Origin of the sequence: Desertivibrio insolitus (genome assembly GCF_017355965.1) — a bacterium.
Classification (GTDB): domain Bacteria; phylum Actinomycetota; class Actinomycetes; order Actinomycetales; family Microbacteriaceae; genus JAFIQW01.
Genome location: NZ_JAFIQW010000003.1, coordinates 448,016 through 503,976, shown reverse-complemented (window position 1 = coordinate 503,976; position 55,961 = coordinate 448,016). Strand labels below are relative to the sequence as shown.

Genomic DNA, 55,961 nt, shown 5'->3' with positions numbered 1-55,961 from the left:
CGCCGAGGGCGGCAGCGCGTCCGACGGTGAGCCGGCCGGAGACGTCCTCGACGATCTTGACGTCGTGCCCGATGATCGAGGTCGACTCGACCGGGAAGCCGTTGTCGCTGAGGTAGTCGACCGCGGCCTGCGCGTCGAGGTAGTTGTCGAAACTGCGGACGGTGCGGCGGGGGCCCCGGTCGGGCGTGGCACCGGTCGGGAACGGGGTGGTCATTGCAGGTCCTTCCTGAGGATGGACTTCGACGCTATTGACCAGGGCTGAAGAATGACTTGCCGAACGCAGGGAGTGTGCAGAAATCCTTCAGCTATCGGCGGCCCTCGCACAAAGAAAAAGCCCGCCTCGAGGGGCGGGCTTTCAGAGCGGAGACGGTGGGATTTGAACCCACGGTACCCAATAAAGGGTACTCCACCTTAGCAGGGTGGTGCACTCGACCGGACTATGCGACGTCTCCTCGGTCCGCAGCCATCATAGCGGCACCTCGCGCCGCTTTCCGTCAGCACGGCAACCCGTGATGGGGGACCCGACGTGTCCCCCTGGTCCTCCTCGGGGTACACGTCGTGTCCTCACTTCGGGGCATCAACGAAATTTCCGGCGCGATTCCGAGGCCCTGCAGGAGATCACCTCCTACCGCCGCTTCCCAGTGATTCCGCGGAACTCCGATACTCGATCGGCTTGATCCCCACCTCAGCGGAAACGCGCCACCCCCCGAAGTGGGGAAGGGTACAACGCTTGTCCTCCGAAATGCCGACGTATAAATTCATTCATGTGCCGGGAGGCAAGAGGAACCCGAAACCTCGCGCTTCACCCGAACCGGTGCAGAACCCAACCCGAGACAAGGCTGCCCATGTCGACGCAATCGCGCCCTCGCCACCGATCCGACGAACGCTCTGACTTCCGAGTCTTCCTGCGAGCGCTTCGAACGGAGCGGGTCCCCCAGACCGCTTCGGTGGCGGGCGCGGTTGCGAGCCCTCCGGCTGTCGCCGGCGAGCAGCCCCGACGCCGCGGACGGCACGCAGCCGTTTCCGCCTAGAGACTCTCGGCTCACGCATTCCCCCGCGGTGAGCCGAGTATCACCGGAGCGAAGACCTCCCCGGCTCCCCGGTGATGGTGCCCGGAAGGATGTGGCCTTCCGGGCACCTCCTTTTTCCAGCCTGGGCCCCGCCCCGACCGGCGCTCCGTGCGCCCGACTAGTTCGGAACGGTGCAGGTGTAGTCCGCCGCCGTCTGGCCCTTCAGGCCGTCGATGACCGCGGGCTCGGACGGCGCCGCCGACGCGGACGGGTCGCTCGACGGCTCGGCCGACGGGGTCGCTTCGGGCGCCGCGGACTCGGTCCCGGTCTCGGTCGGCTGCTCGGTCGCCGGGGCGTTCGGGTCGGCCGTCGAGCCGTTGCCCGTCTCCCCCGCCGTGATGCCGAACGGCACGTCGTCGATCAGGTACTGCATCAGCTGGTCGGCGGCCTCGTCGTTCGGCACGAGCCGGTTGGCATCCGCCGCGCTCGCTCCCGCCGGGTACTGCACGAACTGGATGTTCTCGAGCGGGATGTCCTTGAGCGCGTACGCCAGCGAGACGAGGGTGTCGGCACTCGACGTCGTGAGGCTCATGTTCTGGGTCGCGGCGTAGGCCAGCTTGTAGAGCTCGGCGGGGTTGCTCAGCACGCCGCCCGCCATGATCTTGCGCATCATCGACGACAGGAACACCTGCTGCGAACTGATCCGGCTCTGGTCGCCGCCGTCGCCGACTCCGTAGCGGGTGCGCAGGAACTTCAACGCGTCGGCACCCTGCAGGGAGTGGGTTCCCGCGCTCAGGTAGAGCTCCGTGTGCTTGTCGCTGAGGTCCTCCGTGATGCAGACGTCGACGCCGCCGATCGCGTTCGACATCGCGATGACGCCGTCGAAGGTGATGAGGCCGGCGAACTGGATCTCGAGCCCGGTCAGCGCCTGAACGGTGAGCACGGTGCAGGGCATGCCGCCGTACTGCAGCGACGAGTTGATCTGCTGCGACGTCATTGCCGGGTAGTTGCCCGAGCCGTCCTCCTTCGGGCACGCCGGGATGGAGACGAGCAGGTCGCGCGGGATGCTGACCGCGGTCGCGCGCGTGTGGTCGCCGGAGACGTGGACGAGGATGTTGACGTCGTTGAGGTTCGAGCCCTCCGACTTGCCGTAGCTGCCGCTCTGGCCCTCCCGGATGTCCGACCCCACGAGCAGCACGTTGAAGCCGCCCTCGTAGTCGGCGACGTTGAACTCCTCACCCGGCTCCTGACCAGGAAGGGCGATGACCTGGATGCCGCTCTGCAGCTGCCACAGGGCGATCGAGCCGACCGAGACGATACTGACCAGCAGAACGGCTGTCGCGGCGGCGACGAAGCGGAAGAGGGAGCCGACGGGACCGCGGCGAGGGAGCCGACCGTGCCGCGCGATGCCCTTGATACGGGGCCCTCGGTCGCGGCGTCGTCGAAGCTCGTCGCTCACGCAGTCCCTTCCGGTCGTTGGCACGCGGGTGCGGCGCGCCAGAAGCTCTCGCGGAATGGTACGCGATGACCTCCTGACGCGCGCGCCCGACCGACCGGTGCGCGGAGGATCAGCGGAGCGTCAGCCCCACCAGACGAGCACGCATCCGCTGAGCGTCGAGGTGACGACGAGGGCGAGTCCGAGGGCGGTGATGGCACGTCTCATGCTTCGACACTTCCACCCGTCGGCTGGCCACCGCTGGGCATCCACTGAAAGATCCTCGATTTCGACCCGCGGTACGTAGCGTGGAAGAGACGAAAGATCACACAGGTGGGGGTGAGGGCCGGCGTCGCCGGTCAGGAGTGGTGGAGTACCGAGCGAGGATGACCGACCATGACCGCGGGTCGACCCTGAACGCCGACGCGGCGTCGGCGGTCGAGGAACTGCGGCTCGCCGACGCGCAATTGCGTCGTCGGCGGCAGGCCTCGAGCGGGCCGCGTGAGATCGACCGTCGCGCGTTCCGGCTGATCGCCGAAGCGCACGACGACGGCCGCCCGCTCACCGCGAAGGAGCTCGCCCGCAGCCTCGAGATCTCCACCGCGTCGACGACGATCCTGCTCGACCGGCTCACGGAGGCGGGCCTCGTGATGCGTCGCCCTCACCCGACCGACCGCCGCGCGATCACTATCCATCCCACGGGTCGCCCGCTGGACCTCGGCGACGAGCTCTCGCGCCGCATCGCGGAGGTCGCGAACGAGCTCGACCCGGAAGAGGCCGCCGTCGTCGCGCGGTTCCTGCGCCGCGTCACCGGGGTGCTCGACTCGGAATCGCGCTGAAAGCCGTCGGCTCACTCGAGGTAGAACTTCTCCAGCACGGGCGAGAGGTCGTGCGGTCGCACGTCGAGGGCTTCGGCCAGCCGCACCAGTTGCGCGACCTCGACGTCCGACGTCGGGTCGCCCTCGACCGCGGCCAGTCGCTCCGCCGTGATCGCGCCGCCGGTGAGCACGGCGAGCTGATCATGGCTCAGATCGTTGGCCGTCCTGGCGAGGAACAGTCGGCGGGCGAGGTTCGGCACGGCAGAACCATAAAGCTTCGGCCTAGAGGAGCGGGAATCGCCCCGGAAAGGGCTTGACAGCCAGGCCGATTCACGGCATTGGCGGAGCAGCGAATCAGCTGCGGGCGAGCGCTTCCGCGGTGCGGGCCTCGAGGTAGGCGGAGAGGCGCGCAACGGTCTGCAGTTCGTCCGTCAGGTTGAAGACGTCGGCGGTGAACATCCGCAGTTCCTCGTCACGGGCGCCGATGTGGAGGCACCACTGCGGCCGCTCGTGGCTCGGGCGCTCGAGGTACGCCTCGGCTGAGGTGAACTGGAATTCGATCAGCACGAGCCCGGCGTCGAGGTCGCGCGCATCGAGGTCGCGCTCGAGGGTGCGGATGCCCATCGGGATCCGGTGTCCGAGCTCGCGGAAGTCATCGAGCCATTCGTTGATGGTGTCGGCGGAGAAGAGGGCCACCGCTGAAGAATAGTCAGGTTCTGACCGATCGGTCGACCAGGGGCCAGGGCGCCCGATCGAACACAGCCCGCCGGCCTCACTCGCGGAAGGCATGGAATTCGAACCCAGCGCGCTGGAGCACAGAGCGGAGGGCGTGGGATTCGAACCCAGCGCGCTGGAGCACAAAGCGAAGGCCATCTCTGGCCTTCGCCGCGACGCCAGCGCCGCCGCCCGTCCCGGGCGACGGGAACACGCGCTCGCCGTGAGTGGCGGAGGGCGTGGGATTCGAACCCACGAGACATTTCTGCCCACTGGTTTTCAAGACCAGCTCCATCGGCCGCTCGGACAGCCCTCCGAGGGGCGAGTTTAGCCGGGGCTCTCCCCCGCGCGCGCCGTTCCGGATGACGCAATGCGGCGCGCCTCGAAGCGTCATCCGCGACACCGGCACGACGCCGCCAGACGCCGGCGGGGGGCTAGAGCGTCGCGAGCACCTGCGCGACGCCGTCCTCGTACTCCGAGCCGGTCTGCTCGTTGCCGGCCTCGACGACCTCGGGCGGGGCCGATCCCATGGCGACACCGCGTCCGCCCTCGGCCGCGGCCCACTGCAGCATCTCGATGTCGTTGCGGCCGTCGCCGATCGCGACGACCTGCGAGCGCGGGATCTCGAGCGCCTCGCGCACCCGCTCGAGCGCGAACGCCTTGGTGACGCCGTGCGGGGCGATGTCGAGCCAGTTGGTCCAGCCGATGTTGTAGGCCACCTTGTGCAGCCCCATCCGCTCGACGGTGTCGATGAACTCGTCCTCCTCCGTCTCGGGCGCGATGACCACGAGACGGGTGGCGCGGTGGCCGAAAAGCTCCTCGAACTCGACGCGCTCCCCCGCGGCGCCGAGCGACCCCTCCGGGAACTCGCCGGTGTAGCGGTAGAAGCCGTTCTCGTCCTCGACGGCGAAGTGCGCCGACTCGAGCCAGCGCGCGATCTTCTGCAGGGCGTCGGTCGGGTCGAAGGTCTCGACGTTCTCGCGGCGGTAGCCCGCCGGGGCATCCGCATCGCGCTTGAGCGTGATGGCGCCGTTCGCCGTCACCACGAACTCGCTCGTGAGGCCCAGCCGCTCGAGCACGGGCAGCGTCATGGCGACGCTGCGTCCGGTGGCGAGCATGACCTCGTGGCCGGCGTCGCGCACGCGGGCGACCTCGGCGAGCACGGCATCGGTGATCTCACCGTCCTCGGTGAGCACCGTCCCGTCGATGTCGAGCGCGATCAGCCAGCGATCGCTCATGCGACGGGCACGAACCGATCGAGTCCGCCGAGGTAGGGCTGCAGCCCCTCGGGCACGAGCACCGAGCCATCCGCCTGCTGGTGCGTCTCGAGGATCGCGACGATCCATCGGGTCGTGGCCAGCGTGCCGTTGAGGGTCGCGACCGGGGCGGTCTTGCCCGACTCGGTGCGGTAGCGGGTGTCGAGGCGGCGGGCCTGGAACGTCGTGCAGTTCGAGGTGCTGGTCAGCTCGCGGTAGGTGCCCTGCGTCGGCACCCAGGCCTCGATGTCGAACTTGCGGGCGGCGCTCTGCCCGAGGTCGCCCGCGGCGACGTCGATCACCCGGAAGGCGAGCCCGAGGTCGCGCAGCATGCCCTCCTGGTACGACAGCAGCGCCTCGTGCTCCTCCTCGGCGCGGTCGGGCCGGGTGTAGCTGAACATCTCGAGCTTGTTGAACTGGTGCACGCGCAGGATGCCGCGGTTGTCCTTGCCCGCGGCCCCGGCCTCGCGCCGGTAGCAGGTCGACCACCCGGCGTACCGGATGGGGCCGGCCTCGACGTCGATGATCTCGCCCGAGTGGTACCCGGCGAGCGCGACCTCGCTCGTGCCCGTGAGGTAGAGGTCGTCGGCGGGCAGGTAGTAGATCTCATCCGCGTGCTCGCCGAGGAACCCGGTGCCCTGCATCACCTCGGGGCGCACGAGCGTCGGCGTGATGAGCGGCGTGAAGCCCTGCTGCATCGCCCGGTCGAGCGCGAGGTTCATGAGCGCGAGCTCGAGGCGCGCGCCGACGCCGCGCAGGAAGTAAAAGCGGCTGCCGCTGACCTTGGTGCCGCGCGGGATGTCGATCGCACCGAGCAGCTCGCCGAGATCGGCGTGGTCGCGGGGTTCGAAGTCAAAGCTCGGCACCTCGCCGACCTCGCGCAGTGTCACGAAGTCCTCCTCGCCGCCGGCGGGGACGCCGTCGATGATCGGGTTCGCGAGCGCGCCGACGGTGCGGCCGAACTCCTCCTCGGCGGCGTTCGCATCGGCCTGCGCCTGCTTCACCTTCGCGGCGAGCTGCTGCGCCTGCGCGACGAGCTCCTTCTTCTGCTCCTTGGGCGCGGATGCCACGGTCTTGCCGAACGCGTTCTGCTCAGCGCGCAGCGACTCGAACGTCGCGAGGGTGGTGCGGCGGGCGGCATCCGCCTCGAGCGCCCTGTCGACGAGTTCGACGGAGGCGCCGCGGGCCTCCTGCGATCTGCGGATGGTGTCGGGATTCTCACGCAGAAGCTGGGGGTCGATCACAGCGTTCAGTCTGCCAGACCCCCGGTAACGTGAGGCTATGGCCGCATCCTCCGCCGAAAGCCAGAGCACGCGGCACGCTGCCGTCGTGTACAACCCCGTCAAGGTCGACTTCGAGGCACTCAAAGCCTCGGTCGACGAGCACGCCCGCGCCGCCGGCTGGGGTGAGTCGCGCTTCTACGAGACGAGCGTCGAGGACCCCGGTGGCGGGCAGACCAAGCAAGCCATCGAGGAGGGCGCGGCGGTCGTCATGGCCGCCGGCGGTGACGGCACCGTGCGTGCGGTCGCCGAAGCGCTGCGCGGCTCGAATGTGCCCATCGGGCTGCTGCCGAGCGGCACGGGCAACCTGCTCGCCCGCAACCTCAAGCTCACCCTCGACCGGCTCGACGAGTCCGTCGCGACCGCGTTCGAGGGCGTCGACCGCGCGATCGACCTCGGCGTCGCCACCGCCGAGCGCGAGGACGGCTCGCGCAGCGAGCACGCCTTCCTCGTCATGGCGGGCCTCGGGCTCGACGCCAAGATGCTCGCCAACACCAACGACGACCTCAAGGCGAAGGTCGGCTGGATCGCCTACGTCGACGCCATCGTGAAGGCCCTACGCGACAAGAACCGTCTGCGCATGCGCGTGAAGGTCGACAACTCCGCGCCGCGCGTGCTGCAGGCGCACACGATCCTCATCGGCAACTGCGGGCTCCTGCCCGCGAACGTGCTGCTGCTGCCGGATGCCGCGGTAGACGACGGCATCTTCGACGTGGTCGCCCTGCGCCCCGAGGGCCTCATGGGCTGGCTGCAGATCTGGACCAAGGTCATCTGGGAGAACGGGATCCTCCGACGCACCGAGGTCGGCCGCAAGATCATGGGCGACCGCAAGGAGGTGCGCACCCTCCGCTACATGAAGGGCAAGTCGATCACCCTGCGGCTGGAGCGAGCCCAGGAGTTCGAGCTCGACGGCGACGCGTTCGGACACGTGCGCGCGCTGCGTGCCGTGGTCGACCCGGGCGCGCTCAAGGTGAAGGTGCCCGCCGACTCGGTGTGAGGTGCGGCGCTGCCCTGCACGCGAACCCGCCATGAGGTTGCAACCCCGCCGCTTGTTGGTGGCGGGGTCGTGGGTTGGTGGCGGGGTCGTCGGTTGAAGGCGGGTTGCGGCTTGGCGGCGTGTTCGTGGCTTGGTGCCGGGCTTGCGCGGCAACCGGTGCGACTCGCACTCGTGAGACCGCCGCCTGCGTGAACCCGCCATGGAGAGGCAAACCCGCCGTCTCCTGAAGGCGGGTTCGTGGCTCAGCAGCGGGGGCGTGGCTTGGTGGCGGGCTCCGTGCGGGTTCGCTCGTTGGCGTGCGTGAACATGCACTCGATCGCCGCGGGCGCTGTTGATCGCATGCCGTTTTCGCGATCGAGTGCGTGTTCGGGACTGAAGGGTCACCACCGGGCGTCCCCGGCGGAGTGCGAGGGTCTCGATACGCGCCTGCGGCGTTACTCGACCGCCGGAGGTTGCCTACTCGCCCGCGCGGAGTCTGCCCACTCGGTCGCCGGAGGTTACCTACTGACCGCCGGAGGTTTCTTACTCGCCCGCCGGTGACGCGGGCTCGCCGCTCAGCAGGCCGCGCAGCCAGTCGCGGGCCTCGACGAACGCGTCGTTGTCGTACTGCGTGACCACCTCGACGCGCTGCTTGTCGGCACGGGGGTAGGACCCGAGGAAGACCACGTTCGGGCTGAACCGCTTGAGCCCGAGCAGCGCGTCGGCGACCCGCTCGTCGTGCACGTGCCCGTCGAGGTCGAGCACGAACCGGTACCGCCCGAGAGCGTCGCCGATCGGCCGCGACTGGATGAGGCTGAGGTTGATGCCTCGGGTCGCGAACTGCTCGAGCATCTCGAGCAGGCGGCCCGCCGTGTCATCCGGAAGCTCGGCGATCACGCTCGTCTTGTCGGCGCCCGTGCGGGCGGGCAGCTCCCGCGTCTTCGACACGAGCACGAAGCGGGTCACCGCGTTCGGGTTGTTCTCGACGCCGGTGGCGAGCACGTCGAGGTCATAGTGCTCGGTGATGTTCGGCGGGGCGAGCGCGGCATCCGCGACCTCGCTCGTCAGCAGCGACGCGGCCGCGGTCACGTTCGACGCGGCGGGCAGGTGGCCGTGGGCGGGCAGGTGCTTGTCGAGCCACTCGAGGCACTGGCCGTAGGCGACCGGATGCGCGTTGACGACCTTCACCTGCTCGAGCGTCGTGCCCTTGCGGGCGACGAGGACGAAGTTCACGCGCACGAGGTACTCGCCGACGATGCGTAGGCCCGGGATGGTCGCGAGGGCGTCCTGGGTGGCGCTCACCCCGCCCTCCACGCTGTTCTCGATCGCGATCATCGCGGCGATGCTCCGGCCCGTGACCACGTCGTCGAGCGCCTCGCCGACGTTGTTGACGCTGCGCCACGTCTTGCCCGCGGCCTCCGGCACCTGACGCAGAGCGGCCTCGGTGAACGTGCCCGCGGGACCCAGGTAGGAGTAGGTGTCGGCGGCGTCCGTTCGCATGAGGTGCAGCCTACCGACGCACCCGTCGGGCTCCGGATGCCTCCGCGCTGCGGCATCCGGGGCGCCGCTCGTCGTCGTGCGGAGCCTCGCCGGCCGCCGCAATACCGTGAGGCTGGAACATTCCTGGTCGCTTGCAGGGACCGCGATGCCAATATGGGCCTATGACTGATCGCGCAGGGAAGCCGGCCGAACCGCAGGACCTCATCGACGTCCAGGAGCTCGTCAAGGCGTATTACGACCGCACCCCGGATGTCAGCATCCCCGAGCAGCAGGTCGTCTTCGGCACGAGCGGTCACCGCGGGTCGAGCCTCGACACTGCGTTCAACGAGGCGCACATCGCCGCGACGACGCAGGCGATCGTCGAGTACCGGGCCGCGCAGGGCATCACCGGCCCCCTGTTCATCGGCAAGGACACGCACGCCCTCAGCCGCCCCGCCGAGACAACCGCGCTCGAGGTGCTCGAGGCCAACGGCGTGCACGCCCTGACCGACGCATACGACGACTGGGTGCCGACGCCGGCGCTCAGCCACGCCATCCTCAAGCACAACCGCGGCAAGGGCGGCCGCCAGGCCGACGGCATCATCATCACCCCGAGCCACAACCCGCCCCGCGACGGCGGCTTCAAGTACAACCCGCCGCACGGCGGTCCGGCCGACACGGATGCCACGAAGTGGATCGCCGCGCGCGCCAACGAGCTGCTCGCCGACGGCAACCGTGACGTGAAGCAGCAGGAGGCGAGCGCGGTCGACACGTACGACTTCCGCGGGGAGTACGTGCGTGACCTCGGGTCGATCATCGACATCGACGCCATCAAGAACTCCGGCATCCGCATCGGCGCCGACCCGCTGGGCGGCGCGAGCGTCAACTACTGGAAGCTCATCGCCGAGCACTACGGCCTCGACCTCACCGTCGTGAACCCCGAGGTCGACCCGCGCTGGGCCTTCATGACCCTCGACTGGGACGGCAAGATCCGCATGGACCCGTCGAGCCCCTCCGCGATGGCGTCGGTCGTCGCGCGCGCCGGGCAGTACGACATCCTCACGGGCAACGACGCCGACGCTGACCGGCACGGCATCGTGACCCCGGACGCCGGGCTGATGAACCCCAACCACTACCTCGCGGTCGCGATCCGGTACCTCTACACGCACCGCGACGGCTGGGCGAAGGACGCCGCGATCGGCAAGACCGTGGTGTCGAGCACGATGATCGACCTCGTCGCGAAGTCGCTCGGCCGGCGCCTGCTCGAGGTGCCCGTCGGCTTCAAGTGGTTCGTGCCCGGGCTGCTCGACGGCAGCGTCGCGTTCGGTGGCGAGGAGAGCGCCGGCGCGAGCTTCCTGCGCATGGACGGCACCCCGTGGTCGACCGACAAGGACGGCATCCTGCTCGCCCTGCTCGCCTCGGAGGTCCGCGCGGTCACCGGCAAGAGCCCGTCGGAGCTGTACGCGGAGCTGACCGAGGAGTTCGGCGCCCCCGTCTACGAGCGCGTCGACGCCGCGGCCAGCAAGGCGCAGAAGGCGGCGCTCGGCAAGCTGAACGGCGACGCGATCACGGCGACCGAGCTGGCGGGCGACCCGATCACCGAGAAGCTCAGCGAGGCGCCCGGCAACGGCGCCGCGATCGGCGGCGTGGTCGTGCGCACGGAGAAGTCGTGGTTCGCGGCCCGCCCGAGCGGCACCGAGGACGTCTACAAGATCTACGCGGAGTCATTCCACGGCGCCGACCACCTCAAGCAGGTGCAGTCGGAGGCGAAGGCCATCGTCGACGCGGCGCTCGGCGGCTGAGGCACCTCATCCGGGCTGTGCCCTAACAGAGGAGAATCCGCCCCTCCTGGTCCGATTCGGACCGGAAAGGGCGGATTCTCCTCCGTTGCGCCCCGCTCAGCAGCAGCGCGCGCCCGGGTTCGCGTCCTGCCGGTCGGTGCGGTCACGCCAGAACTGTTTCGCCGTCATCGGCGGCACTCCCGGATGCGTGGCGGTGTGGTGGGCGAGGTACTTGTCGTACGCGTCCTCGCCCATCACCCCCTTCACGAACCACGCGACGCCGCGGGCACCCCGCGCGAGCCCCTCGAGCACGGTCATCAGTGCCCGCTCCTGACACGCGAGTCATCCGGGACGTCGGCCCACTGCTGCTCGAGCTCGCGCTCCGCCTTCGTCGGCACGAGCCCCGCCGGGGCGTAGCGCCGGGAGGGCACGAACGCGTCCTCGCTGCTCTCGTCGCTGCCGCGGCGGTACGAGCGGATGACGCTGATCACCGCCGTCACGATCACGATGATCGCCAGGCTGACGAACAGGATCGACAGGATGCCCTGGATCATCGTGTTGCGCACGACCGCCTGCATCGCCTCGACGGATGCCGCGGTGCCGAAGCTCGTCTCGCCGGCCGCGAGCGCGTCGCGGAACGCCGCGTGCTGGGCGAAGTACCCGACCGCGGGTACCGGCGAAAAGATCTTCAGGAACGACGCGTAGATCGTGATGACCGCCGCGAACGCGAGCGGCAGCGCGATGATCCACAGCCAGCTGAACAGGCCGCGCTTGGCCGCGATCGCGAGGCAGACGGCGAGCGCGATCGCCGCGAGCAACTGGTTCGCGATGCCGAACAGCGGGAACAGCGTGTTGATGCCGCCGAGCGGATCGGTGACGCCCATCACGAGCACCGCGCCCCAGGCGCCGACCATGATCGCGGTCGCGATGTAGGAACCGGTGCGCCACGAGGTGTCGCGGAAGCGGGGCACGAAGTTGCTCACCGAGTCCTGCAGCATGAAGCGGGCGACGCGCGTGCCGGCATCCACGGCGGTGAGGATGAACAGCGCCTCGAACATGATCGCGAAGTGGTACCAGAACGACATCATGCCGGGACCGCCGACGAGACCCTGCATGATCTGCGCGAGGCCGACCGCGAGGGCGGGGGCACCGCCGGTGCGCGAGACGATCGACTCCTCGCCGACGTTCTCGGCGGTCTGCGCGAGCTGTTCGGGCGTGAGGTTCACGCCGGTGAGACCGAGCCCGTTGACGAAGGCCGCGGCCCCCTCGATGGTGCCGCCGGTCACCGCCGCGGAGGCGTTCATCGCGTAGTAGATGCCGCGATCGATCGACAGGGCGGCGACGAGCGCCATGATCGCGACGAACGACTCCATGAGCATGCCGCCGTAGCCGATGAAGCGGGTCTGGCGCTCCTTCTCGACGAGCTTCGGCGTCGTGCCGGAGGAGATCAGCGCGTGGAACCCGGAGAGGGCGCCGCACGCGATCGTGACGAAGAGGAACGGGAACAGCGTGCCCGCGACGACGGGTCCGGTGCCCTCGACGGCGAACTGGGTGACGGCGGGTCCGGCGATCTCGGGGCGCACGATGACTATCGCCACGGCGAGCATGACGATCGTGCCGATCTTCATGAACGTGGAGAGGTAGTCGCGCGGCGCGAGCAGCAGCCACACCGGCAGCACGGCAGCGATGAAGCCGTAGACGATGACGCCGATCGCGAGCGGCACCCGGTCGATCGTGAACAGGGCGACGCCCCACTCGGTCTCGGCGACGACGCCGCCGCCGATGATCGCGAGGATCAGCAGCACGAAGCCGATCACCGAGACCTCGGTGACCTTGCCGGGTCGGAGGAAGCGCAGGTACACGCCCATGAACAGCGCGATCGGGATGGTCATCGCGACGGAGAAGACGCCCCACGGACTCTCGGCGAGGGCGTTGACGACGACGAGCGCGAGGATCGCGACGATGATCACCATGATCGTGAGCGTCGCGATGACGGCGGCCCAGCCGCCCACCACGCCGAGCTCGTCGCGCGCCATCTGGCCGAGCGAGCGTCCCCCGCGGCGCATCGAGAAGAACAGCACCAGGTAGTCCTGCACGGCGCCGGCGAGCACGACGCCGACGACGATCCAGATCGTGCCGGGCAGATAGCCCATCTGTGCGGCGAGCACGGGGCCGACGAGCGGTCCGGCGCCGGCGATCGCCGCGAAGTGGTGCCCGTAGAGCACGCGGCGGTCGGTGACGGCGAAGTCCTTGCCGTCGGCCTTGTACTCGGCGGGGGTGGCGCGCCGGTCATCCGGCTTCACGAGCTTGCGCTCGATGAGCTTGGAGTAGAAGCGGTACGCGATGAGGTAGGTGCAGACCGCCGCGAAGACGAACCAGATCGCGTTGATCGTCTCGCCGCGCGACAGCGCGAGCACCGACCAGGCGACCCCGCCGAGCAGGGCGATGGCTGCCCATACGGCGATCTTGGTCGGGGGCCAGCGGCGTTCCTCGGCCTCGCGCACGTCGTCTGGGACGGCGGTCGGTGGGAGGTCGGGATCCTCGGTCAGCTCTGCTCGTGGCGTGCCGGACCTGTCTGACATGCGTCTCTCCTTCGAGGCTGCACGGATGTGGTGGTTCGCTCTTCAACGTAGCAAACCGGGGTACAGGCGGATGCCGCGGGGCCGGGGGTTGCGGGGAGGGTGCGAGGGTCTCGATGGGGCGGCTTCGCCGCCTACTCGACCCGGTGATGCGCGACTCGCTCCCTCCGCGGTCGAGTAGCCGCCGCGAGCGGCATATCGAGACCCGCGCGTGCCGTAACGAAGGAGAATCCGCCGCTCCTGGTCCAGTTCGGACCGAAGAGGGCGGATTCTCCTTCGTTGGGTACGGGCAGCCGTTACGGCACGCTCCAGAAGAACGCGTACCCGCCCGGGTGGTCGACCGTGATGGTCTCGTCGAGGTCGCGCCAGTTGGTGTCGAGGTTGTGGCCGATCATCTTGATCGACACGGTGCCGTCGGCGTTGTGGATGACGTCGGAGACGATCTGCGTGTGGTCGAGCGAGTCGTTGAGGTTCCAGTCGAACATCACGATGTCACCGACCTTCACCTGGTCGCGCTGCTCGAGCGAGAGCTCGGTGACGCCGAGGCGCTCCTGGTTCGCGCGCAGCCAGTTGTCGAACGTGGGCACGTGGATCCACGCCCCGGTCCAGTCGGCGCCCGCGTTGCGGTTGTACCAGTCATCCGTCATCTCCCAGCCGCGCTGCAGGAGGGTCTGGCTGACGAAGTTGACGCAGTCGCCGCCGATCGGGTTCATGGTGCCGAACTCGGCGAGGTTGTAGTTCTCACGCGCCCAGTGCTTGAACGCGTAGCTCAGCTGCCGGTCGACCGGGGTGAGCACCTGCCACTCGTAGCCGAGCGGGGCCGCGGATGACACCAGCTCCTCCCCCGCCCACACCTCGACCGTCGCGGCGGAGGGCTGGTACTCGGCGGCCCGCGGCACCTTCGCGGTGACCTCGGCGTCGCTCACGGCCACGACGTCGGTCGCGGCGATGCCGCCGATGGAGACCGCGGTGACATCCGTGAGCCCGGCTCCGGTGATCGTGATGGTGTCTCCGCCCGAGACGGAGCCCGCGGCGGGCGTCACCGCCTCGGCGACGGGCGCGGGCGCGGCCTCTGCGGAGGGCGACGCCGACGGGGCGGTCGACTCGGCGACGGGCGCCGGAGTGTTCGTGGAGGTGCAGCCCGCGAGCAGCACCGCGGCGAGCGCGGCGGCGACGACGGGCAGTCGGCGGAGTCGGGCGTCGCGTGTCACGCGCGCCAGCCTAGGCGAGACCTCCTCCGACGCGCGTGGGGAACCACCAGCGCGAGCGGGAAGAGATGCCGGACCCTTGCTGTTATATCGCTCGGTCTGTAAGTTTGCAGTCTACGCAACTTTGTCATCCGGATGTTCCGAAGTCCTTCCCCTCGTCGAAACAGGTCTCCTTTGTCAGCAGCTTCACCCGCAGCCCCCGCGCCGTCCGACGGCGCCGTCATGAGCCACCGCCAGATCCTCTACGTGATCTTCGGCCTCATGGCGGGCATGTTCCTCTCGTCCCTGAATCAGACGATCGTCGGCACCTCGATGCGCACCATTGCGGACGACCTCCAGGGCCTCAGCCTCCAGGCCTGGGTCACTACCGCGTTCCTGATCGTCTCGACGATCGCGACGCCCATCTACGGCAAGCTCAGCGACATCTTCGGTCGCCGGCCGCTCTTCATCCTCGCGATCACGATCTTCCTGGTGGGCTCCGTGCTCTCGGGTTTCGCGAACACGATGTACGAGCTCGCCGCCTACCGCGCGGTGCAGGGCCTCGGCGCCGGCGGCCTCATGGCGCTGCCGCTCACGATCATGGGCGACATCCTCGCGCCGCGTGAGCGAGCGAAGTACCAGGGCTACTTCCTCGCCGTCTTCGGCATCTCGAGCGTCATCGGCCCGCTGGTCGGCGGCCTGCTCTCGGGCATCGACGAGATCCTCTTCACCGACGGCTGGCGCTGGGTGTTCTTCATCAACGTGCCGATCGGCGCGGTCGCGCTGTTCATCGTGTGGAAGTTCCTGCACGTGCCGCACACCCGTCACGACGTGCGCATCGACTGGTGGGGCGCTGCCCTCGTCGCCGTCGCCGTCGTGCCACTGATCCTCGTCGCCGAGCAGGGCCGCGAGTGGGGCTGGGGCTCCCCGGGCGCGATCGCCTGCTACGTGATCGGTGCCCTCGGCATCGTCGCGTTCGTCGTCGTCGAGCGCGCCATGGGCGACGCCGCACTGATCCCGCTCAAGCTGTTCCGGTCGTCGACGTTCTCCATGGCGTCGGTGCTCGGCGTGATCGTCGGCTTCGGCATGTTCGGCGCGATGATGTCGCTGCCGCTCTACCTGCAGCTCGTCAACGGAGCGACCCCGACCGAGGCCGGTCTGCTGACCATCCCGATGATCATCGGCCTGATGACCTCGTCGATCGTCGCGGGGCAGCTCATCGCCCGCACCGGCAAGTACAAGATCTTCCCGATCCTGGGCTCCGCGCTGCTCGCCGGGGGCTTCCTCTTCCTGACGTTCCAGACCTACGACAAGCCGGTCTGGTTCACCATGATCGGGATGTTCATCATCGGACTCGGCCTCGGCCAGCTGATGCAGACCCTCACCCTCGCCAGCCAGAACTCGGTCGGTGTGCGGGACATGGGCGTCGCGACATCCGCGTCGACGTTCTTCCGCCAGATCGGTGGAACCCTCGGCACCGCCGTGATCTTCTCCGTGCTGTTCGCCCGCATCCCCGACACGATCGCCGCGGCGTTCGGCAAGTCGTCGATGCAGCAGGGCATCGCCGAGGCGCTCGCCGACCCCGACGTGCTCGCCGCCCCCGCGAACAAGGGCATCCTCGAGATCTACCAGCAGGCGCAGTCCGGCGGCTCGGTGGGCGACTCGCTGAGCGGCGACACCTCGTTCCTGACCGGCGCGGACCCGCGGCTCGCGGCCCCGTTCCTCGACGGCTTCGCGCAGGCATCCGTCACCGTGTTCTGGGTGGGGTTCTTCGTGATCCTCGTCGCGTTCCTGCTGAGCTTCTTCCTCAAGGCGACCCCGCTCCGCGCGAAGTCGGCTGTGCAGGAGGCGCACGAGGCGCAGGTCGCCATGCAGGCGCAGCAGGCCGGCAACCAGATGGGCGCGCTCGTCGAGCCGAACGTCGAGTCGGACCACGCCGACGCCGAGAAGGCCCAGCGCTCCTAGCGCTGGCACAACGAAGGGCCCGCCGGATGCCTCCCCGGCGGGCCCTTCTGCGTCTCGCGGCGCGCTGCCTCTCCAGCCGCGCGTTGTTGCAACCAGCCGCGAACGTTCGCGACGCGATGCGACTTTCCCCGGCGGGCCTTTCTGCGTCTTCCGGCGCGCTGCCCCTCCAGCCGGGCGTTGTTGCAACCAGCCGCGAACGTTCGCGACGCGATGCAACTTTCCCCGGCGGTGCCCTTCTGCGTTCGAGGCCCAGCCGCGGTTGTCACTCCCCAGCCGCGAACGTTCGCGGCTAGGAGTGACTTCCGCGGCTGCTCGCTCGACGTCTCGCTCAAGCTCCCGCGGCTGCGACGCCGCCCGCGGCGGGAGCAACCGTCTCGAAGACCGTGTCCTCGGGCAGGCGGCGGCGCATCACTTCGATCGCCTCCGCGCTGCGGTCGACGAGCACGAAGCGGCGGCCGAGCGCGGCGGCGACCGCGCCCGTGGTGCCGCTGCCGGCGAAGAAGTCGAGCACACGGTCATCCGGCCGGCTCGACGCCTGGATGATGCGGCGCAGGATGCCCTCGGGTTTCTGAGTCGGATAGCCCGTCTTCTCGCGGCCGGTCGGCGACACGATCGTGTGCCACCAGACATCCGTGGGCAGCTTGCCGCGCTCCGCCTGCTCGGGGGTCACGAGCCCCGGCGCCATGTACGGCTCGCGGTCGACGGCGGTGGAGTCGAAGTGGTACTTCGCCGGGTCCTTCACGTAGACGAGGATCGTGTCGTGCTTGGTGGGCCAGCGGTTCTTGCTCTTGGCCCCGTAGTCGTAGGCCCAGATGATCTCGTTGAGGAAGCACTCGCGGCCGAACAGCGCGTCGAGCAGCACCTTCGCGTAGTGCGCCTCGCGGTAGTCGAGGTGCAGGTAGAGGGTGCCGTCGTCGGCGAGCAGCCGCCACGCTTCCGCGAGGCGCGGCTCGAGGAAGCTCCAGTAGTCCTCGAACGCGTCGTCGTAGCTCAGGATGTCGCCGCGCACGCGCTCGTACGTGCGCCCCTTGAAGCCGCGCAGCCCGCCCGTCGTCGTCCGCGTGCTCGTGACCGCGCGGCGCACCTGGGCGCGCCCGGTGTTGAACGGCGGGTCGAGGTAGACGAGCGTGAACGAGGCATCCGGAAGCCCCGCCACCGCGTCGAGGTTGTCGCCGAAGAGCACGAGATTCTGCGTGGACGTCGGCTGCATGCCCACATCATCCCAAGGGTCGCCGCCGTAACGTGGACGGCATGACGACCGAGGTGCGCAACGAGTCCGGGAACAGCCGCTACGAACTGCACAAAGACGGCGAGCTCGCCGGGTTCGCGGAGTACGTGATCCGCGACGGCGAGATCATCTTCACGCACACGGAGATCGACCCGGAGAAGCGCGAGTCGGGCATGGGCTCGCAGCTCGTGCAGTCGGCGCTCGACGACGTGCGCGCGAACACCGACTACCGCGTGCGTCCGGCGTGCCCGTTCGTCGCGGCGTTCATCGACGAGCACCCCGAGTACTCGGAGCTCACCGAGCGCTGACGGCGCGGGTCAGCGGCAAGGACTCAGCGGCGGCGCGCAGAGGCGGCAGCTCGCTGCGAACCGCGTGGCTCGCAGGGACGAGCCCCCTCGACCACGGCGGCGAGATTCAGCGGCGGCGGACTCGCGGACGGGGCTGCGTGTCCTCGTCCTCGTCGCTCAGCTCGATGCGCACCGCGCCCTTGTAGACGCCGAGGTCACCGTCGCCGGGCGCCGGGGCCGGTGCGGGCAGCACGGTCTGCCGGTCGAGCTCGACCTGCGCCTCGTGCTTGGTCGGGTTGAAGACCTCGTCGCCGATCGACATGATGCCGCCGCCCCCGCTGCCGGTGCGACGCTTGTTGCTGAGGTCGATCCAGCCGAAATGCTGAGCCACGTAGCCGAGCGCGATGACGCCGACGACGATGAGAAGCCACAGCATGGGGTCCACCCTTCGAGGGTACGGGCCAGAATCTCGGCCGTCGCCTTCGGGTGTGCGAAATCAGCCTCCAGGAGGATACGCGATCCGCCCGACGGTGGACAGGGGGCCGTGAATCTCGGATCGATTCGGGAGGCGGTTCGCGGATGCCACGTCGGGAGTGGACGCGGGGAGGGCAGAACGCCTCCGTTGTCGATCCGGAGTGGGGCTAGCGGAGGAGAAATCGGCGTATCCGGTCGGTTCTCGACCGGGAGGCCGGGATTCTCCTTCGTTAGGCACCGGGAACGGTCGCGCGGGTCGCGTTACGCCCGCTGCGCGGGCTACTCGACCGCAGGCGAGAGGCGCGAGGGTCTCGATACGCGCTGCGCAAGCTACTCGACCGACGGGAGGACGCCGGCCGCGCGCGTCACGGGACCCGCTGCAGCCACTCCTCCGTGCCGAACTTCTCCTTGACGAGCTGCTCCGCCTTCGCCCACTCCTCCGGGGTGATCGCCCCGTCGGTGCCGCCGTTCAGCTGCCGGAACGTGCCGATCAGGTGGTCGATGATCTCGGACCGGGGCTTGCCCGTCTGGCTGCGCAGCGGATCGACGCGCTTGGCGGCGCTCGTGATGCCCTTGTCGCTGATCTTCTCGCGGCCGATGCGCAGCACCTGCACCATCTTCTGGCCGTCCATGTCGTAGCTCATGGTCACGTGGTGCACGAGGGCGCCCGCGCCGAGGCGCTTCTGCGCGGCTCCGCCGATCTTGCCGGTAGGCGACGTGATGTCGTTCAGCGGCTTGTATTGGGCGTCGATGCCGAGGCCCTGCAGGCCCTTGATCACCCAGTCGTCGAGGTAGGCGTAGCTTTCGGCGAAGCTCATGCCCTGCACGAGGTCGGTGGGGGCGTAGATGGAGTAGGTGACAACGCTGCCGGCCTCCATGAACATCGCTCCGCCGCCCGAGATGCGGCGCACGACGGTGAAGCCGAACCGGTCGGCGTTCTCGAGGTCCACCTCGTTGCGCAGCGACTGGAAGCTGCCGATGACGACGGCGGGGCGCTCCCACTCCCAGAAGCGCAGCGTCGGCTTGCGGCGACCGGCGGCGACCTCCTCGGTGAGTACCTGGTCGAGCGCCATCTGGATCTGCGGGTCGACGGCGGGCCCGCGCACGATCTCCCACTCGTAGTCGCGCCAGTCGGTCGCCTTGGCGAGCGCGCGGCGGATGGTCGTGGTCACGGCCTCCGGCGAGAACCCGAGCAGCACGGCATCCTTCGGCAGGGCGTTGGTGATCGCCGAGGTGATGCGCGTCGCCTCCGCGTCGGCGGGCAGCCCGTTGACGGCGCGGTTGATCGCGTCGAGCGCCGTGTCGGGCTCGAGGAAGAAGTCGCCTGCGAGACGGAAGTCGCGGATGACGCCGCCCTCGACCTCGAGGTCGACGACCACGAGCTTGCCGCCGGGCACCTTGTATTCGCCGTGCATGCGCCGAGGCTATCGCGGCGCGGGAGCGAGACGCTGATCGAGCCAGGCGACGAGGTCGGCGAAGACCTCCCGCCGGTTGGTCTCGTTGAAGATCTCGTGCCGGGCGCCGGGATAGATCTGCAGCGAGACATCCGTCAGCCCCGACCGCACCGTGTAGTCGCGGGCGAGGCGCTCGACGCTCAGCACCCCGCCGAAGCTGTCGTCGTCGCCGACCATCAGGTAGAGCGGGATGTCGCGGCCGAGCCGCTTCGACGGGCGACCGAGCACCCGCACCGTGTTGACCGCGCCCCACACCTTCGCGGCGCGCGTGCCGAAGCAGAGCGGGTCGGCGGCGAAGCGTTCGGCGACCTTCGGGTCGCGGCTCAGCCACTCGTAGCCAGTCTTGCCGAGGTGATGGTGCTGCTTGTTGAGGTCTCCGCCGTTCATGCCCGTGATGGAGCGGTGGGCCGAGCCCGACAGCACGACGGCGTCCCAGAGCTCCGGATGCCGGTTGAGCGTGATCTGCGCGAGCAGCGACCCCCAGCTGTGGCCGATCAGCGCGAGCGGTAGATCCGGGTGCTCCCTCCGCAGCAGCTCCGCGAGGTCGGCGAGCGACTGGGCCGCGGCGTGCATGCCGCCCGGGCCGAGCCGGCCGAGCTTGGCGTGGTCACCGCCGTGCTGCTCGAGGCCCGTGCGGCCGTGCCCGTGGTGGTCGTCGGCGTAGACCGTGTAGCCGGCCTCGGCGAGCGCGAGCGCGAGCTCCTCGTAGCGCCCCGAGTGCTCCCCCAGCCCGTGCGCGACCTGCACGACTCCGCGGGGCTCCGGCACGCGCCAGGACGTGTAGTGCACGTGGATGCCCGACGAGTCGGTGAACGTGTGCTCGCTGCGCTGCGGAGTCATGCAGCGACGGTAGCGCTCCTGCGCGGCGGGCACAGCGCTCTCCAGGCATCCGGCCAGGTACTTAGCAAGGCTAATTTGCTAAGCTAAACAACCGTGAGTTTCGAGCCCCCCACCATCACCAGCGCCCTCAAGCGGGTGCAGACGAACGACCTCAGTGCCGAGCTCCGCGTCGGCGTCGGCCGGCTCTCGCGCCGGCTGCGTGCGGAGAAGGCCGACAGCGACCTCAGCGACGGCCAGGTCAGCGTGCTCGCCATCCTCTTCCGCGACGGCGCGCACACCCTCAGCCAGCTCAGCGACCTCGAGCGGGTCACCCCGCCGTCGATGAGCCGCACCGTGAACGCGCTCGAGCAGGCCGGCTACCTACAGCGCACCGAGTCGCCCGACGACGGCCGGAAGGTGCTGCTCTCGATCACCGACGCCGGGCGCGACGTCGTGCGCGAGACCCGTCGCCGCCGCGACGCGTGGCTGTTCCAGCGACTCAAGGAGCTCTCGCCCGAGCAGCGTCGGGTGCTGAGCGAGGCCGCCGCGATCATGAAGGAGCTCGCCGGCAAGTGAGTCCGATGTTCCGGTCCCTCGGCTTCTTCAACTACCGCGTCTGGTTCGCGGGTGCCCTCGTCAGCAACATCGGCACCTGGATGCAGCGCACCGCCCAGGACTGGGTCGTCCTCACCGAGCTCACCGACCAGGATGCCGCCGCGGTCGGCGTGACCATGGCGCTGCAGTTCGGGCCGCAGCTGCTGCTCGTGCCGATCTCGGGCACGATCGCCGACCGCTTCGACCGGCGCAAGCTGCTCGTGCTCACCCAGACGGTCATGGCGCTGCTGGGCTTCGGCCTCGGCGCCCTCGTGGTGACCGGCGTCGCCGAGCTCTGGCACGTCTACGCCTTCGCGCTCGGGCTCGGCATCGCCGCGGCGATCGACGCCCCCGCCCGGCAGACCTTCGTCGCCGAGCTCGTGCCCGAGAAGAACCTCTCGAACGCGGTCGCGCTCAACTCGGCGTCGTTCAACGGCGCGCGCCTGGCCGGGCCCGCGATCGCGGGACTGCTCACCGCGGCCGTCGGCGCCGGGTGGGTCTTCGTGATCAACGGGCTCACGTTCATCGCGACGATCGCCGCCGTCTACCTGCTGCGCACCTCCGAGCTGCGGCACGCGCCGCGCGCGAAGAAGGAGCGTGGCCAGTTCCGGCAGGGGCTCCGCTACGTGCGCACCCGGCCCGACATCATCGTCGTGCTGATCATGGTGTTCATCGTCGGCACCTTCGGCTTCAACTTCCCGATCTTCACCTCGACCATGGCCTCGACCGAGTTCGGCCTGGGGGCGGATGCCTACGGCGTCCTGTCGTCGGTGATGGCGATCGGGTCGGTCGCCGGGGCGCTGCAGGCCGCGCGGCGGGAGCGGCCCCGCATGCGCTGGCTCGTCGTGTCATCCGCCGCCTTCGGCGTCGCATGCGCGGTCGCGTCGTTCGCGCCAGGCCCCGTCACGTTCGGCGTCGTGCTCGTCGCCGTGGGGTTCTCGTCGCTCACGATGATGACGACGGCCAACGCGCTCGTGCAGACCACGACCGCGCCGCAGCTGCGCGGCCGCGTGATGGCGATCTACATGGCGATCTTCGTCGGCGGCACCCCGATCGGCGCACCCGTCGTCGGCTGGATCGGCAACATCGCCGGCCCCCGCGCGACGCTGTGGATCGCCGCGGTCTCGGGCCTGCTCGCCGCCGCGGTCGCCGTGTTCTGGATGGTGCGCTGGCATGAGCTGCGCGTGCGCCTCGACCGCCGCGCGAAGCGGCTCTACCTCGTCAGCGACGCGCTGCGGCCGGATGCCACGGGCAGTCGCGACGCCCTCGGCAGCGCGGAAGCGGCGGCGAACCGGGGGTAGCGCGCTCGCGGGGCGCGGGCTTTCGATCCGTCGCCTGCGGCGACTACCCGACCGGCGGGATGCGCGGAGGCGTCAGAGTCCCGCGGCGGTCTCGACGCGGCGGTGGAGCCACTCGCGGTACTGCTCCTTCGTCCAGCCGTGCAGCTCGACGAAGTGCAGGTACGCGGCCGGCGACATCTCGAAGACGAGCTCGGCGAGCACGGCGTCGGGATCCTCGACCCCGAGCTCCACGAGCGCGTCGCGCAGCGGCTCGTTGTTGCCGTTCATCATCGTCGTGAACGACTCCTTGACGAGCGGGTCGGAGTGCGTCGCCGCCTCGACCGCGCGCCACAGCTTGGCCGCACGCGAGTCGAACTCGACGCTGACCTCGACCGCCGCGCGCACCTTGTCGGCCGCGGTCTCGATGCGCAGCTGCTCCGGGAGCGCGGCGCTCTCGATCACGCGCTGATAGGCGGCGAGCAGGATCGACGCCTTCGGGCCGGCGAGGTGGACGGTCTGCAGCGAGACCCTCGCCCGGTCGGCGATCTCCTTCATCGTCGTGAGGGCGTAGCCCTGGTCGGCGAAGAGCTCGGCGGCGGCATCCAGGATCCGCGCCCGCGTGGCGGCGGCCTCGGCCTTGCGCAGCGGCGAGTTGTACTGGCGCGTCGACGTCGTGGTCATCTCGGTCCCCATCGGCTCGGAAGTTGCCCGCTATTCTGCCGTCCCCTCGCCGCCGGGGCGCCCTTTTCTCAACACTGTTGAGAGAATCGACAGCATCCGCTTATGCGCGGACAAGACGAAAGTCTCGGGTCAGCGGCCTACGGTCGCGAACAGCCGCCGCTCGAGCCATCCGCGGAACCGCTCGTGCGACCAGCCGTGCTGCTCGACGAAGTGCAGATAGGTCGTCGCCGCGAGCAGGAAGTGCACCTCGGCCATCGCGGCATCGACATCGTCGACGTCCAGCGCGGACACGACGTCGCGCACCGCACCGCTGTGCCCCTCGACCATCGCGCGGAAGGCTTCCTTGACGAGCGGATCAGAGTGCGAGGCCGCCTCGATCGCGTACCAGAGCTTCGCCGAGCGGGAGTTGACCGCGATGCTCGTGCCGGCGGCGACGCACAGCCGCTCGAGCGGCGCGTGCGCCGGGTCGCGACGCGGGAGGCCGCCCTGCTGGATCCGGCGGTCGTACGCCGCGAGGAGGATCGCCGCCTTGGGGCCGGCGAGGTGGACGGTCTGCAGCGAGACGCCGGCACGGTCGGCGATCTGCTTCATCGTCGTGAGCGCGTAGCCCTCCTCCTCGAAGAGCGCCGCCGCCGCGTCGAGGATGCGCGCTCGCGTCGCCGCCGCTTCCGCCTTGCGGAGCGGGGAGTTGTAGGGGCGCGTTGACGTCGTGGTGCTCATCTCGATCCTTCTGGGCTCGGAAGTCGAGGATCATTCTGCAACGAAACGCGCCGTTATCCCGGGTCGAACGTCCCGTGACCGGCGAAAACGGAGGACCTTGCGGAAAGTGGACAGCGTGCCGGTCATGCCTCCCGGGTGATGTCGACGCGCACGAAGAGGCTCGAGGAGTACGGGCCCGCGTAGACGCCGCGCAGCGGCGGCACGTCGTCGTAGTCGCGGCCACGACCGACCGTGACGTGCCGGTCGCCGATGTCGATGAGGTTCGTGGGGTCGAAGCCGCGCCACTCGCCGCAGTACCACTCGACCCACGCGTGGGACTCGCCGCTCACGGTCTCGCCGATCGCGGCATCCGGCTTGGGGTGCAGGTAGCCGCTGACGTAGCGGGCGGGGATCCCAACGGAGCGCAGCGCCCCGAGTGCGAGGTGCGTGATGTCCTGGCAGACGCCCTTGCCGGCCTCCCACGCATCGACGGCCGTGCTCGTGACGCTCGTCGCGCCCGGCATGTACTCGATGCGGCGGCCGATCTCGGTGCTGATGGCGAGCGCGGCCTCGCACGGACTCGCGGCCTGCGCGGCGAGGCGGCGAGCGATGTCGACGACCTCCTCGGGCGGATCGGTGCGGCGGCGTGAGGTCAGCTGCTCCACGAACGCGGTCGCGCTCTCGACCTCGCCCGCCAGCTCGTCCCAGCCGACGGCGTGGTCGGAGTGCTGCTGCTCGCGCACCTCGACGAGGCTCGTGGCCGTGAGCGAGAGCGCCTTGTGCGGCGTGAGGATCTCGAACGACGACACCCGGGTGCCCCAGTAGTCGACGTAGGTGTGGCTCGACGAGATCGGCCGGATCTCGAGGTTGGAGTGCAGCACGAACTGCCGGTCGGCGCTCGCGGGCAGCATCCGCGCCTCGTTGTACGACGCGCTGACCTCGCCCTGGTAGTTGAACCCGGTCTCGTGCCGGATGCGCAGACGCTTCACGACGACTCCCCCACCCAGCTCGGCGCCGCGTTGGTCGGGAAGTAGCGGTGGCGCACGGCCTCGCTCGCGGCGGTCATCGCGGACTGCACCTCGTCCATGTAGCGGGGCAGGTCGTCGAGGGTCTCGCTGACCGGCCGGTACTCGAGCTCGGAGCGGATCTGGCCGAGCAGGCGCAGGGCGCCGTCGCTCGTCGCCGACCGGTGGCTGCTGCGCGGCTCGAGCTCGCGCAGGCACTCCTCGGCCCGCATGACCGAGAACAGGATCGACCGCGGGAACAGCCGGTCGAGCAGCAGGAACTCCGCCGCGTTCCGAGCGCTCGGCACCCCGCGGTAGGTGCGGAGGTACGCCTCGTAGGCCCCGCAGGAGCGGAGGATCGTGGTCCAGGACGGGCCGGATGCCTCGGTGAGCGAGTGCGTGGCGAGCAGCCGCGCCGTCATGTCCGCGCGCTCCAGGCTGCGGCCGAGGGTGAAGAAGCTCCACGCCTCGTCGCGGCTCGTGGCCGACTCGATGATTCCGACGGCGAGCGCCGCGCGTTCGCGCACCCACGCGAAGAACTCGTGCACCTTGTCGGAGGCGACGCGGCGCGGCATCCGGGCCCTCGTCGTATTGAGCACCTCCCACAGTTCCGTCGACACGATCTCGCGCGCGCGGCGGGCGTTCTCGCGGGCGGCGCCGAGCGAGTAGGCGATGGATGCCGGGTGCTGGCGGTCGATGGCGAGGATCGCGAGCACGTCGGCGCGGGTGAGCTCCGTGTCATCCGGTGCCGCGCTGCCCATGACGCTGAGCAGGGCACGGCAGGCGGCGTCCTCCTCGATCCAGGGGTCCTCGAGCAGCAGCTGGAGGTGCACGTCGAGGATGCGCGCGGTGCCGTCGGAGCGCTCGATGTAGCGGCCGATCCAGAACAACGACTCGGCGATGCGGCTCAGCATCCGGCGTCACCTCCCCTCGGCGCCTCGGCGCTCTGCTGCTGTTGTTGCTGCTGATCCTGCTGGGGCGCGTCCTGCGGCGAATGGTCGGGGCTGTGCGACGCCGTGATGATCGGGATCGACGAGGTCGGCGTCGCCTGGTCGAACACGATCTCCTGCACGCTCTGCTCGCTCACCCGCAGCGGCTCGGTGCCGACGACCCAGGTGTCCTTCGACCCGCCGCCCTGGCTGGAGTTCACGACGAGCTGCCCCTCGGGCAGGGCGACGCGGGTGAGTCCACCGGGCAGCACCCAGACGTCCTTCCCGTCGTTGACGGCGAACGGGCGCAGGTCGGCGTGCCGCGGTCGCATCCCGTCGTCGACGAGGGTCGGGATGGTCGAGAGCTGAACGACGGGCTGGGCGATCCAGCCGCGCGGGTCGCGCTGCAGCCGCTTGCGCAGCTGGTCGAGCTCCGACGCGGATGCCGCGGGGCCGACGACGAGCCCCTTGCCGCCCGAGCCGTCGACGGGCTTCACGACGAGCTCGTCGAGCCGGTCGAGCACCTCGGCGAGGGACTCGGGCTCCTCGAGGCGCCAGGTGCGCACGTTGGGCAGGATCGCGTCCTCGCCGAGGTAGTAGCGGATGAGGTCGGGCAGGTAGGTGTAGACGAGCTTGTCGTCGGCGACGCCGTTGCCGACCGCGTTCGCGATCGTGACGTTGCCGAGGCGCGCGGCGAGCATGAGCCCGGGCGAGCCGAGCATCGAGTCGGCGCGGAAGGTCAGCGGGTCGAGGAACTCGTCGTCGACGCGGCGGTAGATGACGTCCACCCGGGTGGGGCCCGCGGTCGTGCGCATCCAGACGCGGCCGCCGGAGCAGAAGAGGTCGCGGCCCTCGACGAGCTCGACGCCCATCAGGCGGGCGAGCAGGGTGTGCTCGTAGTAGGCGGAGTTGTAGACGCCGGGCGTGAGCACGACGACGGTCGGATCGTCGACGCCCTCTGGCGCCGCGGCGCGAAGGGCGCGGAGCAGCTGGTGCGGGTAGTCGCCGACCGGGCGCACGCGCATCGAGACGAAGAGCTCCGGCAGCGTCTGCGCCATGACGCGGCGGTTGGAGATGACGTAGCTGACGCCGCTCGGCACGCGCACGTTGTCTTCGAGCACACGCCACTCGCCGGCCTCGTCGCGGATGAGGTCGATGCCGCTCACCTGGATGCGCACGCCGTTCGCCGGCCGCACCCCCGCCGCCTCGCGCAGGTAGTGCGTCGACGAGCTCAGCAGCCGGGCGGGGATCACCCCGTCGCGCACGGCGAGCTGCGGGCCGTAGACGTCGTCGAGGAACGCCTCGAGCGCCTTGACCCGCTGCTTGATGCCCGACTCGACCCGCACCCACTCGGCCTGGTCGATCACCCGCGGCACCGCGTCGAGCGGGAACGGCCGCTCCTCGCCGGCGAAGTCGAACGTGACGCCCTGGGCGAGGTAGGAGTCGGCGAGCGCGGCGGTCCGCCCGCGCAGCTCCGCCTGAGTCATCCGCCCGAGCGACGCATGGATGTCGCGGTACGAGTCGCGCGCGACGCCGGACGCGTCGAACATCTCGTCCCACGCGGGCACCGCCGGAGCCCGCCGCTTCTGCGCGGTGAGCCCGTAGCCCTCGAACAGGTCCGCCATGTTCCGACCATAGGTGGCGGATGTTGCGGGGGTGTTTCGCTTCCGCCCGCTTGTCGTACCGAGACGCACGCGCGGCGACGGGTCTCGATACCCCCGCTGCGCGGGCTACTCGACCGACGGGACGGTGAGTGGTGCGTTCATCGCCGAGTGACCAAGCGATGCGCTGGCCACTCAGCAAGCGGCTGGCCAGTCAGCGCGGCGGCACGCCGGCGCTCAGACCCCGGATGCCACCGCGTTGTGCAGCCGCGACGCGTCCCAGCCGTGCGAGCCGAGCGCCGGCCGGTTGGTGAGCAGCACGAACGTGAGCCCGAGCTCCGGATACATCCACCACTCGCAGCCCGCCCAGCCGCCGTGCCCGTAGAGGCCGCGCTCGAGCAGGGCGGGGTCGGAGTGCCGCACGTTCCAGGTGAGGCCCCAGTCCTGTCCGCGCTCGACCGGGTACGGCTCGAGCTTCGGCAGGCCCGCGGTCTGCGGGCGCAGCGACGCGGCGAGCGTGCCCGGATGCACGATGCGGCCGTCGCCCGCGAGCAGGCTCTGCCCGAGCGCCAGCAGGTCGGCCGCGCGCGTGTAGACCCCGGCGCCCGGATGCCGCAGGGCGGCGAACCGCGCCCAGTCGAGCCCGTTCTCGGCCGTCTCGACGATCGGCAGCGGGTCGACGTCCGCGTCGAAGGTGAAGCGCACCTCGGGCGAGACGAGGGTGCCGACCTCGGCGACGAGCTCCTCGAACCCGCGCCCGGTCGCGGCCTCGAGCATGACGCGCGCACCCTCGAACGCGACCGACGAGTAGCGGGAGACCGTGCCGGCGGCGAAGTCGCGGCCGGGAGCGAGCAGCGCGGCCGACAGCCCCTCCGGTGCGTCGAGCGCCGGCTCGACGATTCCCGCGGTGTGGGTGAGCAGATGCACCAGCCGCACGACGTCCTCGCGCCCACGGCCGAACTCGGGCAGCACGCCCTGCAGCGGGTCCTGCAACCCGAGCAGGCCGCGCTCGAGCGCGCGCAGCACGGCGAGGCCGACGAGCGGCTTCGTCACGCTGAACACGGGCACGAAGTCGCCGGTCGTGGCCGCGCGCCCGTCGACCGATCCGAACGCGTCGAGGGCGAGCACGCCCGAGGCATCCGCGACGCCGAGGATCGCGACCGGCATCCGGCCGCGCTCGACCTCGCCGCGGATGAGGTCGAAGGCGGCGCCGAAGCTCACGACTCCTCCTGCACGCTCACGAAGCGGTAGCCGTAGGCACCGAGCTCGACGCCGTCGACCGGCTCGCCGGTCAGCACGTCGACGCCGCGGATGGCGACGGATGCCGGGGCGCTGTCGTGGTTGACGACGGTGACGAGGTCGCCGCGGCGCGCTGCCTCGACGCGCTCGGGCAGGCCGGGCAGCACGGGGTCGAGAGCGAGCTCCGAGACGAGCCACTGGGCGAGGGCGTTCGTGCCCGCGGCATCCGGGATCGTCGCGAGGTAGTACCCGCGACCCTCGCCGACCGCGTTGCGGGTGAAGGCGGGCATGCCGGCGGTGCGGCCGTCGGTGAACTCGCCGAGCACCTCGGCGGTGGTGGGGTGGATCTCCTCGGCGAAGAACTCGCCGCGCAGGTCGCCGGCGGGGGTGCGCACCGTCGCGGACGACTGCCCCGGCCCGGCGGCGCCGACGGCGCTCGCGGTCTCGCCCGCCGAGGTCGCGCCGACGACGCGGGTGGGCGGCACGAGCGCGCCGGACTCCTCGAGCCACACGCCGAGCGCGCGGCGCAGCGACACGAGGAAGCCGCCCTCGCGGAACGCATCGTCGCCGTCGACCATGTCGGAGAACGCCGTGACGAACAGGGTGCCGCCGCGCTCTGCGAACGTCGTGAGGTTCGCCGCGCCCTCGTCGGTGATCAGGTACAGCTCGGGCGCGACGACGAGGTCGTACGCGGAGAGGTCGTCCGTCGGGCGGACGAGGTCGACCGGCACGTCGAGACGGTGGAACGCGGCATACCAGCGCTGCACGAGCTCGAGGTAGTCGATCGCCACCGGGTGGTCGGTGTTCGACACCGCCCACCAGTTGTGCCAGTCGAAGACGAGCGCGGCCCTGGCATCCTGCCCCTCGCGCGGCAGCTCGGGCAGACGCTTCAGCTGCGCGCCGAGCTCGGTGACCTCGCGCCAGGTGCGCGTCTCGAGGCCCGCCTGGGGAACCATCGCCGAGTGGAACTTCTCGCTGCCGCGGCGCGACTGGCGCCACTGGAAGAAGAGGATGCCGTCCGCCCCGCGCCCGATCGCCTGCGCACTCAGCGCGGCCATCTGCCCCGGCGCCTTCGGCGCGTTGGTCGGGCGCCAGTTGAGCGCGTTGGTGGACTGCTCCATCAGCATCCACGGCACACCGGGCTTCAGCGAGCGCATGAGGTCGCGCGCGAACGCCGAGGCGCGGAAGGACTCGGGGTCGTTCGGGTCGGGGTAGTTGTCGTCGGTGATGAGGTCGAGGTGCGGCGCCCACGAGAAGTAGTCGGCGGGGGCGAACGCGCCCATGAAGTTCGTCGTGATCGGCTGCGTGGCGCCGGCCGCCCGGATGATGTCGCGCTCCATGAGGTAGCACTCAAGTAGCGCGTCGGAGGTGAAGCGCTTGAAGTCGAGCATGCCGCCGGGGTTGAGGCTGTAGGGCGCCTTGCGCGGCGGCAGGATCTGCCGAAACGAGGTGTAGCGCTGCGACCAGAAGTCCGTGCCCCAGGCGCGATTGAGCGCGTCGATCGTGCCGTACTTCTTCTCCAGCCAGACGCGGAAGGCGTCGCGGGCGTTGTCGGAGTAGTCGTAGTTCAGGTGGCATCCGTACTCGTTGTTGACGTGCCACATCACGATGGCGGGGTGCGTCGCGTACCGCTCCGCGATGGCGGTGACGAGGGCGGATGCCAGGCGCCGGTAGTCCGGCGAGGTCGGCGCGTAGTGCTGGCGGCTGCCGGGGCCGAAGAGGGTGCCGTCGGCGTCGCGCGGCAGCATGTCGGGGTAGCTCTCGATGGCCCAGGCGGGCGGCGAGGCGGTCGCGGTCGCGAGGTCGACGGCGATGCCGCCCTCGTGCAGCAGGTCGATCACGGTGTCGAGCCATTCGAAGTCGAACTCGCCCTCGGCGGGCTGGATGCGCGACCAGGAGAAGATGCCGAGGCTGACCATCGTGACGCCCGCCCGCTGCATGAGCTCGACGTCCTCGCGCCACACCTCCTCTGGCCACTGCTCGGGGTTGTAGTCGCCGCCGTAGTGCATGGGTCCCCTCGTCGTTGAGAAAGCGTTTTCCGTCCGCCCGAGACTAGCGGGGCGTGCTGCCGCCGTCGAGCCGGCGGTTCAGGCCTGCGTCGAGCGGCGGGCCACGAGGGTGGGCTCGAACTCGATGCGCCGCGGCTCCTCGTCGCCGTCCGCGGCGCGCAGCAGCAGGTCGACGGCGGTGCGCCCGATCTCGCGGCTGGGCTGGCGCACGGATGACAGCGGCACGACGGCCGCCGACGCGAAGTCGATGTCGTCGTAACCGATGAGCGCGAGGTCCTCGGGCACGCGCAGGGTGCCCAGCATCACGACGCCCTGCAGCAGCCCGATCGCGAGCAGGTCGTTCGCGGCGAAGACGGCGTCTGGGCGCTCGTCCGCCGGGCGGGCGAGCAGCGCCGCGGCGACCTCGCGCCCCTGCTCGACCGTGAGCGCGGCGGTCTCGAGCAGCTCGATCGACGCGTCGGCGACGGATGCCACCGCGGCGCGCGCCCCCTGCCAGCGGTCGGCCACCTGCTGCAGGCCGAGCGGTCCGCCGACGAACGCGATGCGCCGCCGGCCCGTTTCGAGCAGGTGCTCGACGGCGATGCGGCCGCCCTGCACGTCGTCGACGAACACGGCGGAGAAGGCCAGATCGGCGCCGGAGCGGTCGACGAAGACGGCGGCGGTGCCGCTCGCGCGGAGCCGCCGCAGCCGCTCCCCCACGTCGCCCATCGGCGAGATGAGCACGCCGCGCACGCGCTGCTCCTCGAACAGGTCGAGGTAGGACTGCTCGCGCTCGGGGTCGTCCCCGCTGTCTCCGAGCAGCACGTTGAGACCCTCCTCGGCCGCGCGCTCCTGGGCGCCGCGGGCGAGGTCGGTGAAGAACGGGTTGCCTGCGTCGAGCACGACGAGACCGATCGTGTTGCTGCGGCCGGCGCGCAGGGTGCGGGCGACGTCGTTGCGCACGAAGCCGAGGTCGTCGATCGCGGCGCGCACGCGCTCGAGGGTGGCCGCCGACACCTTGTCGGGGCGGTTCAGCACGTTCGAGACGGTGCCGAGGGAGACGCCGGCGCGTTCCGCGACGTCACGAACGCTCACCGCCACGCGCGCCACCTCCCTCAGGCCGTATTCGCCGCAGTGTAGCCAGCGAGCGGATGCCTCGGCGCGGCCGTCTCCCGGAGGCGCCGCACCTCGGCAACGGCCGGCTCGGCGAGCGCCGGCCGACGCACGAGCAGCCCGCTACCCGGCATCCTTCACGGTCGACTGGCGCACGACGAGCTCGGGCAGGTACACCGTCTGGCGCGGGATGAGTTCGGGGTCGTTCGTCTCCTCCAGCAGGATGCGCAGCGCGGTCTGCCCGATGACGCGGCTGGGCTGGCGCATCGACGACAGCGGCACGGCCGCGGCGGCGGCGAAGGGGATGTCGTCGAAGCCGAGCAGGGCGATCTCGTCGGGGATGAGCACCTGGCGCGAGACGACGAGCGCCTGCAGCAGCCCGAGCGCGATGAGGTCGTTGGCCGCGAAGATCGCGTCGGGCCGGTCGCGCTTCGGCCGGTCGAGGATGCGGCGCCCGGCGACAACCCCCTCGTCGACCGTGAGCGCCTCGACGGGCAGCACCTCGATGTCGACGCGCTCGCCGCTGCTCTCGGCGGCGACGCGGGCGCCGGCCAGGCGGTCGGAGACCTGGCGCAGGTTGAACGGCCCGCCGACGAACGCGATGCGGCGGCGTCCGGTCTCGATCAGGTGCTCCACCGCCATCCGCCCACCGGCGACGTTGTCGACCGAGACGGAGCTGAACCGGCCGTTGCCGCTGAAGCGGTCGACGAGCACGGCGGCAATTCCCCGGGCCTTCAGGCGTTCGAGCCGCCGCACGATGTCGCCGTACGGCGAGATCAGCACGCCGCGCACGCGCTGCTCCTCGAACAGGTCGAGGTACATGCCCTCGCGCCCGGCATCCTCGTCGGTGTTGCCGTGCAGGATCGCGATGCCGTGCTTCGACGCCTCGTCCTCGGCGCCGCGCACCACCTCGTTGAAGAACGGGTTCTGCCCGTCGAGCACTACGAAGCCGACGCTCGAGCTCACGCCCGCGCGCAGCTGGCGGGCGGCGTCGTTCCGCACGTAGCCGAGCTGCTCGATCGCGTGGCTGACTCTCGTCAGCGCGTCCTGCGAGACGCCCTCGGGGCGGTTCAGGACGTTCGAGACCGTGCCCACGGACACGCCTGCGAGCTTCGCGACATCGCGGATGCTCGTCGGTGGCACAGGAGACTCCCTCGTCTTAGATGCTGCTGTGAACATACATGAATCGGTTCATCTACGGCGCTTGACCTTGCGTCGCCGTTGCCCCTAGGGTGACCGTGAACAGGCGCCTGAATCGTTTCAGGGCCGATTACCTCGACGGAGAGGAGCCGCCAGGTGACGTCTCAGCTGGACCGCGATGCGCGGGTCCCGGAGCTCACGCTCTCGAAGGTGGTGAAATCCTTCGGTCCGGTGGTCGCCCTGCGATCCGGTTCCCTCACCCTGCAGCCCGGCTCCATCCACGCGCTCGTGGGCGAGAACGGCGCCGGCAAGTCCACGCTCGTGAAGATCATCGCGGGGCTGTACCGCCGTGACGCCGGCGAGTTCACGCTCCGCGGCGAGAGCGTCGACTTCACCTCGACGGCCCAGGCCAAGGAGGCCGGGATCGCGGTCATCTACCAGGAGCCGACCCTCTTCCCCGACCTCTCGGTCACCGAGAACATCTTCATGGGCCGCCAGCCGACCGGCCGCTTCGGCCGGATCGACCGCCGGGCGATGCGCCGCGAGACGCAGGAGATCTTCGAGCGGCTCGGCGTGCGCCTCGACCCCGACCGCATCACCGAGGGTCTCTCGATCGCCGACCAGCAGATCATCGAGATCGCGAAGGCCATCTCGCTCGATGCCCGCGTGCTGATCATGGACGAGCCGACCGCCGCGCTCAGCGGCAACGAGGTCGAGCGCCTCTTCGCCGTCGCCCGCGGTCTGCGGGACGAAGGCCGCGCGATCCTCTTCATCTCGCACCGCTTCGACGAGGTCTTCGACCTGTGCGACACCGTCACCGTCATGCGCGACGGCGCCTACGTCTTCACCACGCCCATCGCCGAGACCAGCGTCGACGAGATCGTGCGCGCAATGGTCGGCCGCGACATCCAGGAGCTGTTCCCGAAGCAGGAGACGACGGTCGGCGAGGAGCTGCTGCGCGTCGAGGGCCTCGACTCCCCCGGCGTCTTTCACGACATCAGCTTCAGCGTGCGTGCCGGCGAGATCGTCGGGCTCGCGGGACTCGTGGGCGCCGGCCGCAGCGAGGTCGCCCGCGCCATCTTCGGCGTGGACGGCTACACGAGCGGCAGCGTCACCGTCGGTGGCAAGCCGCTGCCGAAGCGGCAGCCCCGCGCGGCGATGGCGGCCGGGATCGCCCTCGTGCCCGAGGACCGGCGCAAGCAGGGTCTCGTGCTCGAGTCATCCGTCGCCCGCAACACGACGCTCGCGATCCGTGACCGGCTGTCGAGGCTCGGCATCCTCACGACCGGACGCGAGAACACCGCGTCGCAGGTGTGGGCGAGCCGCCTCGAGGTGAAGACGAGCTTCCTCGACACCGAGGCGGGCACCCTGAGCGGCGGCAACCAGCAGAAGGTCGTGCTCGGCAAGTGGCTCGCCACCGACCCGAAGGTGCTCATCATCGACGAGCCGACCCGCGGCATCGACGTCGGCACGAAGAGCGAGGTGCACCGGCTGCTCTCCGAGCTTGCCGGCCGCGGCCTCGGCATCCTCATGATCTCGTCGGAGCTGCCCGAGGTGCTCGGCATGGCCGACCGCGTTCTCGTCATGCGCGAGGGCCGCATCACCGCCGAACTCACCCGCGACGAGGCCACCCCCGAGTCGGTCATGTTCGCCGCGACCCACGAGCAGGAGCCTGCCCGATGACCACCGCCGCCCCTCCCCGCCAGACGCCCCGCTTCGCGGCGCTCGGCCGCGGCCTGAAAGTCCGCGAGCTCGGCATCCTGCTCGCCCTCGTGCTCATCGTGCTGGCTGCGACGGTGCGCAACCCGAGCTTCCTCTTCAGCGCCGACGGCTACCGCGACCTGCTGCTGACCCCGTCGATCCTGCTGCTCGTCGCGGTGGGTCAGGCCATCGTCATCATCACGCGGAACGTCGATCTCTCGGTCGGCTCGACGCTCGGTCTCACGGCGTACCTCACCGGGCGGCTGTTCATCGACGTGCCCGGCATCCCCGTGATCGTGGTCTTCGCCGCCGGCATCCTGTTCGGGGCCGTCATCGGCTTCGTCAACGGCGCCCTCGTCGCCTACGCCGGAGTGCCCGCCCTCGTCATCACGCTCGGCACGCTCTACATCCTGCGCGGGCTCAACGTGGCCTGGGCCGGCAGCGACCGCATCAACGCCTCGGACCTGCCGCGCGACTTCCGCGGTCTCGGCACGGGCCAGATCGCGACGATCCCGATCCTCACGATCATCGCCGTGCTCGTGCTGATCGCCGCCGCGTTCTACCTGCGCAACACCCGCGGCGGCCGCGAGTTCTACGCCATCGGGTCGGACCCCAACGCCGCCCGCCTCTACGGCCTCCGCGTCAACCGCCGCATCATCACCGCGTTCGTCGTCGGCGGCGCGCTCGCCGGGCTCGCCGGCGTGCTCTACGCCGCCCGCTACGGCACGGTCAGCTCCGGCGCCGGCACCGGCTGGGAGCTGCAGGCGGTCGGCGCCGCGGTCATCGGCGGCGTCGCGATCTCCGGCGGCAGCGGCACGCTCTGGGGCGCCGCGATCGGCGCCTTCCTCCTGCTGACCATCAACCGCGCGCTCCCCATCCTCGGCATCGAGGACTTCTGGCAGCGCGCCGTCGTCGGCGTCCTCATCATCGGCGCGATCGTGCTGGATCGCCTCCTCGCCCTGCGCCAGTCCCGCAAGCTGCTCGAAGCGAGGGAGACGGAATGACCGACACCATCGCGGCCGCACCCGCCGCACGCTCCTACCAGCCGCATCAGCGGCCGCTCTGGCAGCGCATCCTGCTCACCCGCGAGAGCGCAGTCATCGCCGCGCTGCTGATCGTGATCGCCGTGTCGCTCGCGACCGTGCGCAACTTCGACAGCCCGCTCACGGTGACCTACCTCGTGCTCGACATCGCGCCGATCCTGCTGATCGCGCTGCCGATGGCCCTCATCATCGTCACCGAGGAGATCGACCTCTCGGTCGCGAGCATCGTGGGACTCGCGAGCGTCACGCTCGGTCTCGCCGTGCAGGCCGGGGTGCCGATGCCCGCCGCGATCCTGCTCACGCTCACCGTCGGCCTCGTCGCCGGAGCGCTCAACGGGTTCCTCATCACCGTCGTCGGGCTGCCGTCGCTCGCCGTCACGATCGGCACTCTCGCGCTGTTCCGCGGCATCGCCGTCGGCCTGCTCGGCACGACCGCGATCACGGACTTCCCCGAGTTCTGGACCGACCTCGCCCGCGACCGCATCGAGGGCACGCCGATCCCGCTCATCGCGATCCCGATCGTGCTGCTGTTCGTGATCTTCTCGCTCGTGCTGCACTTCACGCCCTTCGGCCGCGGCATCTACGCGATCGGCCTCAACAAGGAGGCGGCGCACTTCTCGGGCGTGCACGTCGGGCGCACCAAGTTCACGCTGTTCGTGCTCAGCGGCGTGGTCTCGGCCTTCGCCGGCATCTTCTTCACGCTCAACTACGGCAGCGCGCGCGGCGACAACGCGACCGGCCTCGAGCTCAGCGTCATCGCGGCGGTGCTGCTCGGCGGCGTCTCGATCTTCGGCGGCCGCGGCGCCCTGCACGGGGTCTTCGCCGGCGTGCTGCTCATCGGGGTGCTCGGCAGCGCACTGCGGCTGTCGAACGTGTCATCCGACATCATCAACGTCATCACCGGGGTGCTGCTCGTCCTCTCGGTGGTCGGCTCGAGCCTCCTCGCCCTGGCGCGCCGTGCGCGCATCGGCGCGAGGAAGAAGGACGCCACTCCGACCGCACCGTAGGGCCGGCGTCCGCAATCACCCATCAGAGAGGAAACAAGGATGTTCCAGCAGTTCCAGCGCCGGGGTCGCCTCGCGGCGATCGCGGCAGTGACCGTCACGGTCGCCCTCGCGGCGACCGGTTGCTCCAGCGCCGGTGGCGGAGGCGAAGGCGGCGGCGAGGGTGGCGGCGACACCACGATCACCTTCCTGCCGAAGAACCTCGGCAACCCGTACTTCGACACCTCCAACGCCGGCGGCCAGGAGGCCGTCGAGGAGTTCGGCGGCACCTTCGCCGAGGTCGGCCCCACCGAGGCGACCCCGACCTCGCAGGTGAGCTTCATCCAGACCGCGGCGCAGCAGGGCACCTCGGCGCTCGTCATCTCGGCGAACGACCCGACGGCCATCGGCGACGCCCTGCAGGAGGCGCGCGACGCCGGCACCAAGGTCGTCACCTTCGACTCCGACACCGACCCCGAGTTCCGCGACATCTTCATCAACCAGGCGAGCGCCGAGGGCATCGCCAAGGTGCAGGTCGACCTCATCGCCGAGCAGATCGGCGACCAGGGTCAGGTGGCGATCCTCTCGGCCTCCGCGAACGCGACCAACCAGAACGCCTGGATCGAGCTCATGCAGGAGGAGCTCGAGGCCAACCACCCGAACATCGAGCTCGTCGACGTCGTCTACGGCGACGACGACGACCAGACGTCGTTCGACCGCACCGCGGCGCTGCTGCAGACCTACCCCGACCTCGCCGGCATCATCTCGCCGACGACCGTCGGCATCGCCGCGGCCGCCCGCTACCTCTCCACCTCGGAGTTCAAGGGCCAGGTCGCGCTGACCGGCCTCGGCACCCCGAACCAGATGCGCGAGTACGTCGAGGACGGCACCGTCACCGCGTTCGCGCTGTGGAACCCGGCCGACCTCGGCTACCTCGCGGCCTACGCCGCGAAGGCCCTCGTCGACGGTGACATCACCGGCGAGGAAGGCGACACCTTCGAGGCGGGCAAGCTCGGCGAGTACGAGGTCGGCGCCGACGGCGTCGTGCTCCTCGGCGACCCGTTCGAGTTCAACGCCGACAACATCGGCGACTTCGACTTCTAAGTCGCCGTCCACACCGTGCACCCCGGCGCCCCGCTCGAGACTCTCGGGCGGGGCGCCGTTCTCACGCCACGCTCCCCCGAAAGGAACACCATGCAGCGCGTCTGCTTCACCCTCCGCGTCCACCCCGAAAAGCTCGACGAGTACCTCGAGCGCCACGACCCGGTCTGGCCGGAGATGCTGCGCGAGATCGCGGCATCCGGCCGTCGCAACTACTCCCTCTTCCACGCCGGCGAGGGGCAGCTGATCGGCTACTTCGAGACCGACGACCTCGAGGGCTCGCAGCGCTACCTCGCCGAGTCGGAGGTCGCGGCCCGCTGGGAGGCGGAGATGGTGCACTTCCTCGACACGGGTGGGGCGCGCGCCGACCAGGGCTTCGTCGCCTTCCCGGTGATCTTCAACCTCGAGGACCAGCTCGCCGCTGTTGAGGAAAACGAGTCGCGCTGATAGCCTCATTGAAACGTTTCACAACGCACAAGGATCAATGACGATGACAAGCTTCGCCGACATCACCGCCGAGCTCGAAAAGCAGGCGATCGAACTGCCCTCGTGGGCCTTCGGCAACTCCGGCACCCGCTTCAAGGTCTTCGCGACGCCGGGCACGCCCCGCACCGTCGAGGAGAAGATCGCGGATGCCGCGCAGGTGCACAAGCTCACCGGGCTCGCCCCCTCGGTGGCCCTGCACATCCCGTGGGACAAGAGCGACGACTACGACGCGCTCCGCCGCTTCGCGGAGGACCAGGGCGTCGCGCTCGGCACCATCAACTCCAACACGTTCCAGGACGACGACTACAAGTTCGGCGCCCTGACCCACCACGACGACCGCATCCGCCGCAAGGCCATCGACCACCACCTCGAGTGCATCGACATCATGGATGCCACCGGGTCGCGCGACCTCAAGATCTGGCTCGCCGAGGGCAGCAACTACCCCGGCCAGAACGACATGCGCGCCCGCCAGGACCGCCTGCAGGAGTCGCTGCAGGAGATCTACGCCCGCATCGGCGAGGAGCAGCGCCTCGTGCTCGAGTACAAGTTCTTCGAGCCGGCGTTCTACCACACGGATGTCCCGGACTGGGGCACGAGCTACGTGCAGGTGGCCGCCCTCGGCGAGCGCGCCATGGTCTGCCTCGACACCGGGCACCACGCGCCCGGCACCAACATCGAGTTCATCGTCATGCAGCTGCTGCGCCTCGGCAAGCTCGGCTCGTTCGACTTCAACTCGCGCTTCTACGCCGACGACGACCTCATCGTGGGCTCGGCCGACCCGTTCCAGCTGTTCCGCATCATCGTCGAGGTCGTCCGCGGCGGCGGCTACGGCAACCCGGATGTCGCGTTCATGCTCGACCAGTGCCACAACATCGAGAACAAGATCCTCGGCCAGACGCGCAGCGTGCTGAACGTGCAGGAGATGACCGCCCGCGCGCTGCTGCTCGACCACGAGGCGCTCGAGCAGGCACGCCAGGAGAACGACGTCCTCGCCGCGAACGCGGTCTTCATGGACGCCTTCTACACCGACGTCCGCCCGGCGCTCGCCGACTGGCGGGAGAGCCGCGGCCTGCCGCGCGACCCGATGGCCGCGTTCAAGGAGAGCGGATACCAGCAGAAGATCGAGGCCGAGCGCGTCGGTGGCGCGCAGGCCGGATGGGGAGCCTGAACCACGATGGCGACAGCAGCCGAAGAACTCATCGCGCGCAGCAACCGGCTGGGTGCTGACCCGAGGAACACCAACTACGCCGGCGGCAACACCTCCGCCAAGGGCACCGCGACCGACCCCGTCACGGGCGAGGACGTCGAGCTGCTCTGGGTGAAGGGCTCCGGCGGCGACCTCGGCACCCTCAAGGAGTCGGGCCTCGCGGTGCTCCGCCTCGACCGCCTCCGCGCGCTCGTCGACGTCTACCCGGGCGTCGAGCGCGAGGACGAGATGGTCGCGGCGTTCGACTACACGCTGCACGGCAAGGGCGGCGCCGCGCCGTCGATCGACACGGCCATGCACGGCCTCGTCGACGCCGCACACGTCGACCACCTGCACCCCGACTCCGGCATCGCGATCGCGACCGCCGCCGACGGCGAGCGCATCACGGCCGAAGCGTTCGGCGGCAAGGTCGTGTGGGTGCCGTGGCGCCGACCCGGCTTCCAGCTCGGGCTCGACATCGCCGAGATCAAGGCGCAGAACCCGGATGCCATCGGCTGCATCCTCGGCGGGCACGGCATCACCGCGTGGGGCGACACCTCCGACGAGGCCGAGCGCAACAGCCTCTGGATCATCGAGACCGCGGCGGGCTACATCGCCGAGCACGGCCGCGAGAACCCGTTCGGCGAGAGGCTCGACGGCTACGCCCCGCTCGCGCCGGAGGAGCGCCGCGCCCGCGCGGCCGCGCTCGCCCCGGTCATCCGTGGCATCGCCTCCACCGACCGCGCGCAGGTGGGTCACTTCACCGACGCCGACGTCGTGCTCGACTTCCTCGAGCACTCGGAGCACCCGCGTCTCGCCGCCCTCGGCACGAGCTGCCCCGACCACTTCCTGCGCACGAAGGTCAAGCCGCTCGTGCTCGACCTGCCGCCCACGGCATCCGTCGAGGAGTCGATCGAGCGCCTCACCGAGCTGCACGAGCAGTACCGCCAGGACTACGCCGCGTACTACGAGGCGTACGCCACCGAGGACTCACCCGCGATGCGCGGTGCTGACCCCGCGATCGTGCTGATCCCGGGCGTCGGCATGTTCTCCTACGGCGCCAACAAGCAGACCGCACGCGTTGCCGGCGAGTTCTACATCAACGCCATCAACGTCATGCGCGGAGCCGAGGCGATCTCGACCTACTCGCCGATCAGTGACGAGGAGAAGTTCCGCATCGAGTACTGGGCGCTCGAGGAGGCGAAGCTCCAGCGGATGCCGAAGCCGAAGCCCCTCGCGACCCGCATCGCGCTCGTCACCGGTGCCGCCTCCGGCATCGGCAAGGCCATCGCCACCCGCCTCGCGGCCGAGGGCGCGTGCGTCGTCATCGCCGACCTCGACCTCGAGAAGGCGCAGGCCGCCGCGGCCGAGATCGGCAACACCGACGTCGCGATCGGCGTCGTCGCCAACGTCACCGACGAGGCGGCCGTGCAGGCCGCCATCGACGCGACCGTGCTCGCCTTCGGCGGGCTCGACATCGTCGTGAACAACGCCGGCCTGTCGCTGTCGAAGTCGCTGCTCGAGACCACGGTCGCGGACTGGGATCTGCAGCACAACGTCATGGCCAAGGGCTCGTTCCTCGTGTCGAAGGCTGCCGCGAAGGTGCTCATCGACCAGAAGCTCGGCGGCGACATCGTCTACATCTCGTCGAAGAACTCCGTCTTCGCAGGCCCGAACAACATCGCGTACTCGGCGACCAAGGCCGATCAGGCCCACCAGGTGCGTCTGCTCGCGGCGGAGCTCGGTGAGCACGGCGTCAAGGTCAACGGCATCAACCCCGACGGCGTCGTGCGCGGCTCGGGCATCTTCGCCGGCGGCTGGGGCGCGAAGCGCGCCGCCGTCTACGGAGTGCCGGAGGAGGAGCTCGGCAAGTACTACGCCCAGCGCACCCTGCTCAAGCGCGAGGTGCTGCCGGAGAACGTCGCGAACGCCGTGTTCGTGCTCTGCACGAGCGACATGAGCCACACGACCGGGCTGCACATCCCGGTCGACGCCGGCGTCGCCGCCGCCTTCCTGCGATGAGCGGGGCCCTGCGGTGACGACGACGCTCGCCGCCGTCGACCTCGGTGCGACGAGCGGCCGGGTGGTGCTCGGTCACCTCGACCGCGCCGACTTCCGGATGCACATCGCGGCGCGCTTCCCGAACACGCCGGTGCGCACGCCGGACGGGCTGCACTGGAACATCCTCGAGCTCTACCGCAGCGTGCTGGCCGGCCTGACCGGCGCGCTGCGGGAGCACGAGGTCGCCTCGATCGGCATCGACTCGTGGGCCGTCGACTACGCACTCGTGCGCGGCGGCCGGATGCTCGGGGTGCCGTTCCACTACCGGGACGAGCGCACGGAGCGCGGCGTCGAACTCGTGCACGCGAAGGTCGGGGCTGAGGAGCTGTACCGCGAGAGCGGCCTGCAGCACCTGCCGTTCAACACGGTGTTCCAGCTCGCCGCCGAACAAGCGGACGCCGGGGAGCTCGACCCGCGCGACCGGATGCTGATGATCCCGGATCTGCTCGCCTACTGGCTGACCGGCGAGCAGGGGGTCGAGCGCACCAATGCGTCGACGACCGGCCTGCTGAGCGTCACCTCGGGCGGCTGGAACTCGAGTCTCATCGAGCTGCTCGGCTACCCACGCGAGCTGTTCCCGCGGCTCGTCGACCCGGGCGCGACCATCGGCACGCTGCTGCCGTCGGTCGCGACCGAGCTCGGCGCGCGCTCGGCCATCCCGGTGACGGCGGTCGGCTCGCACGACACGGCCTCGGCCGTGGTCGCGGTGCCCGCGGCATCCGCCGACTACGCCTACATCAGCTGCGGCACCTGGGGTCTCGTCGGCGTCGAGCTCGAGCGTCCCGTCGTGACGGATGCCGGGCGTGCGGCCAACTTCACCAACGAGGGCGGCGTCGACGGGCGCATCCGCTACCTGCACAACGTCATGGGCCTCTGGCTGCTGACGGAGAGCGTGCGGGAGTGGGAGCGCGACGGCAGCGAGATCCACCTGCCCTCGCTGCTCGAGGCGGCCGCGGCGGTGACGGGCGAGATCCCCACCTTCGACGCGAACGACACGGAGTTCCTCGCCCCCGGCCGCATGGCGACGCGCATCGTCGAGCACTGCTGTGCCCGTGGCATCCGCGTCTCCGTCGACGACCGGGCGTTCCTCGCCCGCGTCATCGTGGAGAGCCTCGCCGAGGCGTTCGCGCGGGCCGTGCACCAGGCGTCGGAACTCTCGGGCCACCCGGTGTCGACCGTGCACATCGTCGGCGGCGGCTCACAGAACGCCCTGCTCTGCCAGGCGATCGCCGATCGGGTCGGGCTGCCCGTGCTCGCCGGCCCCGTCGAGGCGACCGCGATGGGCAATCTGCTCGTCCAGGCGCGGGCTGTCGGCGCGCTCAGCGGCGACCTCGAGTCGCTGCGCGCGGTCGTGCGCAGCGTCGTCGCGCCGGTGGCGTACGCGCCGCGGACCCTGGCGCAGCGGGGCTGACGCGTCCCTGTCGGGAGCGCGGGCTGCCTTCGGGCGGTCCGCGCTCTTCGCGTTCCGGGCGGCCGTGACGGCCGTCAGCCGCGCGCTGAGCGCGAGCACGGAGTCGGCTCGTCGCCGGCGGCTCAGCTCGCGGGGTCAGTCGGCGCGCGCGCGGTAGTACCGCTCGATGTGCTCGGTCACGAGGCGGGATGCTGTCGCACTCTCGCCCGCCTCGATCGCGACGAGGATCGCGCGGTGCTCCTCCTGCAGCCGACGCGCGGTCTCGGTCCACGCGCCGCCGGAGTCGGCGAGGCCGAGGGTGTAGTTGCGGATCGACTCGCGGATCGAGGCCATCATCGCGCCAACGAGCGGATTGCCCGTCGCCTGCGACAGCGCGACGTGGAAGGCGGCGTCGCGTTCGAGGAAGTCGGCGGGGCCGAGCCCCTGCTGGTCCATCTCGTCGAGCAGGGCGTGGGCCTGCACCAGCGAGAGCGAGTCGCTCTCGGCGTTGCCCGCCGCCCAGCCCTCGAGCACGAGACGCGCCTGCATGACGTGCGCGGAGGTGAAGTGGGCGGATGCCAGGTGCAGCCGCAACGCGGCGCTCAGCGCGAGCGACGGCTCGGCGACCACCACGGTGCCGGCGGTCGGTCCGGAGCCCACGCCGCTGCGCAGGATGCCGAGCATCTCGAGCACCCGGAGCCCCTCGCGGGCGGCGGCGCGGGAGACTCCGAGCTCCTCGGCGAGCGCCCGCTCGGGCGGCAGGCGGTCGCCGACCGAGAGCCTCCCGGAGGACAGCTCCTCCTCGACCCAGTCCACGACCACCTGGTGCGCACGCATCGCCACAACGCTAGTATCGTCTGTGGTCAGACCACAGCGCTCGGAAGGAACAGCAATGGCGCTTCAACGCCGAATCCCCACCTATCACGACCTCGCGCCGCTCATGCAGTTCAAGACGCCGGACCTCAACGCGAAGCGTCGCCGGCTGTCGAAGGCGCTGACGATCTACGACCTCAAGCAGATCGCGCAGCGCCGCACCCCGAAGGCGCCCTTCGACTACACCGACGGCTCCGCCGAGGCCGAGCTCAGCCTGGGCCGGGCCCGCCAGGCGTTCGAGGACATCCAGTTCAACCCGTCGATCCTCCGCGACGTCTCGACCGTCACCACCGGCTGGGACGTACTCGGCGCCCCCGTCGCCTACCCCTTCGGCATCGCGCCGACCGGGTTCACGCGCATGATGCACTCCGAGGGCGAGGTCGCCGGTGCGACCGCCGCCGCGGCCGCGGGCATCCCGTTCGCCCTCTCCACGATGGGCACCACGTCGATCGAGGACGTCAAGGCGGCCGCTCCACACGGGCGCAACTGGTTCCAGCTCTACATGTGGAAGGACCGCGAGCGCTCGATGGCGCTCGTCGAGCGCGCCGCCAACGCGGGCTACGATACCCTCCTCGTCACGGTCGACGTCCCCGTCGCCGGTGCGCGCCTGCGCGACAAGCGCAACGGCTTCTCGATCCCGCCGCAGCTCACGCTCGGCACGGTCGTCAATGCGATCCCCCGCCCCGAGTGGTGGATCAACTTCCTCACCACCGAGCCGCTGTCGTTCGCGTCGCTCAACAAGTGGTCGGGCACCGTCGGCGAGCTGCTCGACACCATGTTCGACCCGACCGTCACGTTCGAGGACCTGGCCTGGATCAAGGACCAGTGGCCCGGCAAGGTCGTCGTCAAGGGCGTGCAGAACGTCGACGACGCCAAGAAGCTCGCCGACCTCGGCGTCGACGGCATCACCCTGTCGAACCACGGCGGCCGCCAGCTCGACCGCGCCCCGATCCCCTTCCACCTCCTGCCGGAGGTCGTGCGCGAGGTCGGCAACGAGTACGAGATCCACCTCGACACCGGCATCATGTCGGGCGCCGACATCGTGGCATCCGTCGCCCTCGGCGCCCGCTTCACGATGATCGGCCGCGCCTACCTCTACGGCCTCATGGCCGGCGGGCGCGACGGGGTGGACCGCGCGCTCTCCATCCTCGGCGAGCAGATCGAGCGCACGATGCGCCTGCTCGGCGTCAACTCGCTCGAGGAACTCAACCCCTCGCACGTCACGCAGCTCGAGCGCCTGGCGCCGCGGGCCGTGCACGGTGCAGCAGTGTCGGCGGCGGATGTGGCGTCGTCGCGCCCCCGCGGCACCGCGACGGCCGCGCGCACCGCGGGCACCCGCGAGGCGGCGAAGGTGGGCAGCGGCAGGCTCGTCGACTGACCCTCGTCGTAGAAGAAGCCGCGTTCCCTCGGGGGCGCGGCTTCTTCGCGTTTCACACCGGGCGGTGCGGCGTACCGCGACCTTCGCCCTGGTCTCGATAGGCGGCTGCGTCACTCGACCGGCGGGGTCAGAACGTCAGGCGCGGCTCCCAGCCGACCGTGTTGCTCAGCAGCATCCGTAGTTCGAGAGCGGCGGTGCGGGCCGCCTCCTCGCTCTCGTCGCTGACGACGTCGATCGCGAGCGGCGGCGGGTCGCCGAAGCGCGGGATCTCGACGTACGCGCGCTCTCCGCCGGGCAGCCGCACGTGGGCGTCCATCGTGCCCGCGCCGGTCACCGGGACGTCCATCGCGAGCGCGATCACGGCCAACGCGTCGATGCGGCTCAGCGCGACGTCGACCACGAGAGTCGCGACGCCGCCTGCCATACCGCCAGCGTAGGCACGCGCCCTGCATCGTTCACCGGAAGTCCGTCGACAATGTCGGTGGCAATGTGTACGTTGTCCACCTGCAGGTAGTTCCGACCAGGAGGCGGCATGGCGTTCATCGAAGCGACGGACCTCGTCAAGACCTACAACCCCAAGGGAGCGCCGGTCGTGCGGGCGCTCGACGGCCTCAGCCTCGAGGTGCCACGCGGCACCGTGCTCGGCCTGCTGGGGCCCAACGGCGCGGGCAAGACCACCACCGCGAAGGTGCTCACCACGCTCATCACCCCGGACTCCGGCAGCGCGGCGATCGACGGGATCGACGTGCTGCGCGAGCCCGACCGCATCCGCCGGATGATCGGCGCCTCGGGGCAGTACGCCGCGGTCGACGAGAACCTCACCGGGTTCGAGAACCTCGACATGATCGGGCGGCTGTACCACCTCGGCGGCAGGCAGTCGCGGGCGAGGGCGCGGGAGCTCATCGACCTGTTCGACCTCTCCGAGGCGGGCAACCGCCCGGTGAAGGGGTTCTCGGGCGGCATGCGCCGGCGCATCGACCTCGCCGGCGCGCTAGTGATCAATCCGCCCGTGCTCTTCCTCGACGAGCCGACCACCGGGCTCGACCCCCGCAGCCGCCTCGGTCTGTGGGACATCATCACGAGCCTCGTCGACGGCGGCACGACCGTGCTGCTGACGACGCAGTACCTCGAGGAGGCCGACCGCCTCGCCGACGACATCGTCGTGATCGACGAGGGCAAGGTCATCGCCCGGGGCACCGCCGACGAGCTCAAGTCGCAGGTCGGCGGTCAGCGGGTCGAGATCAGCCTCGTCTCCGGCGACGACCGCGACCGGGCGGTCGAGATCCTCGACCGGGTCGGCACGACGTCGACGGATGTCACGGCCGACGGCCGCACCCTCTCGACCACCGTCGCCGACGGGCCCGCCGCCCTGCAGCAGGTGCTCGCCGACGTCCGGGCCCTGGGCATCCAGCTGCACGACGCCGGCATGCAGCGCCCCACGCTCGACGACGTGTTCCTCACGATCACCGGCCGCACGGCGAGCCACGACGACAAGGAGGAGGCGGCGGCATGACCACCACGACCCGCCCCACGACAGCCACCGGTGCCCCGCAGCTGGAGCCGGCGCCGAACAACACGCTCGCCACCTGGTTCAACGACGGCTGGATCACGACGCGGCGCAACCTCATCAAGATCAAGCGCGTGCCCGACATCCTCGTCTTCACGACGCTGCAGCCGATCATGTTCGTGCTGCTGTTCAGCCAGGTCTACGCGGGCAGCATCGACATCCCGGGCAGCAACTACACCGAGTTCATCATGGCCGGCATCTTCGCCCAGACGGTCGTGTTCGGCTCGACCTACTCCGGCTCCGCCATGGCGCAGGACCTCAAGGAAGGCATCATCGACCGCTTCCGCACGCTGCCGATGAGCCCGTCGGCCGTGCTGATCGGCCGCACGAACGGCGACCTGTTCATCAACGCGCTGTCGTTCGTGGTGATGATCGCCACGGGTCTGCTCGTGGGGTGGCGGGTGCGCTCGAGCATCCTCGAGGCGGTCGCGGGGGTCGCGCTGCTGCTGCTGTTCGCCTACGCATTCTCGTGGGTGATGGCCTTCCTCGGCATGAGCGTGCGCAGCCCCGAGGTGATCAACAACGTGTCGTTCCTGATCCTCTTCCCGCTCACGTTCATCTCGAACGCGTTCGTGCCCAGCGAGAACCTGCCGACGCCCCTGCGCGTGTTCGCCGAGTGGAATCCCGTGTCCGCACTCGTGCTGGCGGCACGTCAGCTGTTCGGCAACGTCCCCGAGGGCTACCAGCCCGGCGACTCGTGGCCGCTGCAGAACCCGGTGCTGACCGTGCTGATCGGCGTCGTGGTGCTGCTCGTGGTGTTCGTGCCGCTGTCGATCCGCAAGTTCCGCACGATCAGCAGTCGCTAGGCGGGCATGGGCGCCGGGCCTCAGGCCCGCGCGCCCACGCTTCCCCGCCGGCTCAGCCGCCCACCGTCTCCTTGGTCAGGATCTCGCTCTCGCCCGAGGGCGCGACGCGGATGTGCAGCTTCGCCGGGATCCGCTCCTTCATGGACTCGACGTGGCTGATCACGCCGACGGTGCGGCCACCCGCGCGCAGGGCGTCGAGCGCGTGCATCGCGACCTCGAGCGTCTCGCCGTCGAGCGACCCGAAGCCCTCGTCGACGAAGAGGGTGTCGAGCCGGATGCCTCCGGCCTGCTCGGACACGACCTCGGCCAGCCCCAGGGCGAGCGACAGCGAGGCGAGGAACATCTCGCCGCCCGAGAGCGACGCCGGCTGCCGCACGAGCCCGGTGTGGGAGTCGAGCACGCCGATGCCGAGACCGGTCTCGGCGTTGCGGAACTGCTTCTCGTCGTCGAGCTTCAGCTCGTACCGTTCCGAGGTCATCGTGTGGAGCCTGCGATTCGCGGCCGCGATGATCGACTCCAGCCGCCCGGCGAGCACGAACGTCTCGAGACGCATCCGTCGCGTGTTCGGCTCGTCCCCCCGCACGACCGCGGCGAGCGCGCTGACCCGGGCGTGCTCCTCGAGCATCCGCTCGGAACGCGCGAGCAGGTCCTCGACCTCGATGACCTTCCCGCCGACGAACTCGAGGCGCGTGTTGAGCGCGGCGCGGGCCGCGAGCACCTCGTCGCGCTCGGCGCGTGCGACGGCGGCGGCGTCCCGGGCGGGCGCGGGGTCGACGGGGTCGTCGGGCAGTTCGGCGAGCTGGGCTTCGTCGAGCTGAGCGCGCACCGCGGCGAGCTCCTCACGGTGCGCGTCCACGGTGCGGCTCAGGCGGTCGACCTCGGTCGCCGTGAGGTGTGCGGCGACGAGCGCGTCGGCACCCGCGAAGCCCTGCTCCTCGAGCGCCTCGTCGAGCGATGCCCGCGCGGTGGTCGCGGCAGCGGCGCGCTCCTCGGCGACACGACGGGCCTCGACGAGGTCGCGCGCGGCCGCGAGCGAGGTCTCCGCATCGCCGACGCATCGCGCCACGGACACCGCGTCGCCACGCATCTCCGCGACGCGGGCGGCTACGGCCGTGTGCGCCGCGACGGCGTCGCTCTGCTGCTGCACGAGTTCCGCGCGTTCGGCCGCGAGTCGCTCCGACCGCTCGCGCAGGTCGGCGAGTTCGGTCTCGAGCTGGGCGCGCTGCGTCTGCAGCTCGGCGAGCCGCTCGGCGGCGGCACGGGCGGCGGCGCAGCGATCGGCCGCGGCGGCGCACTCGTCGGTGAGCGCGCCGACCGTGCGGCCTTCGGTCCGGGCGGTGGCAGCGGCGACCTCCGCCTCCAGCCCCCGCAAGCTGTCCTGCGCTCGGTCGAGGGCGGCGCGGGCACCCGAGGCGGCCGCGTCGGCGGCGTCGAGGTCCTCCGGTGCGACGAGTGGGCTGTCGGTGGCGGCAGGTGCCGGGTGCTCGGTGCCGCCGCAGACGACGCAGGGCTCGCCGGGCGTCAGCTGCTCGGCGAGTTCGAACGCCATGTGATCGATGCGGCGGCGGAGCAGCGCGTCGTAGGCGGCTGCCGCGGCGGCGTTGGTCGCGCTGGCGTCGAGCAGGGCACGGCGAGCGAGGTCGAGCTCTCCCTGCAGCTTCTCGGCTCGGCGGGCCTCGGCGAGCACCTCGTCGAGCTGCCGCACGTCCCGCTTCCGGTCGGCGAGCGTGGCCGCGAGTTCGGCGAGCGGCGTCGACTCCTCGTCGAGCTCGGCGAAGCGCTGCGGAACCTCGTCGAGGGCCGTGCGGATCGACACGGCGGCGCCGTCGTGCTGCTCGATGGCCGCGGCGGCCGCTGTCACCTCGCGCTCGAGCGCGGGCAGCCGCTCCTCGTCGGCGAGCGCGGCGCGCAGCACGCCGAGCCGAGCGGACTGCTCCTCGACGAACGAGTCGAGGTCCGCGACGTCCGTGGTTTCGGTCGCCCGCCATGCGGCGGTGAGGCGGGCAGCACGCTCGGCACTCGCGACGGCATCGGCGTCGGCCGTGCGGCATCCGGTGAGCAGGGGCCAGACGACGGCGGCGCGTCGGGCGGCGGTCACCCGCGCGGCGGCGTCGTCCACGTCGGCCTGCCTTGAGAGGAGGTCCTCGAGCTTGCCGCGGGCACGGTCGCGACGTTCCTGCCGCTCGGCGAGGGCGGTGACGCGGGCGAGCTCGAGCTCGGCGGCCTCCGAGCGGGAGGTCGCGGCGCGGGCGGCGACATCGGCCTGGAAGAGTTCGTCGGCGAGCCCCTGCCGGGTGGAGGTGAACCAGGCGAGGTCGGGCTCGACTCGTTCCTCGACTCCGGCCTGCTGTGCGACGACGGTCGCGAGGTGCTGCAGCCGGCTGCGGGCGTCGGCGACCTGGGCGTCGAGCGCGCGGCGGCGCTCGTGCAGGGCGGACTCGAGCCGCTCGAAGCGCTCGGTGCCGAAGAGTGCTCGGAGCAGGGCGCGGCGCTCGTCGGTCTTCGCGAGCAGGAAGCGCTGGAAGCGGTTTTGCGCGAGCAGGATGACCTGCAGGAACTGGTCGGCCTTGATGGGCAGGATCTCGGTCAGCTCGGTGCCGACGTCGACGGCCCGCGCGGCGACCCCGACCCACTCGTCACCGTCGAGGCGGAACAGCCTGGCCTCCGACTTCGCGGTCGTGAGACCGCCGCCTCGCTTCGCAGGGCGCTGGTACTCGGGGGTGCGCCACACGCGGTAGGTCTCGCCGTGCACGTCGAAGTCGAGCTCGACGAAGCTCGGGTCGTCGGGCGAGCAGTGGTGGCTGCGCGGCTTGCTCTCCCGCCCCTCGAAGCGAGGGATCGTGTTGTAGAGCGCGAAGCAGATGGCGTCGAGAATGCTCGACTTGCCGGCCCCGGTCTTGCCGGTGATGAGGAAGAGGCCCTCCTCGTCGAAGCGGTCGAAGTCGACGACCTGCTCCCCGCGGTACGGCCCGAACCCCGCGAGTCGCAGCCGGCGGATCCTCACGCGGTCACCTCCGAGGCGCGCTCCCCCGCGAGCAGTTCCTCGACGAGCGCTGTCTCGAACGAGGTCGGACCGACCCCGTTGCGCACGTGGGCGAGGAACTCGGCGACGATCTGCCCGTCGGACTGACCCTTCACGCGTTCGCCGTAGCTCGCGGCGCTGTCCTCGGCGACCACGCTCGGGCGCCACTCGAATGCGACGCAGTGCGGGAAGCGGGCCTGCAGGCGGCGGATGCCGTCGATGGGGCGCACCCGGTCGGTGACAACGGCCTTGACCCAGCAGCCGGTGTGCTCGTCGTGCGCGGCATCCGTCAGCAACTCGTCGAGCTCGCCTGTGAGCTGCACGAGGGTGCGGGGTACCGGGAGGTCGAGCCACTCGACGGTGCCGAGCCCGTCGGGGCCGAGCTCGACGAGCCATCCGCCGCGGGGCTTGCCCGCCTCGGAGAAGGAGTAGTGCAGCGGGGCACCCGAGTAGCGGACGCTCTCGCTGATCGTCTGCCGGCCGTGGATGTGCCCGAGCGCGACGTAATCGGCGTCGGCGAACACCGAGGCGGGCACGAGGTCGAGCCCGCCTGAGGAGATGTCCCGCTCGACGTCGCTCGCCGCGACCCCGGCGGCGAAGCAGTGGGAGAGCACGACCGAGCGGCTGCCGCGGCGCCCGCGGTCGTCGCGGATGCGCTGCATTGCGAAGGTCAGCGCCTGCTCGTGCGTGCGCAGCTCGACGCCCGGGTAGTCGTGGCGGATGAGCGCCGGCTCGAGGTACGGGATGCCGTAGAAGTGCACGTCGCCGTGCTCGTCCTCGAGGGTCACCGGCTCATCGAGCCGCCCGTGCTCGGTGAGGACGTGGATGCCGGCGAGGCGGATCCACTCCGCGTGGAAGCCGAGCCGGGTGATCGAGTCGTGGTTGCCGCTCGTCGCGACGATCGTGGCGCCCGCCTCGCGGATGCTGCGGAAGGCGTGCTGCAGCAGCTTCATGGCATCCGCCGACGGGGTTGCGGAGTCGAAGACGTCGCCCGCGACGAGCACGACGTCGACGCGGCGCTCGGCCACCACCGCGGCGAGCGCGTCGAGCACCTGGCGGAGGTGCTCGAGCGTCGAGTGCGTGTGGAACGTGCGGCCGATGTGCCAGTCCGACGTGTGCAGGATCTTCACGCCGGGAACGCTAAGCGGGGCGACCGACATCGACGGTGAGCACCCGCCGGGGAGGGCGCGACTCACAGGGGCGGGGCGCGGGTGTCGAAGGAGAATCAGCGCTCTCGGGTCGGCTTCCGACCGGATTTGGCGGATTCTCCTTCGTCGGGTGCGCGGGGTTTCGATACGCCGGGCTTCGCCCGGCCGAGGCGCGCAGGCGGAAGCCCTCCTCAGGACGCAGGGGCATGCGTCGGGTTCCTGAGGAGGGCGGCCCGTGCTATGCGCCGAGTTCGGTGAGCACCCCTTCGAGTTGGTCGACGGCCCAGTCGAGGTCGTCGCGCTCGACGACGATCGGCGGGGCCAGGCGGATGGTGGAGCCGTGGGTGTCCTTCGCGAGCACGCCGCGCTCCATGAGGCGTTCGCACACCTCGCGTCCGGTGGCGAGGGCCGGGTCGATGTCGATGCCCGCCCAGAGTCCGGCACCGCGGACCGTCACGACACCGCGGCCAATGAGGGTGCGGAGGCGGGCGTGCAGGTGCTCGCCGAGCTCGCGGGCGCGCTGCTGGTACTCGCCGGTCGCGAGCAGGTCGACGACGGCGTGGCCGACGGCCGCGGCGAGCGGGTTGCCGCCGAAGGTGGAGCCGTGCTCGCCCGGGCGCAGCACGCCCAGGACATCCGCGTTGCCGACGACGGCGCTGACGGGCACGATCCCGCCGCCGAGCGCCTTGCCGAGCAGGTAGAGGTCGGGCACGACGCCCGCGTTCTCGCACTGGAACGTTGCGCCGGTGCGGCCGAGGCCCGACTGGATCTCGTCGGCGATGAAGAGCACGTTGCGCTCGCTCGTGATACGGCGCACCGCGGGCAGGTAGTCGGCCGGCGGAACGAGGATGCCCGCCTCACCCTGGATCGGCTCGATCAGCACGGCGACGGTGGTCTCGTCGATCGCCGCCTCGAGCGCGGCAGGGTCGCCGTAGGGCACGCTGCGGAAGCCCGGGGTGTACGGGCCGAAGTCGGCGCGTGCGTCGGGGTCGTTGGAGAAGCTGATGATCGTCGTCGTGCGGCCGTGGAAGTTGCCGTCGGCGACGATGATCGTCGCGCGCTCGGCGGGCACGCCCTTGACGCGGTAGCCCCAGGCCCGGGCGACCTTGATTGCGCTCTCGACGGCCTCGGCGCCGGTGTTCATCGGCAGCACCATGTCCTTGCCGGCGAGCGCCGCGAGCGCCGTCACGAACGGACCGAGCTGGTCGTTGTGGAACGCCCGGCTTGTCAGCGTGATGCGGTCGAGCTGCTCCTTGGCGGCGGCGACGAGGGCCGGATGCCCGTGGCCGAAGTTCACGGCCGAGTACGCGGCCAGGCAGTCGAGGTAGCGGCGGCCCGAGACATCCGTCACCCAGGCGCCCTCGCCGTGCGACACGACGACGGGGAGCGGGTGGTAGTTGTGCGCGGCGTGCTCGTGCTCGAGGCCGATGAAGTCGGTGTCGGTGGCGGTGGTCATGCTCGGAGCTCCAGGGTGCAGCACTTGACGCCGCCGCCTCCGCGGAGCAGCTCCGAGAGGTCGACGCCGATGGGGTTGAAGCCGCGCTCGCGCAGCTGGCGCTCGAAGTCCTTGGCTCGGGAGGCGATAACGATGTTGTAGCCGTCGGAGAAGGAGTTGAGGCCGAGCACGGCGGCGTCCTCCTCGGTGACGATGATCGCGTCGGGGAAGCGCTCGCGCAGGATCTCGAGCGAGGGCTCGTCGAAGGCGCTCGGCAGGTAGGCGATGTTCGCCGACTCGGGCCGGTCGTCGAGCACCGCGATGGCGGTGTCGAGATGGTAGTAGCTCGGGTTGACGAGGTTGAGCGAGACGACGGGACGGTCGAAGATGCGGCCGAGCTCGCCGTGGCTGTCGTTGGCGCTGCGGAAGCCGGTGCCGGCGAGGATCACGTCGCCGACGAGCAGGAAGTCGCCCTCGCCCTCGTTGATCTCCTTCGGCACCGCGACCTGGAAGCCGTTGGCTGCGAACCAGTCCATGTACGCGGGGCCCTCGGGCTGACGCTCGGGGTAGGTGAAGCTCGCGCCGTAGGCGACGCCGTCGAGGGTGAAGCCGCCGTTGGCCGCGTAGACCATGTCGGGCAGGCCGGGGATGGGGTCGATGAGCTTGACGTCGAAGCCGAGCCCCACGTACGTGTCGTGGAGCACCTCCCACTGCGCGACCGCCTTGGCGGTGTCGGTAGGGTTCTGCGGGAACATCCACGGGTTGATGCGGTAGCTCACGGTGAAGTGGTCGGGTCGGCACATGAGCACGGTCTTCGTGGCGGGCGTGCGGGTGGCGGATGTCACGAGCGGCTCGGTCAACGTCATGACTCTCATTGTGGGTGCACGGATGCGCTCGCCGCCGTGCTTCTCACGCAACGATCCTGCTTCTAGTGCTACTGCTACGCACGCAATATGCTCCGGACATGGACGATCTCGACTACGGCATCATCGAGCAGCTGCGCCGGAACGCCCGGGCGGGCTACGGCGACATCGGGTTGAAGGTCGGCCTGAGCGCCTCCGCGGTGAAGCGCCGCGTCGACCGGCTGCTCGCGGAGGGCGTGATCAAGGGCTTCACCGTGCAGGTCGACCCGACCGTCGAGGGCCGGGGCACCGAGGCTTTCGTCGAGCTGTTCTGCCGGGGCACCGTCGCGCCGGGCGAGCTGCGTCGCATCCTCTCGGCCGTGCCGGAGGTCGTCTACGCCGGCACCGTGACGGGTGGGGCGGATGCCATCGTGCAGATGCGCTCGCGCGACATCCCGTCCCTCGAGGACGCGCTCGAACGCGTGCGCAACGCCCCGAACGTCGACCACACCCGCAGCGCGATCGTGCTGTCGCGGCTCGTGGACCGGGCGCGCGACTGAGGCTCGGTGCCGTGCCGTGCGGGGGATCGATTCGGGCGGCGTTCCTGCCTGGCCACGTCGACTTCGTACCCGCAGCGGCCGATTCGCCTCCGTTGTCGATCCGTCCGTCGGATGCCGCGGAGCGCAGCCAACGAAGGAGGAACCGCGCCATCCGGTCCCTTTCCGACCCGGATCGGCTGATCCTTCTTCGATGCCCCGCGCGGTAGCGTGACGCCGATGGACATCAGGCTCGACCCGAACTCCTCGACCCCGCCGTTCGAGCAGCTGCGCACGCGCATCATCGATGACATCCGGGGCGGCATCCTGCCGGCGGGTCACCGACTGCCGACCGTGCGCGGCCTCGCGGAGGAGCTCGGCATCGCCGCGAACACCGTGGCCCGCGCCTACCGCGAACTCGAGGCCGACGGCTTCATCGAGACCCGCGGGCGCAGCGGCTCGTACGTCAACGCGCAGGGCGACGCCACCGAGCGCGCGGCGCAGGAGGCGGCCCGCGCCTACGCCGACCGCATCGCCGCCCTCGGCGTGGACGCCGCCACCGCGCTGCGCTACGTGCGGTCGGCGCTCGGCGCGTAGCGGCATCCGGAGCGCGCGGCTACCCGCAGAGCTAGCACGCGAGGCATCCGCGATCTCGCACTCGACCTGCATGCCCCCATGCTGCAGTTGGCGCGGTTACGGCTCGGTGGCAGGGACACAGGTTGAGAGCGGGTCACGCATCGATGGCGGGCGCACGGGTCGACAGGGCGCGGGCGCTTCCGGCGCGGCGCGGCGCCGCCAGACACAGAAAGGCGGGCCGACTCCTGAGGAGCCGACCCGCCTTCGAGGTGCGGTGCGGACTAGGCCGCGACCGCCGCGTTCTCGCGCACCGTCTTCATGGCCGCGGTCCAGGCGATGAGCTGGTCGAGCATGGGCTCGACGGCGCTCACGGCACCCGGGTTCGGGGCGAAGGTGGAGAAGTCGGCGAAGTCGTTCGCGAACGTGAAGGTCAGCTGCGCGCGCACGGTGGCGACCTGCAGCTCGGCCAGGATGAGGCGGAGGTGCTCGGCGGCGCGGGCGCCACCGACCGAACCCCAGCTCACGATGGCGGCGGCCTTGTTGTTCCACTCCGCGTAGACGAAGTCGAGCGCGTTCTTCAGCGCACCGCTGATGGAGTGGTTGTACTCCGGGGTGAGGAAGATGAAGCCGTCGTACTTGGCGATGGTCTCGGCGAAGGCGCGGGTGTGCTCGGCCTGGTACTGGCCCATGGCGGCGGGGATGGCCTCGTCGTAGATGGGGAGGTTCGCGTCGGCGAGGTCGATGACCTCGAACTCGGCGCGGGTGTCGAGGTCGACCTGGTCCTTCACCCACTGGGCGATGGCGGCGCCGTTACGCC

50 protein-coding genes and 2 tRNA genes (2 of these 52 running past the window's edge) are annotated in these 55,961 nt (G+C 70.5%); 20 read left to right on the top strand and 32 right to left on the bottom strand.

The features are described from left to right. The 3 genes from JUB10_RS09200 to JUB10_RS09190 form a co-directional block, all read right to left on the bottom strand. Positions 1-214: the 5' end (the start) of a general stress protein gene (locus tag JUB10_RS09200; RefSeq protein ID WP_207455789.1), read on the bottom strand. It extends 275 nt beyond the left edge of the window; the window shows 214 of its 489 coding nt (coding positions 1-214); the start codon lies at positions 212-214; its stop codon lies beyond the left edge, outside the window. Positions 215-361: 147 nt separating this feature from the next. After that, positions 362-452, bottom strand: a tRNA-Ser gene (locus tag JUB10_RS09195). Between the two features lie 736 nt (positions 453-1,188). Next, positions 1,189-2,469 (bottom strand): LCP family protein, encoded by a 1,281-nt coding sequence (locus tag JUB10_RS09190; RefSeq protein WP_207455787.1) that lies wholly within the window; start codon positions 2,467-2,469, stop codon positions 1,189-1,191. A gap of 362 nt (positions 2,470-2,831) precedes the next feature. Between JUB10_RS09190 and JUB10_RS09185 the strand changes: the two genes are divergently transcribed. Next, entirely contained in the window at positions 2,832-3,284 is a 453-nt protein-coding gene (locus JUB10_RS09185; RefSeq protein WP_207455785.1) for a MarR family winged helix-turn-helix transcriptional regulator, read from the top strand. An 11-nt stretch (positions 3,285-3,295) separates the two neighbouring features. Here JUB10_RS09185 and JUB10_RS09180 read toward each other — a convergent pair whose 3' ends face one another. The 5 genes from JUB10_RS09180 to serS form a co-directional block, all read right to left on the bottom strand. Continuing rightward, positions 3,296-3,523 (bottom strand): hypothetical protein, encoded by a 228-nt coding sequence (locus JUB10_RS09180; RefSeq protein ID WP_207455779.1) that lies wholly within the window; start codon positions 3,521-3,523, stop codon positions 3,296-3,298. A 94-nt stretch (positions 3,524-3,617) separates the two neighbouring features. Next, a complete protein-coding gene (locus JUB10_RS09175) occupies positions 3,618-3,959 on the bottom strand; it encodes a hypothetical protein (RefSeq protein ID WP_207455777.1) in 342 nt (113 codons plus the stop codon). Positions 3,960-4,205: 246 nt separating this feature from the next. Beyond that, positions 4,206-4,293 (bottom strand) — tRNA-Ser (locus JUB10_RS09170). A gap of 118 nt (positions 4,294-4,411) precedes the next feature. Further along, entirely contained in the window at positions 4,412-5,215 is an 804-nt protein-coding gene (locus JUB10_RS09165) for an HAD family hydrolase (protein WP_207455775.1), read from the bottom strand. Continuing rightward, positions 5,212-6,477, bottom strand: coding sequence for a serine--tRNA ligase (serS, locus tag JUB10_RS09160; protein WP_207455773.1), 1,266 nt, complete (start codon positions 6,475-6,477; stop codon positions 5,212-5,214). Before serS ends, JUB10_RS09165 begins: the two co-directional genes overlap by 4 nt. A gap of 37 nt (positions 6,478-6,514) precedes the next feature. Between serS and JUB10_RS09155 the strand changes: the two genes are divergently transcribed. Next, positions 6,515-7,510 carry a diacylglycerol/lipid kinase family protein gene (locus JUB10_RS09155; protein WP_207455767.1) on the top strand — a complete coding sequence of 332 codons (996 nt, stop codon included), beginning with the start codon at positions 6,515-6,517 and terminating at the stop codon, positions 7,508-7,510. Positions 7,511-8,032: 522 nt separating this feature from the next. On the opposite strand, the gene pheA is transcribed toward JUB10_RS09155, so the two are convergent. Then, complete coding sequence (gene pheA, locus JUB10_RS09150) at positions 8,033-8,989, bottom strand: prephenate dehydratase (protein WP_207455753.1); 957 nt, start codon at positions 8,987-8,989, stop codon at positions 8,033-8,035. A gap of 161 nt (positions 8,990-9,150) precedes the next feature. Between pheA and pgm the strand changes: the two genes are divergently transcribed. Beyond that, complete coding sequence (gene pgm, locus JUB10_RS09145; RefSeq protein ID WP_207455751.1) at positions 9,151-10,770, top strand: phosphoglucomutase (alpha-D-glucose-1,6-bisphosphate-dependent); 1,620 nt, start codon at positions 9,151-9,153, stop codon at positions 10,768-10,770. A 96-nt stretch (positions 10,771-10,866) separates the two neighbouring features. Here the strand turns inward: pgm and JUB10_RS09140 are convergent, their stop codons facing one another. From JUB10_RS09140 to JUB10_RS09130, 3 genes are all read right to left on the bottom strand, one after another. Next, positions 10,867-11,067: a YbdD/YjiX family protein gene (locus JUB10_RS09140; RefSeq protein WP_207455749.1), complete on the bottom strand. Its 201-nt coding sequence runs from the start codon at positions 11,065-11,067 to the stop codon at positions 10,867-10,869. Beyond that, positions 11,067-13,331, bottom strand: coding sequence for a carbon starvation CstA family protein (locus tag JUB10_RS09135; protein WP_207455747.1), 2,265 nt, complete (start codon positions 13,329-13,331; stop codon positions 11,067-11,069). The genes JUB10_RS09140 and JUB10_RS09135 overlap by 1 nt, the downstream gene beginning before the upstream one ends. Before the next feature lie 293 nt (positions 13,332-13,624). Further along, positions 13,625-14,539: an amidase domain-containing protein gene (locus tag JUB10_RS09130; protein ID WP_207455745.1), complete on the bottom strand. Its 915-nt coding sequence runs from the start codon at positions 14,537-14,539 to the stop codon at positions 13,625-13,627. Between the two features lie 219 nt (positions 14,540-14,758). Between JUB10_RS09130 and JUB10_RS09125 the strand changes: the two genes are divergently transcribed. Next, positions 14,759-16,480, top strand: a complete 1,722-nt coding sequence (locus JUB10_RS09125) for an MDR family MFS transporter (RefSeq protein ID WP_207455737.1) — start codon at positions 14,759-14,761, stop codon at positions 16,478-16,480. A 328-nt stretch (positions 16,481-16,808) separates the two neighbouring features. Here JUB10_RS09125 and JUB10_RS09120 read toward each other — a convergent pair whose 3' ends face one another. Beyond that, positions 16,809-17,690 (bottom strand): DNA-methyltransferase, encoded by an 882-nt coding sequence (locus tag JUB10_RS09120; RefSeq protein ID WP_207455735.1) that lies wholly within the window; start codon positions 17,688-17,690, stop codon positions 16,809-16,811. Between the two features lie 41 nt (positions 17,691-17,731). On the opposite strand from JUB10_RS09120, the gene JUB10_RS09115 reads away from it, so the two are divergent. Beyond that, positions 17,732-18,016, top strand: a complete 285-nt coding sequence (locus JUB10_RS09115) for a GNAT family N-acetyltransferase (protein WP_207455733.1) — start codon at positions 17,732-17,734, stop codon at positions 18,014-18,016. Positions 18,017-18,122: 106 nt separating this feature from the next. Here JUB10_RS09115 and JUB10_RS09110 read toward each other — a convergent pair whose 3' ends face one another. The 3 genes from JUB10_RS09110 to JUB10_RS09100 form a co-directional block, all read right to left on the bottom strand. Continuing rightward, on the bottom strand, positions 18,123-18,431 hold the full coding sequence (locus tag JUB10_RS09110; RefSeq protein WP_207455731.1) for a hypothetical protein: 309 nt from the start codon (positions 18,429-18,431) through the stop codon (positions 18,123-18,125). A gap of 403 nt (positions 18,432-18,834) precedes the next feature. Continuing rightward, positions 18,835-19,884, bottom strand: a complete 1,050-nt coding sequence (locus tag JUB10_RS09105) for a lipoyl protein ligase domain-containing protein (RefSeq protein WP_207455729.1) — start codon at positions 19,882-19,884, stop codon at positions 18,835-18,837. 9 nt (positions 19,885-19,893) lie between these two features. Next, entirely contained in the window at positions 19,894-20,763 is an 870-nt protein-coding gene (locus tag JUB10_RS09100; RefSeq protein WP_207455727.1) for an alpha/beta hydrolase, read from the bottom strand. A gap of 93 nt (positions 20,764-20,856) precedes the next feature. Between JUB10_RS09100 and JUB10_RS09095 the strand changes: the two genes are divergently transcribed. After that, the gene (locus tag JUB10_RS09095; protein ID WP_307859170.1) at positions 20,857-21,318 is read left to right on the top strand and encodes a MarR family winged helix-turn-helix transcriptional regulator; all 462 of its coding nucleotides are present in this window, start codon (positions 20,857-20,859) and stop codon (positions 21,316-21,318) included. A 5-nt stretch (positions 21,319-21,323) separates the two neighbouring features. After that, positions 21,324-22,637 (top strand): MFS transporter, encoded by a 1,314-nt coding sequence (locus tag JUB10_RS09090; RefSeq protein ID WP_207456081.1) that lies wholly within the window; start codon positions 21,324-21,326, stop codon positions 22,635-22,637. 72 nt (positions 22,638-22,709) lie between these two features. Here JUB10_RS09090 and JUB10_RS09085 read toward each other — a convergent pair whose 3' ends face one another. The 9 genes from JUB10_RS09085 to JUB10_RS09045 form a co-directional block, all read right to left on the bottom strand. Beyond that, on the bottom strand, positions 22,710-23,297 hold the full coding sequence (locus JUB10_RS09085) for a TetR/AcrR family transcriptional regulator (RefSeq protein ID WP_207455726.1): 588 nt from the start codon (positions 23,295-23,297) through the stop codon (positions 22,710-22,712). A gap of 129 nt (positions 23,298-23,426) precedes the next feature. Continuing rightward, positions 23,427-24,017 (bottom strand): TetR/AcrR family transcriptional regulator, encoded by a 591-nt coding sequence (locus JUB10_RS09080; RefSeq protein WP_207455724.1) that lies wholly within the window; start codon positions 24,015-24,017, stop codon positions 23,427-23,429. A gap of 122 nt (positions 24,018-24,139) precedes the next feature. Continuing rightward, positions 24,140-24,985, bottom strand: coding sequence for a transglutaminase family protein (locus JUB10_RS09075; protein ID WP_207455722.1), 846 nt, complete (start codon positions 24,983-24,985; stop codon positions 24,140-24,142). After that, complete coding sequence (locus tag JUB10_RS09070) at positions 24,982-25,914, bottom strand: alpha-E domain-containing protein (RefSeq protein ID WP_207455720.1); 933 nt, start codon at positions 25,912-25,914, stop codon at positions 24,982-24,984. The genes JUB10_RS09075 and JUB10_RS09070 overlap by 4 nt, the downstream gene beginning before the upstream one ends. After that, entirely contained in the window at positions 25,908-27,554 is a 1,647-nt protein-coding gene (locus tag JUB10_RS09065) for a circularly permuted type 2 ATP-grasp protein (protein ID WP_207455718.1), read from the bottom strand. The genes JUB10_RS09070 and JUB10_RS09065 overlap by 7 nt, the downstream gene beginning before the upstream one ends. A gap of 213 nt (positions 27,555-27,767) precedes the next feature. After that, a complete protein-coding gene (locus JUB10_RS09060; protein WP_307859168.1) occupies positions 27,768-28,751 on the bottom strand; it encodes a serine hydrolase domain-containing protein in 984 nt (327 codons plus the stop codon). Then, on the bottom strand, positions 28,748-30,778 hold the full coding sequence (locus JUB10_RS09055; protein WP_207455716.1) for a beta-galactosidase: 2,031 nt from the start codon (positions 30,776-30,778) through the stop codon (positions 28,748-28,750). The genes JUB10_RS09060 and JUB10_RS09055 overlap by 4 nt, the downstream gene beginning before the upstream one ends. Before the next feature lie 78 nt (positions 30,779-30,856). After that, positions 30,857-31,858, bottom strand: a complete 1,002-nt coding sequence (locus JUB10_RS09050; protein ID WP_207455714.1) for a LacI family DNA-binding transcriptional regulator — start codon at positions 31,856-31,858, stop codon at positions 30,857-30,859. A 135-nt stretch (positions 31,859-31,993) separates the two neighbouring features. Continuing rightward, complete coding sequence (locus JUB10_RS09045) at positions 31,994-33,013, bottom strand: LacI family DNA-binding transcriptional regulator (RefSeq protein ID WP_307859167.1); 1,020 nt, start codon at positions 33,011-33,013, stop codon at positions 31,994-31,996. 153 nt (positions 33,014-33,166) lie between these two features. Here JUB10_RS09045 and JUB10_RS09040 point away from each other — a divergent pair, with 153 nt between their 5' ends. The 8 genes from JUB10_RS09040 to JUB10_RS09005 all read left to right on the top strand — a co-directional run bounded on the left by JUB10_RS09040 (position 33,167) and on the right by JUB10_RS09005 (position 42,982). After that, on the top strand, positions 33,167-34,693 hold the full coding sequence (locus JUB10_RS09040) for a sugar ABC transporter ATP-binding protein (RefSeq protein WP_307859166.1): 1,527 nt from the start codon (positions 33,167-33,169) through the stop codon (positions 34,691-34,693). After that, positions 34,690-35,715, top strand: coding sequence for an ABC transporter permease (locus JUB10_RS09035; RefSeq protein ID WP_207455710.1), 1,026 nt, complete (start codon positions 34,690-34,692; stop codon positions 35,713-35,715). The genes JUB10_RS09040 and JUB10_RS09035 overlap by 4 nt, the downstream gene beginning before the upstream one ends. Beyond that, positions 35,712-36,761 carry an ABC transporter permease gene (locus tag JUB10_RS09030; protein ID WP_207455697.1) on the top strand — a complete coding sequence of 350 codons (1,050 nt, stop codon included), beginning with the start codon at positions 35,712-35,714 and terminating at the stop codon, positions 36,759-36,761. The genes JUB10_RS09035 and JUB10_RS09030 overlap by 4 nt, the downstream gene beginning before the upstream one ends. A 39-nt stretch (positions 36,762-36,800) precedes the next feature. Then, complete coding sequence (gene rhaS / locus JUB10_RS09025; protein ID WP_207455695.1) at positions 36,801-37,841, top strand: rhamnose ABC transporter substrate-binding protein; 1,041 nt, start codon at positions 36,801-36,803, stop codon at positions 37,839-37,841. 90 nt (positions 37,842-37,931) lie between these two features. Then, complete coding sequence (locus JUB10_RS09020; RefSeq protein WP_207455693.1) at positions 37,932-38,285, top strand: L-rhamnose mutarotase; 354 nt, start codon at positions 37,932-37,934, stop codon at positions 38,283-38,285. A 43-nt stretch (positions 38,286-38,328) separates the two neighbouring features. Beyond that, a complete protein-coding gene (gene rhaI / locus JUB10_RS09015) occupies positions 38,329-39,492 on the top strand; it encodes an L-rhamnose isomerase (protein ID WP_207456075.1) in 1,164 nt (387 codons plus the stop codon). 6 nt (positions 39,493-39,498) lie between these two features. Then, complete coding sequence (locus JUB10_RS09010) at positions 39,499-41,532, top strand: bifunctional aldolase/short-chain dehydrogenase (protein ID WP_207455692.1); 2,034 nt, start codon at positions 39,499-39,501, stop codon at positions 41,530-41,532. Positions 41,533-41,545: 13 nt separating this feature from the next. Continuing rightward, the gene (locus JUB10_RS09005; protein WP_207455690.1) at positions 41,546-42,982 is read left to right on the top strand and encodes a rhamnulokinase; all 1,437 of its coding nucleotides are present in this window, start codon (positions 41,546-41,548) and stop codon (positions 42,980-42,982) included. A 135-nt stretch (positions 42,983-43,117) separates the two neighbouring features. On the opposite strand, the gene JUB10_RS09000 is transcribed toward JUB10_RS09005, so the two are convergent. Beyond that, positions 43,118-43,798 carry a FadR/GntR family transcriptional regulator gene (locus tag JUB10_RS09000; RefSeq protein ID WP_207455688.1) on the bottom strand — a complete coding sequence of 227 codons (681 nt, stop codon included), beginning with the start codon at positions 43,796-43,798 and terminating at the stop codon, positions 43,118-43,120. Positions 43,799-43,853: 55 nt separating this feature from the next. Here JUB10_RS09000 and JUB10_RS08995 point away from each other — a divergent pair, with 55 nt between their 5' ends. Next, entirely contained in the window at positions 43,854-45,212 is a 1,359-nt protein-coding gene (locus tag JUB10_RS08995; RefSeq protein WP_207455687.1) for an alpha-hydroxy acid oxidase, read from the top strand. Positions 45,213-45,339: 127 nt separating this feature from the next. Here JUB10_RS08995 and JUB10_RS08990 read toward each other — a convergent pair whose 3' ends face one another. Continuing rightward, positions 45,340-45,636 (bottom strand): hypothetical protein, encoded by a 297-nt coding sequence (locus JUB10_RS08990; RefSeq protein ID WP_207455685.1) that lies wholly within the window; start codon positions 45,634-45,636, stop codon positions 45,340-45,342. 108 nt (positions 45,637-45,744) lie between these two features. Here JUB10_RS08990 and JUB10_RS08985 point away from each other — a divergent pair, with 108 nt between their 5' ends. After that, a complete protein-coding gene (locus JUB10_RS08985) occupies positions 45,745-46,725 on the top strand; it encodes an ATP-binding cassette domain-containing protein (RefSeq protein WP_207455683.1) in 981 nt (326 codons plus the stop codon). Next, positions 46,722-47,585 carry an ABC transporter permease gene (locus JUB10_RS08980; protein WP_207455675.1) on the top strand — a complete coding sequence of 288 codons (864 nt, stop codon included), beginning with the start codon at positions 46,722-46,724 and terminating at the stop codon, positions 47,583-47,585. Before JUB10_RS08985 ends, JUB10_RS08980 begins: the two co-directional genes overlap by 4 nt. A gap of 52 nt (positions 47,586-47,637) precedes the next feature. On the opposite strand, the gene JUB10_RS08975 is transcribed toward JUB10_RS08980, so the two are convergent. From JUB10_RS08975 to ddaH, 4 genes are all read right to left on the bottom strand, one after another. Then, the gene (locus JUB10_RS08975; RefSeq protein WP_207455673.1) at positions 47,638-50,589 is read right to left on the bottom strand and encodes an AAA family ATPase; all 2,952 of its coding nucleotides are present in this window, start codon (positions 50,587-50,589) and stop codon (positions 47,638-47,640) included. Beyond that, positions 50,586-51,737: an exonuclease SbcCD subunit D gene (locus tag JUB10_RS08970; protein ID WP_207455671.1), complete on the bottom strand. Its 1,152-nt coding sequence runs from the start codon at positions 51,735-51,737 to the stop codon at positions 50,586-50,588. The genes JUB10_RS08975 and JUB10_RS08970 overlap by 4 nt, the downstream gene beginning before the upstream one ends. Positions 51,738-51,993: 256 nt before the next feature. After that, positions 51,994-53,211, bottom strand: coding sequence for an ornithine--oxo-acid transaminase (gene rocD, locus JUB10_RS08965; protein ID WP_207455669.1), 1,218 nt, complete (start codon positions 53,209-53,211; stop codon positions 51,994-51,996). Then, entirely contained in the window at positions 53,208-54,056 is an 849-nt protein-coding gene (gene ddaH, locus JUB10_RS08960) for a dimethylargininase (protein WP_207455667.1), read from the bottom strand. The genes rocD and ddaH overlap by 4 nt, the downstream gene beginning before the upstream one ends. 98 nt (positions 54,057-54,154) lie before the next feature. Here ddaH and JUB10_RS08955 point away from each other — a divergent pair, with 98 nt between their 5' ends. Together JUB10_RS08955 and JUB10_RS08950 are read left to right on the top strand one after the other, a co-directional pair. After that, positions 54,155-54,592: an Lrp/AsnC family transcriptional regulator gene (locus JUB10_RS08955; protein WP_207455665.1), complete on the top strand. Its 438-nt coding sequence runs from the start codon at positions 54,155-54,157 to the stop codon at positions 54,590-54,592. A 216-nt stretch (positions 54,593-54,808) separates the two neighbouring features. Beyond that, the gene (locus JUB10_RS08950) at positions 54,809-55,165 is read left to right on the top strand and encodes a GntR family transcriptional regulator (RefSeq protein WP_207455663.1); all 357 of its coding nucleotides are present in this window, start codon (positions 54,809-54,811) and stop codon (positions 55,163-55,165) included. 260 nt (positions 55,166-55,425) lie between these two features. Here the strand turns inward: JUB10_RS08950 and JUB10_RS08945 are convergent, their stop codons facing one another. Beyond that, a protein-coding gene (locus tag JUB10_RS08945) for an NADPH-dependent FMN reductase (RefSeq protein ID WP_307859165.1) crosses the window boundary here: on the bottom strand, positions 55,426-55,961 show its 3' portion. It continues 46 nt past the right edge of the window; 536 of the gene's 582 nt are visible here — the last part of the coding sequence; its start codon lies off the right edge, out of view; it ends in the stop codon at positions 55,426-55,428.

What these genes read in the sequence shown, in the direction of transcription:
- JUB10_RS09185 (WP_207455785.1), top strand. Translation starts at nt 2,832, where the DNA reads ATGACCGACCATGACCGCGGGTCGACCCTGAACGCCGACGCGGCGTCG.
- JUB10_RS09165 (WP_207455775.1), bottom strand. Translation starts at nt 5,215, where the DNA reads ATGAGCGATCGCTGGCTGATCGCGCTCGACATCGACGGGACGGTGCTC.
- JUB10_RS09155 (WP_207455767.1), top strand. Translation starts at nt 6,515, where the DNA reads ATGGCCGCATCCTCCGCCGAAAGCCAGAGCACGCGGCACGCTGCCGTC.
- pheA (WP_207455753.1), bottom strand. Translation starts at nt 8,989, where the DNA reads ATGCGAACGGACGCCGCCGACACCTACTCCTACCTGGGTCCCGCGGGC.
- pgm (WP_207455751.1), top strand. Translation starts at nt 9,151, where the DNA reads ATGACTGATCGCGCAGGGAAGCCGGCCGAACCGCAGGACCTCATCGAC.
- JUB10_RS09140 (WP_207455749.1), bottom strand. Translation starts at nt 11,067, where the DNA reads ATGACCGTGCTCGAGGGGCTCGCGCGGGGTGCCCGCGGCGTCGCGTGG.
- JUB10_RS09135 (WP_207455747.1), bottom strand. Translation starts at nt 13,331, where the DNA reads ATGTCAGACAGGTCCGGCACGCCACGAGCAGAGCTGACCGAGGATCCC.
- JUB10_RS09125 (WP_207455737.1), top strand. Translation starts at nt 14,759, where the DNA reads ATGAGCCACCGCCAGATCCTCTACGTGATCTTCGGCCTCATGGCGGGC.
- JUB10_RS09120 (WP_207455735.1), bottom strand. Translation starts at nt 17,690, where the DNA reads ATGCAGCCGACGTCCACGCAGAATCTCGTGCTCTTCGGCGACAACCTC.
- JUB10_RS09115 (WP_207455733.1), top strand. Translation starts at nt 17,732, where the DNA reads ATGACGACCGAGGTGCGCAACGAGTCCGGGAACAGCCGCTACGAACTG.
- JUB10_RS09110 (WP_207455731.1), bottom strand. Translation starts at nt 18,431, where the DNA reads ATGCTGTGGCTTCTCATCGTCGTCGGCGTCATCGCGCTCGGCTACGTG.
- JUB10_RS09105 (WP_207455729.1), bottom strand. Translation starts at nt 19,884, where the DNA reads ATGCACGGCGAATACAAGGTGCCCGGCGGCAAGCTCGTGGTCGTCGAC.
- JUB10_RS09100 (WP_207455727.1), bottom strand. Translation starts at nt 20,763, where the DNA reads ATGACTCCGCAGCGCAGCGAGCACACGTTCACCGACTCGTCGGGCATC.
- JUB10_RS09090 (WP_207456081.1), top strand. Translation starts at nt 21,324, where the DNA reads ATGTTCCGGTCCCTCGGCTTCTTCAACTACCGCGTCTGGTTCGCGGGT.
- JUB10_RS09085 (WP_207455726.1), bottom strand. Translation starts at nt 23,297, where the DNA reads ATGACCACGACGTCGACGCGCCAGTACAACTCGCCGCTGCGCAAGGCC.
- JUB10_RS09080 (WP_207455724.1), bottom strand. Translation starts at nt 24,017, where the DNA reads ATGAGCACCACGACGTCAACGCGCCCCTACAACTCCCCGCTCCGCAAG.
- JUB10_RS09070 (WP_207455720.1), bottom strand. Translation starts at nt 25,914, where the DNA reads ATGCTGAGCCGCATCGCCGAGTCGTTGTTCTGGATCGGCCGCTACATC.
- JUB10_RS09065 (WP_207455718.1), bottom strand. Translation starts at nt 27,554, where the DNA reads ATGGCGGACCTGTTCGAGGGCTACGGGCTCACCGCGCAGAAGCGGCGG.
- JUB10_RS09055 (WP_207455716.1), bottom strand. Translation starts at nt 30,778, where the DNA reads ATGCACTACGGCGGCGACTACAACCCCGAGCAGTGGCCAGAGGAGGTG.
- JUB10_RS09035 (WP_207455710.1), top strand. Translation starts at nt 34,690, where the DNA reads ATGACCACCGCCGCCCCTCCCCGCCAGACGCCCCGCTTCGCGGCGCTC.
- JUB10_RS09030 (WP_207455697.1), top strand. Translation starts at nt 35,712, where the DNA reads ATGACCGACACCATCGCGGCCGCACCCGCCGCACGCTCCTACCAGCCG.
- rhaS (WP_207455695.1), top strand. Translation starts at nt 36,801, where the DNA reads ATGTTCCAGCAGTTCCAGCGCCGGGGTCGCCTCGCGGCGATCGCGGCA.
- JUB10_RS09020 (WP_207455693.1), top strand. Translation starts at nt 37,932, where the DNA reads ATGCAGCGCGTCTGCTTCACCCTCCGCGTCCACCCCGAAAAGCTCGAC.
- rhaI (WP_207456075.1), top strand. Translation starts at nt 38,329, where the DNA reads ATGACAAGCTTCGCCGACATCACCGCCGAGCTCGAAAAGCAGGCGATC.
- JUB10_RS09010 (WP_207455692.1), top strand. Translation starts at nt 39,499, where the DNA reads ATGGCGACAGCAGCCGAAGAACTCATCGCGCGCAGCAACCGGCTGGGT.
- JUB10_RS09000 (WP_207455688.1), bottom strand. Translation starts at nt 43,798, where the DNA reads ATGCGTGCGCACCAGGTGGTCGTGGACTGGGTCGAGGAGGAGCTGTCC.
- JUB10_RS08995 (WP_207455687.1), top strand. Translation starts at nt 43,854, where the DNA reads ATGGCGCTTCAACGCCGAATCCCCACCTATCACGACCTCGCGCCGCTC.
- JUB10_RS08990 (WP_207455685.1), bottom strand. Translation starts at nt 45,636, where the DNA reads ATGGCAGGCGGCGTCGCGACTCTCGTGGTCGACGTCGCGCTGAGCCGC.
- JUB10_RS08985 (WP_207455683.1), top strand. Translation starts at nt 45,745, where the DNA reads ATGGCGTTCATCGAAGCGACGGACCTCGTCAAGACCTACAACCCCAAG.
- JUB10_RS08980 (WP_207455675.1), top strand. Translation starts at nt 46,722, where the DNA reads ATGACCACCACGACCCGCCCCACGACAGCCACCGGTGCCCCGCAGCTG.
- rocD (WP_207455669.1), bottom strand. Translation starts at nt 53,211, where the DNA reads ATGACCACCGCCACCGACACCGACTTCATCGGCCTCGAGCACGAGCAC.
- ddaH (WP_207455667.1), bottom strand. Translation starts at nt 54,056, where the DNA reads ATGACGTTGACCGAGCCGCTCGTGACATCCGCCACCCGCACGCCCGCC.
- JUB10_RS08955 (WP_207455665.1), top strand. Translation starts at nt 54,155, where the DNA reads ATGGACGATCTCGACTACGGCATCATCGAGCAGCTGCGCCGGAACGCC.
- JUB10_RS08950 (WP_207455663.1), top strand. Translation starts at nt 54,809, where the DNA reads ATGGACATCAGGCTCGACCCGAACTCCTCGACCCCGCCGTTCGAGCAG.